This is a genomic window from Micromonospora sp. WMMC264 (assembly GCF_027497275.1).
Lineage (GTDB): Bacteria > Actinomycetota > Actinomycetes > Mycobacteriales > Micromonosporaceae > Micromonospora > Micromonospora chalcea.
Genome location: NZ_CP114907.1, coordinates 2,859,221 through 2,911,643, shown reverse-complemented (window position 1 = coordinate 2,911,643; position 52,423 = coordinate 2,859,221). Strand labels below are relative to the sequence as shown.

The following is a 52,423-nucleotide window of genomic DNA, read 5'->3' as shown; positions in this document are numbered from 1 at the left end:
TCGCGTTCCCGCCGTCGCGGTGGAAGCAGGTCCGTTCCCGGTTGGGGACCGGCCGGCCACACACCGTGGTGCTACCCGCTCAGGCGTGGCCGGCGCGGTTGACCGCCGATCACCGGCGAGTCCGGTATCGAGAGTTCCGCGATCATCTGCGGTGGGACATCGCCGCCGACACGTTGGTGCTCACCGGCAGCCGCGAAGCGTTCGAGTTGGAAGCCGACCAGGTCCGCGCCTTGGCCGAGGAGTGCCCCGCCCATCGCGCTCGCATCCCAGGCACGCCGGTGATGCCGGGGGTCCGGCAGTGGCCGGCCACGGCACGCAACTCGCGGCAGATCCGTATGGCGGCCCGCTTGGCAGCCCGGGGAAGGGGGGCTCGTGCTGGGAACGCCGATGCATGTGCCGGTGGATCTACTCCTACAGGTACCGCTGCTACGCACCGTCTGACGTCTTTACGAGCGCTGTGTCGGCTCGGCGTGGTGATCGAGCTGCCGTGAGTACTCCGGGACGATGGTGTTCGTACCGAACGACGGACGTGTGCCGGACATGCTCACCGAGCAGCCAGCATCCGTGCGTGAGCGGCTGTTTCGAAGCGAGCTGAAGGTCGTCCAGGGCATCGCGGATGCCATCGATCTGTCCGAAGTGATCAGGCCGCCTTCCGGGTCGAACGGGTCGGATCTCTTGACTCTTGACCCGGTCGAGGGCCGACCCTTCCCGAGTGACGTATGAGGAGCACGACCAAAGATCAGTCCCGCTCGCGATCGACCTGGAGATGCTGCGGCCGGTGCTGCGCGCCGGCTGGGGAGCGGACACCTGCGACCCGCACGACCTGGAGGATTGGCACGCCGGCAACCCAGCCCGTGGGCAGTGTGGGGTGACCGCGCTGATCATTCAGGACCTGCTCGGCGGAGAGCTGATCCTCGGCGAGGTCCACGCCGGAGACGCCAAGGTCGGCCACCACTACTGGAACCGGCTGGCCGACGGCCGCGAGGTGGACCTGACTGCCGACCAGTTCCAGCCGTCGGAAGTCGTTGTCGGCGGTCAGGTTCAGCAACGCCCGCCGGGCCCACCCGTCCGGTGCCGCAGGCAGTACGAGATCCTGCGGGACCGGGTCTTCGTCGCCCTCTACGGTGCCGCACCCCGTTTGCTCGTTCCGGACGGGATGCGAGGCTGACCGCGTGGCTTACCGAACGCCCGCCCTCCGGTGACGCCCGCATGAGCCTGGTGTCGGCGTTCGTACCGATCTGGATCCTCACCGCTGTGGGTTACGGGGCCTGTCGCTGGGGCCTGCTGGGCGAGTCGGCGGCGTCGGTGCTCGGCCGGTTCGTGTTCCAGCTCGCGATGCCGGCCGCCCTGTTCCTGGCCCTGGCCCGGATGCCGCTGTCCGGGTTCGCCGGCCGCTCGCTGCTCGCCTTCGGGGTGAGCACCGTCGCCGTGGTCGGGCTCGGGTGGGTCGGCGCGAGCCGGCTGTTCGATCGCGAGCCCGGCGAACGGCCGATCTGGGGCATGGCCGCCGGGTACGTGAACTCGGCGAACCTCGGCATCCCGATCGCGACGCAGGTTCTCGGCGACGTGTCGTTCCTGGCGGTGGTGGTGCTGCTGCAGGTGCTGGTGGTTGCGCCCGTGATCGTGGTCGCGCTGGACCGCCGCAGCGACCCGGCCGGGCGGGTCCGGGTGCGCCGGGTCGCCTCGCTGCCCGTACGCAATCCGGTGATCCTGGCGTCGCTGCTCGGTGTCGCGTGCTCCGCTGCCGGTCTGCGTCTGCCGTCGGTGGCCGTCGCGCCGCTGACGCTGCTTGCGGGCGCCGCGGCGCCCGCCGCCCTGGTCGCGCTCGGCGCGTCGCTGCACCCCGCGGCACCGTCGCGGGCGGAACCGACCGGGCCCGGAGAGCTGGCCGCGATCAGCGCGCTGAAGCTTGTCGCACAACCTGTCATCGCGTACGCGGCCGGCCTGGCCCTGCACCTGTCCGCGCCGCAGTTGCTCGCCGTGGTGGTGTGCGCGGGCCTGCCGACGGCGCAGAACACGTTCATCTTCGCCCAGGAGTACGGCGTCGGCGAGGCGGTCGCCAACCGGGCGGTGGTGGTGACGACGACGCTGTCGCTGGCCACGCTGGCTGCGGCGGCGGCGCTGCTCGGGTAGCTACCGCTCGGCGGGGAACCGCCTCCACTGCCCCTCGGAGACGACCTCGACCGTGCCGTCGACCACTGTGATCGCCGTCTGGTCGTCGATCGCGTACGCCGGACCGGCGACCTCGGCCGCCCACTTCTCGGCGTTCGCCATGGTGTTGTCCGGTTCGAGGCCCAGGTGCGGGAAGATCGAGAAGTCGACGAGCCCCAGCGTGCGGTCGTCAGGCGCGGACTGCCATTCGACGAATTCCCTCCCGACACGCGGGGTCAGCACCATGCTCCCCGCGCTCAACCCCACCCAGACGGTGTCAGGCAGCGACGGCAGCAGGTCCGCCAGCCCGGACTGCCGCATCCAGTGGCACAGGTACGTCGCGTCGCCGCCGTGCACCAGGATGACGTCCGCCTCCCGTACCCAGGGGACCCACCGCTCCTGGCCGATGCTCGGTAGCGCGGTCAGTTCGAGGACGCCCAGCGACTTCCAACCCAGGCCGGTCATCGGTAGCGGCGTCTGACCGGTGATGAAACGCCAGGCCGAGGCCGGCCCGCCCATCGGGTAGGCGGCCGTGGGGATGCAGAGCGCGTTGGACTCGGCGACCGGCCTGCCCAGCAGGCCGACCAGCGCATCGTGAATGCTCGGGTTCTGAACGCCCGCGGATGTGAGAAGAAGCTTCACGCCTACCTCCGGTGGCAGCGGTTGGGTGCACGGGAATCAGACCGGGCACCGTATCGAAACTCATCGCCGCACGTCGCGTCACTCGCGGATCTCCATCGCCGCGACCAGGCCGTCGTCGAGGCGGTAGACGTGCGTGACGGTGTGGTCGGCGAGCTTCGTTCCGGCTTTGTCGTGCACCACCTGATGAACGGTGACGGCGATCCGGCCGTCCGGCTCCGTGCGGAACGCGGTCGGTGTGACGACGGGTTCGAGCTGGTTCCACTGCCGCCGCCAGTAGGCACTCACCTGGTCCCGGCCGCTGAGGACGCCCCCTTCCCAGCCGTTGGGCCACGAGACGTCGGGCGTCATGGCGGCCAGCAGCGTGGGGATGTCACGCCTGTTGAAGGCCGCGTAGAGGTTCGTGAGCAGGGCCTGGGAGGTAGGGCGTCTCGGCGAATCCACGGAGCCAGCATGGCCGGTGGGTGAGACCTCGCGCAGACGTCTTAGCGGTCAGCAGAACGCGAGCAGACCCGGACGGTAGGGACGCAGCCCCACGGCGCGCCACGACCGTCCCGTTGTGATCTCCGCCCACCTGCCGGCGCGTGCCCACATCTGCTCCTCGAAGGCGCTGCGGCCGGCCGTCTCGCGCCATGGGCTCACCGTCTGGTGCGGATGCGTCGTACCTCGACGTAGCGGCGGATCTTCTCCGCGGTCCCGCAGTCGTCCATGCTGCACCAACGACGGCTGCGGTTCTTGCTCTCGTCGATGAACAGGAAGCGGCAGCCCGCGCATCGCTTGATCCGATCGAGCGCACCCGTGGTGAGAAGCTGGACCGCAGCATGGACCACCGGCCGTAAGGGCCGGGCAAGCGTGTGGTCGTCCCGCCAGGACCATGCGAATGTCTTCCCGCGCATGAGCTGTGCGTGGGCGAGCGCGTCGGCTTCGTCGTCGCGCAGCCGGGTCAGCGCCGCTGCGCCCGGGTCCTCGCCGGCGGCCAGTGGCCGGAACACCTCGTCCAGGTAGTCACGGGTGCGAAGTGCCTGCGCGAAGACGGTGTGGGCGCTGTCCGGACTGCCGCGGGACAGCCGGCGCAACGCCGCCGCCTGCGTTTCGGTGAGGGTGCCCGCGTACACGCTCCAGGCGATCAGCTCGGCGTAGCCGGTGAGCACGTCGTCGTCCGGAGGCCCGACGGGTGGGCCGGCGCGGGTGTTGAGGAAGTCCAGCGCGAGGTCGCCGCCGACCAGGCGCATCCGCGTAACCCTTGCTGTTTCCATCAAAACCGACTTTACCAGTTGCCCCGTGACGAGGAGCCTTCCTAGAGTGTTTCCGTCATAGCCGGTTTAGGGGGTAACAATGGGCCAGGCGCACGCACACCGGCGGGCAGTGGGCGCGCTGATCGGCCTCGCCGGCGGAACGTTCCTCTACACCGCAGCCGAGGCGCTGCCGATCGGGCTGCTGTTGCCGATGGCCGTGGACCTGGCCGTTCCGCCGTCCCAAGTGGGCATGCTCGTCACCGTGTACGGCGCGGTGGTGATGGTCGCCTCGGTCCCGTTGACGGCGCTGGTGCGCAGAGTTCCTCGCCGACGGCTGCTGTCGGCGCTCCTGGCCGGCTTCGTCGTCAGCAACGCGATCACGGTGTTCGCGAGTACGTTCACCATGCTGATGGCAGCCAGGGTCGCCACCGCGGCCACTCATGCGTTGTTCTGGGCGGTCGTCGTGCCGACCGCGGCTGAGCTGTTCCGGCCCGGACTGCACGGACGGGTGGTCGCGATCGTGTTCGCCGGCGGCAACGTCGCCCTCGTCCTGGCCGTGCCCGCGGGCACCTGGCTGGGTGAACGTGCCGGCTGGCGGGCATCGTTCCTGGCGGTGGCCGGGCTCGGTGTGCTCGTCTTCGCCGTGGTGGCCTGGTTGCTGCCGTCGACGGGGCCGGCACAGGGACACGCCGGCCGGGGCAGAACCCCCGACTCCCGCCGGTTCTGGCTCCTGGTCGTCGTGGCCGTCCTGTCGACCGCCGGCGCCATCGCCGGCTACACCTACATCGCCCTGTTCGTCACCGAGGTCACCGGACTGCCCGCCGCGTCGATGGCGACCATCCTGCTGGCGCGCGGCGTCGCCAGCGTCTTCGGCATCCTCGCTGCCGGAGCGATGGTCGACCGCAGCCCGTGGTCCGCCCTGGTCGCGACGGTTGCACTGCAGTGTGTGGCGCTGCTCGGCCTGTACGCGTTCGGCCACCACCCGGCGGTTGCCGTCGTCCTGATCGCACTCGCCGGCCTGGGGTTCGCCGCGTTCACCGCGGCGCTCGGCGGCCTCGTCCTTCAGGTGGCGCCCGGCCGCTCCGATCTCGCCGCCGCGACGCTGTCCGCCGCCGTCAACGTCGGCATCACCGGCGGCGCCTTTCTCGGGGCCCTCGTACTGGAAAGCCACGGTGCCGCCGGCACGATGTTGATCGGCGCCCTGCTCGGCGCTGTCGCCCTCGCGCTCGCCCTCGGCGAACGACTCATTCCGCCGCCGCACAGCAAGGGCGGCGCGGCCTTTCGTGAATCGATCCCGGCGGGGCGTCGGCGGTGACGGCGGGGCGTCCGCGATGCTGTGGGCGTGGAGTACGTGTCCAGAGTGCCGCGACCGCCGCTGGACGAGCTGATCGACGACCTCTACTACCTGGAGGGCGCGCCCCCGTACCCCCGGCTGACGCTGCCGCCGATGCCGGCGGCGCTGCTCATCGTCAACCTCGGCGCGCCGTTCCGGGTCCGCGGCGGCACCGACGTCGAGACCACCGGGTACGCCGACGGCTGCGTGATCACCACGCCCACCCGCGCGTTCGAGTTCGGTTACCCGCGCCCGACCCGGTCCGTCGGCGTACACGTCAAGCCGTGGGGCCTGGCGCCGTTCCTGCCGATGCCGGCGGCCGAGCTGTGCGACCGGCCCGTGACGCTGGAGCAGGTCTGGGGCCGGCCCGCCGTCGCCGAGCTGCGCGACCGGCTGGCCACGGCCGACGGGCCGCACGAGATGCTGACGCTGCTCGAGGAGGAGCTGAGGCGACGGCTGTCCGATACCACCGGCCTGGGGCTGGTCCGGCACACGAGCGGCGTCATCGCGGCGACCAGCGGCGCGGTGCCGATCGGCAACCTGAGGACGGCGGCCGGTGTCAGCAGCACCCATCTGACGCAGCGGTTCAAGGAACTCGTCGGCGTCACACCGAAGCGGCTGGCCCGCACCTACCGCTTCGCCGCCGCCGTGTTCGCGATCGACCCCGCCCGGCCGGTCGACTGGGGCGAGCTGGCAAGCGACGCGGGCTACTTCGACCAGGCCCACTTCGGCCACGAGTTCCGGGCGTTCACCGGCCTCACCCCGACCCGGTACGTCGAGGTCCGGCGGCGGTTCCTGCGCGAACACCCCGGCCACGTGATCGACGGCTGGTCGCTGCCGGCCGATTGATTTCCTACAAGAACGGCGGCCCGCGACCCGCTAACTTGGGGACCACCCAAGGAAGGGGAGAACCGGCGTGGGCACTGTGGTCCTGTACAGCTCGGTGTCGGTGGACGGCTTCGTCGCGGACGACAACGACCAGCCCGGGCCGCTGTTCGACTGGCTGACCAGCGGTGACGTTCCGCTGGACGGCAGCGGCGCGTTGCGGGTGTCGCAGACGTCCCACGACTACGTCCGGCCGTACTGGGATCAGATCGGGGTGACCGTCGTCGGGCGGCACGTCTTCGACCTGACCGACGGCTGGGACGGGACGCCGCCGAGCGGCATCGACCACGTGGTCGTCGTGACCCACCGCCCGCCGCCCGAGGGTTGGAACCCCGGCGCGCCGTTCCACTTCGTCGACGGCGTCGAGGCGGCAGTGGCCAGGGCGCAGGAACTTGCGGGGGACCGCATCGTCGAGGTCGCCGCCGGTGACGTCGGCGGCCAGGCGCTCGCCGCGGGACTGGTCGACGAGGTACGCATGGACGTCGTACCCGTCGTGTTCGGGTCTGGCAAGCGCTTCTTCGGGTCGGTCGACGCGCAGCACCTGCTGGAGGATCCGGACGTCGTGCTCCCGGACGAGCGGGTGCTTCACCTGCGCTACCGGGTGCGCCGCTGACCGAGCGCGAACGCGGCGTCCGATCCCCGCCGGACAGACGGCCCGACGTCGACCAGGCTTCCTCCCCATGAACAACGCACTCGACGGCAAGGTAGCTCTCGTCACCGGTGGTGGCCGTGGCATCGGCGCGGCGGTGGACCGGGCGGCCGGGGAACTGGGCCGGTTGGACATCCTGGTCAACAACGCGGGCGCGTTCCTGCTCGGACAACTGGAGCAGCTGAGTCTCGACGAGTTCGAGCAGACAGTCGCGGTGAACGTCCGGGCACCGTTCGTCGCCTCGCAGGCCGCGGTGCGCCACATGTCGGCGGGCGGGCGGATCGTCAACATCGGCAGCAACACGGCCGAGCGGGCGGTCTTCCCGGGCTTCTCGCTCTACGCGATGAGCAAGACCGCCCTGATCGGTCTGACCAAGGCGCTCGGGCGCGAACTCGGCGGTCGAGCGATCACCGTGAACCTGGTGAACCCCGGCGCCACGGACACCGAACTGAACCCGGCCGACGGCCCGAACGCGGACACGATCAACGGGTTCACCGCCCTCGGCCACTACGCGCAGCCGGCCGACGTGGCCGCCGCGGTGGCGTTCCTCGCCGGCCCGGACGGGCGTTACGTCACCGGCGCGACTGTGAACGTCGACGGCGGATTCACCATCTGACCATCGGGAACGGCCAGGGTGATGACCGGAAGGACGGCTGCGGCGGGGGAGAGTTCTCCCTTTTCCGCTGGCGCGCGCTGGGCAGCGCGGGTACACCTGGGCGGTGATCCTCATCCAGCGGGTCCGCGTCCGGTGGACCGCCGACGCTCGCGGCGCGCCTGCGGCGAACGCCCGCCGTGGCCTGGTCCGCGCGATGCCGCTGCCGCGGGCGTTGCCGGAGGGCGAGGTGGTCGTCCACGACGTGCTCGCCGACCAGGCGGCCGGCTACAAACACCGGGACGGGGTACGCGCCGGAGGCGTCGCGCTGGCCCGCGAGGCCGGGCTCTGGCTCGGGCGTGACCGGGCGTCCATCGTCGTGGACCGGCTGCCCGGGACGGCAGCGTTTCCGCGCCCGTCGGCGTCGGCGCGGCTGTTCACGCTCGCCCCCGGGCAGGTCGGCCGCTACCGGGCCAACTTCCGGTTCACCGGCTGCGGGTGCGCCCCGAGCTGGTACTACGAGGAGTGGCTGGTGCACGTCGGACACGGTGCGGTGGCATCCTTCGGCGCGCCGGACCGCGACGTCGACCACCGCGTGCACCTGTACGGGTAGGCGTCAGCTGTCGAACCAGACGACGAGTCGTACGTTGTCCTCGCCGTGCCGTTCGGCCAGCTCGCGCATGCCTTCCAGCACCGCGCGCAGCGCCGGGTCACGCTGCAGCGCATCGCTGTTGGACAGGCGCTCCACCCGCCACATCACGTTTCCCGAGCGCCATTCGGTGCCCTCCGGGTAACTGCTGCCCCGGTGATCCGCGTGCTCGCCGGCTACCTCGCGCCAGGCTCGCCCGTGCCGGGTGGCCTTGCTCCGGTAGCGCGGTCCCTCAGCGGTCAGGTCGTACACGTGGATCCGGTCGTCCATCCGGGGGGATCGCGCGTTCCAGTCGATGCGTGCCACCTCCGCCCACGACACCCACGTGGGGTCGTGATGGCGGTCGGTGAGGTGGCGAGCGCGCAGGTTCGCGCTGACGTCGTCCGGCAGGCCACGGCCGGGCGCGACCGGCTCGAACCCGGCGTAGTTGCGCACACCGAACAGCAGGCCGAAGGCGTCGTAGTTGGTGGAGACCTCCCGCAGGCTGATGTCGGTCAGCTCCCACGGCGAACCCGTACCGTGCGGCCGGATCTCCACCCCACCCCAGATGTCGGTACTCACGTCGCTCCACCCCCGCAGCCGAGACGGTTCGATGTCCGCCACGACCATCGCACCCGGCGGCAAGGCGCCGCAGCCCGGACCTGACTGCTGCGGGGCGGCGCGGTGGCTAGGCTGTGCCGGTGCGGAAGGCGGGGTCCCGGGGTGACCGTCATGGTTGACGCGGACGACGTGCGTCGGGTGGCGTTGTCGCTGCCCGACGTGGTCGAGATCGACAGTGACGGCTTCGACTTCCGGGTCGCCGGCAAGGGGTTCGTCTGGTCCTATCCCGAACGTACGCCCGGGAAGCCGCGGCGCATCCGCACCGACATCGCTGTGCTGTACGTGGGCGACGAGGCGGAGAAACAGGCCCTGCTCCTCGGCGAGCCCGACCTCTTCTTCACCACCCCCGCGTACGACGGGTTGCCCCTGGTCATGCTGCGGCTGGCGCGCGTCGGCGTCGAGCGTCTGACGGAACTGGTCACCGACGCGTGGCGGATGCGTGCCCCCGGCTCGCTCACCGGTGAACCCGGCGCGTGACCCCGCACGCTATCCGTCGAGGATCTGCTCCCGGAGGATGTCCGCGTGCCCGCAGTGCTGGGCGAGCTCGCGCAGGACGTGGAGATACACCCAGCGCAGCGGAAGCGGCCCCCGTCGGTGCCCGGTGAGCATGTCGTCCAGACCTCGCGTGGAGGTCGCCCGGCGTGACGCGTCCCGAGCGTCGCGGTAGGCCTGCCGGACCCCGGCGATCGTGTCGCCGTCGTCGAGGAGGAACGAGTCCTCCGACCGCTCCGGGATGCCGATCTCGGCGCGAGACCGGCCCGTGACGGCTTCGTCGAACCAGACCTTCTCGACGAAGGTGGCGTGCTTCACCAGACCCAGCAGCGTGGTGCGGGAGGCCACCAACGATCGGCGCGCCTGTTCCTCGGTCAGTCCGTCCAGGCAGCGGTCGAGCGCGTCGCGGTGTTCGTCGAGAAACGCCTCGAACTGGGCCTGGATCGGCTGCGCGACGACTTCGGCGGAGAAGGTGGGCGGGAAGGACGGCATGGACGCAGCATTCCAGATCGGCGGCCGGATGAGCGCGGGGTGTATCAGGCGGGTCGCTGACGAACCGCGACGATCTCGGCGTGGTGAGCGACCGCCCAGTCGGCCAGCGCGGAAAGCGGCTCCAGAAGGCTGACACCGAGTGGCGTCAGCCGGTACTCGACGCCCGGCGGCACCGTCGGAAACACCTCACGCTCGACCAGGCCGTCGCTTTCCAGCGCACGCAGTGTCCGGCTGAGCATGCGCGGGCTGATGCCCTCCACGGCGCGGTGCAACTCGTTGAACCGGTGCGGATGCCGGCCGAGCAGGGTGATCAGCAACAGCGTCCACTTGTCGCTCACCCGCCGCAGCAGGTCGGTGACCGGACAGCGGTCGTACTCGCCGGCCGGAACCGGCACCGGCAGCCGATGATCGAGCAGCGAGGCACTCACATCGGTGTCACCTGTGGACATGAAAGTGCCTTCTTTCGCCTCCGCCGGCCTGCTGCCCAGGATGGGGCAGGTCGATGAGCACACGATAAGGGGGCGACGTGGGCGTCGTGGTGGTCAGTGGCGGCACGAACGGAATGGGGCGTGCGTTCGCCCTGGGGCGGGCCGAACGTGGCGACCGCGTCCTGGTGCTCGGCCGCAACCGTGCACGTGGCGAAGCGATGGCCGGCGGCCTGATCGCCTTCCTTCCGGTCGACCTGTCCAGCACGGCCGAGACGCGGCAGGTCATCGAGCACATCCTCGGCGAGCACCAGGTCGTGGACGCGTTGACGCTGTTCGCCAATGCGGTGACGCCGCGTCGCATCGAGACGGTGGAGGGACTGGAGCGTACGTTCGCGCTCTACTACGTCAGCCGCTACCTGCTCAGTTTCGGTCTGCGTCCGGCCCTGGACCGGGCGACCCGGCCGGTGATCGTGAACGTCGCCGGTGTCGGGGTCACGAGAGGCGAGGTGCGCTGGGCCGATCCGCAGATGAGGGAAGGCTACTCGGCCGTTGCCGCCCAGTTGCAGGCCGGGCGGGCCAACGACCTGCTCGGCGTGGGCTTCGCCCAGCGGTCCGGTAGCCGCGCCCGATACGTGCTCTACCATCCCGGGTTCACCAGGAGCGGTGACCGTAGCGCGCTCCCGTTCGTGGTAAGGGGGCTGCTCGCGGTGGCGGCGGCGGTCGCCGCCCGGTCCGTCGCGGACGCGGTGGCGCCGATTCACCGGTTCCTGGACGCGCCGCCGACCGCGCCGGTGACCGCCGTCGACCGGGGGAAGCAACTTCCGCCCGGTTTCCCGACCCTCGACCCTCATGACGCCGAGCGGTTGATGGACCTCACGGAGAGGCTGCTGCGGTGAGGCGCCGCGCCGACGCTATGGCCGGAAGTAGTCGGACATCATGCTGCTGACCCACTCCGGCTGCCGGACGTCCGTGGGGACGAACTCCACCAGCACCGGCTTCAGGTCGATGACCGGCGTGCCGGACACCGCGTCGAGGCCCACCACCGTCAGTTCCCGGCCGTGGACCGACTCGATGCGGCAGCACGTCACGCCGATCCGGTTCGGCCGACGGGGACCACGGCCGGCGAACACGCCCATCGGCGGCAGGTCGGCCCGGCCCCGGTAGGGACGGGGTTCGCGGTGGTCGCCGCCGTCCGGGAACCGGTCGAAGACGAACACGACCTCCACGTGCGAGAACTCCTCCAGGCCCTGCAGGCACGCCTCGCCGAAGCCCTCGTCGACGACGATCGTGCTGCGGACGGCGCCCCAGTTGTCGCTGTGCTGGATGTCCGTCCGGTCGTTGCGGACCGTACCGATGGGGGTGATCTCGAAGCTGGGCATGCCCGGAGAGTAGTTCCGCGCGGCTCGTCACGGGGGCCCACGAGCCGGACCACCGGCGCTAGGCTCATGATCATGGACGTTCTCCGATACGCGGCGTTCACCGCCGACCCGGCCGGCGGCAACCCGGCCGGTGTCGTGCTGGACGCCACCGGGGTGGATGACGCGGAGATGCAGCAGGTGGCGGCGCAGGTCGGCTACTCCGAGACGGCGTTCCTCCTGCCCGGCGAGGGCGGGCGGTTCACGGTGCGCTACTTCAGCCCGAAGGCGGAAGTGCCGTTCTGCGGGCACGCGACGATCGCGTCCGCGGTCGCGTACGCGCAGCGGCACGGCCCCGGCGCGCTGCACCTGGACACCCGCGCCGGACTGGTCGAGGTCGCCACGAGCGTGCAGGCCGACGGCACCACCACCGCCACGCTCACCAGCGTCGCGCCGCGCACCGTACCCCTTGCCGCGGGCGACCTCGCGGCGCTGCTCGCCGCGTTGCGCTGGTCGCCGGACGATCTCGACGCGACGCTGCCGCCGCGTGTCGCGTACGCCGGGGCGTGGCATCCGATCGTGGCCGCCGCGACCCGGCGGCGCCTGGCGGACCTGGACTACGACATTGCGGCGCTGAGCGCGCTGATGACCGAGCGGGACTGGACCACGGTCGACCTGGTGCATCGCGAGTCCCCGCTGGTGTTCCACGCGCGCAATCCGTTCCCGCCCGGCGGCGTGGTCGAGGACGCCGCGACCGGGGCGGCGGCCGCCGCGTTCGGCGGTTACCTGCGCGAGATGGGCCTGGTGCGGCCGCCCGCCACTGTCACCGTGCGGCAGGGCGAGGACATGGGCCGCCCGAGCCTGCTCACCGTCGGCATCCCCGCCGATCCCGGCGCCGGGATCGCGGTGACCGGCACCGCCGTGCCCATTCCACCCGCTGAGGCGGCCCAGTGAGGCCGGACCACTACGACGGCTTCGCCGAGCGGTACGCCGCGGAGAACGAGTCCAGCCTGTTCAACGCCTACTACGAGCGGCCCGCGATGCTGGAACTCGCCGGGGACGTGCGGGGCCGGCGGATCCTCGACGCGGGCTGTGGCACCGCCCCGCTGTCCGAGGCGCTCGCCGCGCGCGGGGCCGTCGTGACCGGCTTCGACGGCAGCCCGGCGATGGTCGAGCTGGCCCGCGAGCGGCTCGGCGGGGACGCGACGCTGCTGGTGGCCGACCTGGGCGCGCCGCTGCCGCTCGCCGACGGCGCGTTCGACGACGTGATCGTGTCGCTGGTGCTGCACTACTTGGAGGACTGGACCGCGCCGTTGGCCGAGCTGCGCCGTGTGCTGCGTCCCGGCGGCCGGCTCCTGGTGTCGGTGAACCATCCGATCGGGTACGAGGTGGCGTTCCCGGACGCCGACTACTTCGCCGTCGCGAGCTGGTCAGAGGAGTACGACTTCGACGGGCAGCGCGCCACGCTCACCTACTGGCACCGGCCGCTGCACGCGATGACGGCGGCGTTCACCGACGCGGGTTTCCGGCTCTCGGTGATCAGCGAACCGCCGTTCTCGCCCGACACGCCGCGCGAGCTGCTGCCCCCGGAACTCGACGGCCGTACGGCCTTCCTCTGCTTCATCTTCTTCGTTCTCGAAGCGCACTGAATCCGAGCGGCGCATAACGTCGAGCGGCGTATAACGTCGGATCCGGGTCGGCTCGTTCGTAGGACGGGTGAGAGGCGGCCGGACCGGCCGCCCGGACAAGGGAGTCATGGCATGCCGCGGTACCTGATCTCGTTCAACGACGGCGCGATGGACCACATCCCCGCGGAGGAGATCCCCCAGGTGGGCAAGGACGCGCACGCGGTCATCCAGGAGGCCGTGAACGCTGGCGTGTTCGTGTACGGCACCGGGCTCGAACGCCAGCAGGCCAGCATCGTGGACACGGACGGGGTGGTCACCGACGGGCCGTTCCCGGAGACCAAGGAGGTCATCGGCGGGTTCGTGGTCCTCGACGTGGCCTCACGCGACGAGGCGCTGAAGTGGGCCGCCAAGATCGCCGTCTCGTGCCGCTGCGCCCAGGAGGTCCGGGAGGTCATGCCCGACCCCGAGACGGAGGCGATGCTCCGCGCGGCGGGCCGCTGACCGGTCCGATGTCGACGCGACGACGGTGGGCGGGGCACCCGGACGGAGGCCATGCCTACCATGATCGCTAGCCTCGTGCGGTGAAACGTGAACTCGCCGCGCTCTCCCTGCTGTTCGTCGTCTCCGCGTGTGCGCCCTCGGAACCCACGCCGTCGACGTCCGCCACCCCGTCGTCGTCCGCGTCGGCCTCGGCCGCTCCTCAGGCCGGCTCGACCGCGCCCGCGGACAAGGTCGCGGCCGGTGCGTGCAACATGGTGGCCCGGGTGGTCGAGCAGCAGGACGTCCGCTTCACCTCGAACTCGCCGATCGCCATGCGTGCCCGCAAGGCGGCCGACCCGGGCGTCCGGGACGCCGGCGAACGGCTGGCGGTGGCGGCGAAGGAATCCGGGGACATGTTCGTCCGCAACGACCCGAACGAGGACACCGGCCCGGTCGACGCGCGTATGGCCGAGGCGCAGCGCGGGCTCCTGTCCGCGTGTACGGCGCTGTTCGGGCCGCAGCCGTGGCCGTTCGCCCCGTCGCCGACACCGACCACCTGAGCCGCGGCGCTGATGCCGGCTCATGCCGGGCCGGCGGCCCCGGCGATGGCGAGTGTGTGCTGATATTCGCGCCAGTGGGCCAGCTTGCCGTCCCGGGTCCGCAACACCCCGATGAACGGCGCGGACGCGGTCACCCCGGTCACCGTGTGCGTGCCGACGAGCTCGTACTCGACCACGACCACCTCGGGATCGGCGGTCTCGTGTACGACCACGCCGCGGCACTCGTCGAACCGCACCGGGAACGACGCCCGGCCCGCTCGCGTGTACTCGAGAACGGACTGCTTCCCCTCGGTGCGGGTCGGGTGGCCGGGCACGGCGAAGGGCGTCTCGATCACCACGTCGTCGGCCAGCGAATCCGCCTCGAAGGTGGGCAGGTTCGCCAGCCACCTGGCGCGCATGCTCTCGAAGATCTGCTGTGGTGTCACGTCGGCCTCCGCGATAATGAGTCATGACTCGACTTGTGGCTCCGAGAATAATGAGTGGAGACTCACTTTGGTAGAGGGTCCGCCCCTGCGCGCCGACGCGCAACGCAACCGGGCACGCATCCTGGACGCCGCCGAGGCGGTCTTCGCCGAGTTCGGCGCCCGCGCCTCCACCGAGGAGGTGGCCCGCCGGGCCGGCGTTGCCATCGGCACGGTCTTCCGTCATTTCCCCACCAAGGAGGACCTGCTCGCCGCGCTCATGAAGCGACTGCTCGCACAGCTCACCGAGGAGGCGGGACGACACGACCTCTTCGGTTTCTTCAGACACACGGTGGCCCAGGCCGCCGCGAAGAAGACGGCAGTCGAACTGCTCGCCGGATCCGGCGTGGACATCCGGCTCCCGGATGCGGTAGGTCACCTGGAGGAGGCGATGGGCAGGCTGCTGCAACAGGCCCAGGCCGACGGAACCGTCGCCGACTCGGTACGGCTACCCGAGGTGATGGCGCTGCTCACCGGCATGTGCCAGGGCGCGCTGCACGGCGGATGGGACGAGCACCTGCAAGCCCGGACGCTGGCGGTCGTCTTCGCCGGCTTCGAGCGCGGCTGACGGTCCGGGATCACACCGCGATAAACCGGTTGGCCCCGCCCGGCGAGCGCTGTTACCTTGCCGGTGGCCGTGCCGGAGAACGAGGGAGGTGGTACCCGTGACCGCAGTATCGACATGGGTGCTCCCCTCGGGGGTCACGGCCGGGCGATAGGTCGTCCGGGAGCGCCGTCGCACTCCCGAAAGGCACGACCATGCGCTTCACCTCCGAACAGCGCCTCGCCGACGGCGTCCGCGAACGCGAGTTCACCCTCGGCGAGATCCCGGGCATCCTGTGGACGCCCGCCTCCACGTCGGCGCCGGCCCCGCTGATCCTGCTCGGCCACCCCGGCGGACTGCGCCGGATGTATCCCCGCCTGGCGGCCCGGGCGCAGGGCTGCGTCGAACAGGGCTTCGCCGCCGCCACCATCGAACTGCCCGGCGGTGGCGACCGGCCCGCGTCCGCCGCCGCCGAGCAGGCCCGCGCCGATCTGCGCCGGGCACTGGCAGCCGGCGAGCGGGTCGCCGACGAGGTGGTCGACCGGCTCGTCCTGCCGCTGGTGGAGGAGGCGGTACCGGAGTGCCGGGCCGCGCTGGACGCGCTCCTCGCGCTGCCCGAGGTCGGCGGCCCGGTCGGGTACGCCGGCGGGGTGATCTCGATCGGCGTACGGCTGGCGGTGGTCGAACCGCGCATCGTGGCCGCGCTCCTGTTCGCCGGAAGCTTCGTGCCGCGCGCCATCATCGAGGAGGCCCGGCGGGTCACCGTCCCGCTGCACGTCCTGTTGCAGTGGGACGACGAGGGCAACGACCGGCGGATGGCACTGGACCTGTTCGACGCCTTCGGCTCGGCGCAGAAGACGCTGCACGCCAACATGGGCGGGCACACCGGCGTCCCGTGGTTCGAGGGGGACGCCGCGAACCAGTTCTTCGCCCGGCACCTGAAGGCGGGCCCGCCGGTGGCAGCCTCGGCGGATCCGGGGGAGCGGACACCGTCCAGCCAATAGGGTGATCGCATGGCGCCCGTGACCGGACTGGACCACGTCGTCATCGCCGTGTCCGACTGGCGGGCCGCCACCGACTTCTATCGCGACGTCGTCGGCGCCGAGGTGATCGGCGTCGGCGGCGACCGCGTCGCCTTCCGGATCGGCCCCCACCGGTTGAGCGTTCACGGGCCGGGTCTTGACCTCGGCGGCAACGTGGCCCGGATTCCCGTCCGTCCGGGCAACAGCGACATCTGTTTCGTCTGGGCCGGGCCGATCGAGGAGGCGGTGGCGCACCTGCGGCGGCACGACGTCGAGGTGGAGACCGGACCGGTCCGGCGGGCCGGCGCCGGTGGCACCGGGACCAGCGTCTACTTCCGCGACCCGGACGGAAGCCTGCTGGAGTTCATCTCCTACCAGGAGAGGCCGTGACCGGTCAGAGCGGTGACACCACCAGCTCGACGTGCCGGGCCTCCGTCGCGTCGTCCACGGCGAACTGCAGCAGCCAGCGGCCCGGCGCCAACTCGATCTCGTCGTTGTCGTCGGCGTCGCCGACGTAGAGCCGCCCGGACGGGACGTCCAGTGTCACCTCGTACGGGTGCCCCGTGACGCGCTGCGACGTCACCCGGATGTCGAGGGTGACATCTGCCTCTCCCTCGTCCGCCACGGCGGCGGAGGCGACCACGACCGCGACGTGGTGAGTCGTGGCGAACACCGGCGCGTCCCCGGCATGGAAGTCGATGTCGAAGTCGGTCTCGCAGAGGGCGTCGCTGAGGTAGACGGCACCCAGTGGTAGGGGCGGACCCGGCGTACGCGTCGGTCGTCGGTCACGCGGGCCCGCCGACCGGCGGCGCCCAGGTCGGGCGCGGGATCAGACAGAACGGGTGACCGGCCGGGTCGGCGTACACGTGGTCGCCCGCCAGCCGCCGCGCGCCCAGCGCGAGCACCGCCGTACCCACCGCCTCCTGGTCGTCGACCATCACGTCGAGGTGCATCTGCTGCGGCACCGCCGGATCCGGCCACGTCGGCGCAACCAGGTCGGCGACGCGCTGGAACGCCAGCCCGGACGCCGCCGTACCGGCCGACACCACGGCGAAGTCGTCGTCCGCGTACGTGATCGGGTTGCCGAGGACCGCGCTCCAGAAGCGTGCCTCGGTCATCGGATCCGGGCAGTCGACGATCAGGTGGTGGAGTCTGCCGAGCGGCATCGCGATCGCCTCGTCAGCTCAGCCGCAGGTCGTGCTCGGCGAGGGCGGCCTCGATGGCGCCCAGCGCCTTCGGCCCCATGCCGTGCAGGCGGGCCAGCTCCGCGCGCGGTACACCGGCGAGCCGGCGCAGCGTGGTGTAGCCGGCCGCGGTCAGCGCCCGCGTGGCCGGCGCGCTGATCTTCGGCAGGCGGTCCAGGGACGACGTCATCGCCCGATGCTAGACCGCCACGGTGCGGCTCGCCTGCCCGTCCTTCGGCCCGTCAGGGACGGAATGGGGGAAAGACCCGACGGGCATATCGGGGCGTTTCCGTATGGGACTCGGGTGGGACGCCGCTGAAGAATCGACAGGCATCCAAGACACCGGGAGGTGCCGTGTTCCGACGTACCGTGGCCGTCGCTCTGGCCGCGCTCACCGTCCTGGCGGGACTGCCCGGCGCGGCGCGCGCCGGGCTTCCGCCGCAGCGGCTCGTGTGGAGCGAGTGCGCCGACGACCTGCCGGACGTCCCGCCGGATGAACGCGTGCGGTGCGCCCGGCTGCGGGTGCCGGTGGACTGGGCCCGGCCGCACGGTCCGACGGTCGACCTCGCCGTGGCACGCCGGTCCGCGCGCCTGCCGGAGCAGCGGGTGGGCACGCTGGTGTTCGGGCCGGGAGGCCCCGGCGACTCGGGAGTGGAACGGATCCGCAAGGGCGACCGGTTCAGCGACGAGTTGCTGGACCGGTTCGACCTGGTCAGTTTCGACCCGCGTACGGTCGCCCGCACCGCCGCGCCGGTCTGCGCCCCGGATCCGGCGCTGCGCAAGCCGGCCGTCCCGCTGACCGGTCAGGCCGACTTCGACGCCGCGGTGGCCTACAACCAGGCGCTGTGGCGCAGGTGCCGTCCGACCAGCCCGGTGTTCGACCACGCCGACACGCTCAGCACCGTCCGTGACCTCGACGCGTTGCGGCGGGCGCTGGGGGAGCGGCAGCTGTCCTTCCACGGCAGCTCGTACGGCACGCTGCTGGGCCAGCAGTACGCCGAGCGGTACCCCGGCCGCGTGCGGGCCGTCGTGCTGGAGGGCGTGTTCGACCACAGCCTCGACGTGCGCTCCTTCGTGCGGACGCAGGCCGCCGCGTTGCAGGACTCGTTCGACGAGTTCGTGTCCTGGTGCGACAGGTCGCCGGAGTGCGTGCTCCACGCACGCGACGTGCGGGCGGTCTGGGCGCAGGCGCTGGCCCGCGCGGACCGGGGCGAGTACGCCCCCCGTACCGCCTTCGACGTCACCGCTGTGGCGCTCGGCCTGCTCGCCGGTCCGCGTTGGCCGCAACTCGCGGTGATCGTGCGGGACATGGCCGCCGGTACGCCGCCACCGGAGGTGAATCTCCCGGTCTCCGTCGCGGCGTTCTGCGCGGACTGGCCGGCGCAGGTACGCGACTACGCCGCGTACGCCGGCGTGGTCCGGGACGCCCGGGCCGTCGCCCCGGACGTCCGGTACGGCGCCGGCCTGCTGGCCGTGCAGACGTGCCTGGGCTGGCCGTCCCCGGTCCGCAACCCGCCGCACGAGCTGAACGTGCGCACCCGCACGCCGCTGCTGCTGCTCAACGCCCGGCACGATCCCCGGACCGGCTACGCCTGGGCCGTGAACGTCGCCCGGCAACTCGGCCGGCACGGACGCCTGGTCACCTACGAGGGCTGGGGCCACGGCACCTACCAGCGCACCGACTGCACGACCGCGGTGGTGGACCGGTACCTCGTCGACCTGACCGTGCCCGCCCCGGGCACACGATGCCCGGCGAGCTGACCGCTGCTGGACCGCCGGTGCGGCAGGTTGACGCGACCGCCGGACAGGCCGGCGACGCAACACGTACAGCCGATCAATACCTCGTCAACGGTCGCCGAGCAGTCCGCGTCCGGCCATGAAGGCGCGCAGCGTCCCGGCGTCCTCGGCGGACATCAGCCACCGGGGGATCACCGTGGCCGGCATCCGTCCCACGTACACGATCCAGAAATCCGGGGTCTCGGTGACCCGCTCGACGCCGTCCCAGGCGATGCCGCCGGACTCCGAACCGCTGCGCATCATGATGTTACGGTCGTCGATGTCGTAGCCACCCTCGACCGCGTAGCCGCCGGACCGGCGTCGGGCCCGCCACCGCACCCACGGCGCGTACAGCATCGACAGCACGCCGGCCACGATCAACGCGGTCCACAGCGACGCGAAGCGGCCACCCCGCTCCGACGCCTGCGAGGCGATCCAGCCGATCACCCCGATCGCGGCGAGGGCCGCGCCGATGTAGCCGAAGCGGCGCAGCCGGGCGGCGGCCAGCGCGGCGGCCACGCGGGCCGGATAGGCGGGGTCGGCCGGTACGGCGAAACGGATCTGCACGCCCGAACGATAGTGCCCCGCCCGCCTGTCCCGGGCCGGACCCGCGCCGGTAGCCGGTCAGATCCGGCGCAGCACCAGCGTCACGAACCCCAGCACGCCGCGGTATCCGCGCAGCCACTGGTCCCGGTGCTCCCGGGCGGTGGCGAGCGCGCCGGCGGCATCCGGGTGACCCGGGTTGTCCAGTGCCCACTCGGTCAGCGAACCGGTCCACGACCACTCGTAGTCGTCCCACTCGGCGGCGTCGCTGACGTGCGCGTACACCGGGGTCCAGCCGGCCTGCTCGGCGGCCGCGACCAGACCGGCGAGGTCGGTGTGGTCGTCGGGTTTCGCGCCCAGCGCCGCCAGCGCCTGCGGCGTCGGCGGCACCTGCCAGAACCCCTCACCCACCATCAGGACGCCGTCGGCGTTCACGTGCCGGCCGGCCAGTTCCAGCGTCTCGCCGAACCCGCCGAACGCGTGCGTCGACCCGACACAGAGCACCAGGTCGTAGTCGCCGTCCGGCACGTACGACCGGGCGTCGCGCTCGTGCAGCGTGAGCCGGTCGGCGAGGCCGCGCACGGCGGCGGCCTCCGTGGCGCGTTCCAGCGCGTACGGGTTGAGGTCCACGCCGTCGGCGTGCCCGTCCGGGTGGTGCGCGAGGGCCTGTAACGCCCAGGCGGCCTCCCCGCAGCCCAGGTCGAGGATCCGGGCCGCCGGCCGGCGACCGGCCCGGCGCAGCAGCCGGTTGACGTTGACGCCGGAGAGCGGCGCCGCGATCGGGTGGTGCGAGTGCGCGATGCTGCTGAGCCGTTGACGGTCCATCGCCGCAGTCAACACGAGCACAGCCGGATTGTCGTGCCGGTCAGGCGCGGCAGACAATCGTCGCGTCGTCGGTGGCGACGCCCCCGCGTGCCTCCGCCGCCCGGACCCGGGCGATGACCTCGGCCGGGCCGGCGGTCTCCAGCAGGCGCAGCAGCCCCGGCCAGTCGGTCAGGCCGAACGTGTCCACGAGACGGCTCGCGCCGTTGCTGAGCAGCGCCGCGCCGGTCACGTCGTGGGCCGGGCACTCGCCGGTGACCGCCTCGGCCACCACCGCCGGATCGTCCTTGGCGACCCAGAAGCCGCCGGGGCTGTTGCGGCGGGACCGCAGCTCCATCAGCAGCCGCCGGTACTCGTCGCCGCCCTCCGGCACGTCCTTCAGCCGCTCCTCGAAGGCTCGGGCGATCACCACCTCACGCGGATCGTGGGCGACGACGGGATCACCGGCCGCCCGGCCGACCAGCGCGACCGCGTCACCGAGGACCAGGTGCTCGACAGTCCCGCCGGAGAACCGCAGCATCGCCACCGCGGCGAACGGGCTGATCGGGTGGGCGACGTCGCAGGTGTCACGGTGCTGGTCGGTGACCCGCTCGATGCCCTCGGCCAGCACGTCGCGCAGGCTCCGCTCCTGCGCCAGCGCACCGAGCAGCGCACCGCCGAGGCGGGTCGCGTACCAGGCGATGCCGTGACGGCAGACCTCGTCCGCGCCGGTGATGCCGCCCGCGCCGTCGACCAGGACCAGGCCGCAGGGGACGGCGCCGGCGAAATCCTCATTGGTACGGCCCGGATGTCCCGCGTCGGTCGCCATCGCTACCCGCATGCGCCTCATCATGCCCGGGCCGACCGGAACGCGATGTCCCTCGCGGCTTGATCTGAAGCGTGGTTGAGGTCCTAGCGTCGTGCTCACCCGACCACCGCCGGAGGTAGAGCATCATGACCACACAGCACCTGTCCGACGCCGAACTCGCTGGCCAGCCGGCCGCCTACTGGACGGGCGTCGCGTACGAGTCGCTCATCGCCTTCACCCGCGCCCAGCACGCCACGCACGGCTTCACCCAGCCCCAGTTTTGGCTGCTGCGCAACCTGTCCCCGAACGACCTCCTGCCCGGCGGCGGCGGACTGACCGTCCCCGAACTGCGACACGCGATGCGCTCGTATCTACGGGCCGAGGACGACCTGGACGCCGAGGCGGAGGTGCTCCGGGAACGCGGCTGGCTGACCCGCGACGCGGACGGCCGGCTACGGATCACCGAGGCGGGGGAGGACGCCCGGCTCCGCCTCAAGCAGCACGCGCCGGGGATCCGGGCCCGCATCCACGACGGCGTCGACGACGCCGACTACGTCACCACCCTCAAGGTGCTCCGGCGGATGATCCGCAACACCGGCGGCGCCGTTTAGCGCACCGGCCCGGCTCAGGACGCCCGAAGCCTGCGGATCGCCAGGCGGGCTCCCTGGTGGAGCAGCACGCCGGCACCGGTGTTCGCGACGGCGAGCACGGCCGCGCCGAGCAGCCCCGCGCCGACGTCCGTCACGCCGGTCGCGACCAGCAGGACCGGCCAGCCGAGTACCACAGCGCCCACCAATCCCCGGCGCTCGTGCTGTGGGGCCGGCACGACGCCTACTTCGACGTGGACAGGTGCTCGCGCAGCATCGCGCGCTGGACCGGATGGACGCGCACCTCTTCGACGGCGGCCACCTGCTGCTGGAGACCCACGCGGCCGAGTGCGCCGCGCTCCTGCGCGCGTTCGTCCGGGACCACTCGTGAGCCGGGACGCGGGTCACGGCGTGGCCGGCGGCTTCGCCTTCTGCGGGTGGAACGTCTCGTGGCGGGCCAGCATGGCGACGAACTCACCGATCTTGCGTTCCCGGGTCTCCGCGCGCTTGACCGCGTTCAGCCGGTGGATGAGCGCGAACCTGTTGGCGCTGGTGAGGACGTCGAGCATGGCTTGGGCGGCGGGCTCGGCGGCGACGGCGGCGAGCAGGTCGGCCGGCAGCTCGGCCTCCGACGGAGGAGCGTACGCCGCCGCCCACCGGCCGTCCGCCTTCGCGGCCTCCACCGCCGCGCGGCCGGCGGGTGTCATCCGCCCCTGCTCCTCCAGCCGGGCCACGTGCGCGACGTTGCGCTGCGACCAGGAGCTGCGGGCCCGGCGCGGGGTGAACCGGATCCAGGAGCTCTCGTGGTCACGCTTGCGGGCCTGCCCGTCGATCCAGCCGAAGCACAGCGCCTCGTCGACCGCCTGCTGCCAGGTCAGTGTGGTGAGCGTGCCGCCCTTTCGGGTCAGGGCGAGCCAGACGCCGGGCGACGTGTCGTGGTGGGCGGACAACCACGCGCGCAGCGCCTCCGCGTCGGGCACGATCAGCTCGTCCAGCTCGGCGGTTCCCATGGCCGGAAGGCTATGCCACGGGTACGACGCTAGGGCCGGGCGTGCGGCTCAGCCGCCTGCTGCTCGCCGTCGGGCGACGGATCGGCCGCTCGCCGCAGCCGCCGTCCGGCCACCAGCAAAGCCACGCCTGCGCCGGTGAGCCCCGCGCCCATCAGCCCGCCCGCGACCCCCGCCGCCGGATCGCCCTCACGGAACGCGTACGCCACGGCCGCGGTCAGGATCGGCGCACCGAGGGAGATCGCCATCCACCCGCCGAGGATGTCCTCCTTGTCGGCGAAGGCGTTCGTACTGATCAGGAAGATCAGGATCATGGCAGCGGCGAGGCCGACGAGTAACAACGCCGCGAGGATCAGCGCCGGGTCGCGGGGGAGCAGCCCGGCGGCCGCGGCGAGCACGTAGATGATCGCCGCCGCGATGAGGTTCGCGAGCACGTTCGTCATCACGTTCGCAACGAACCTCCGCAGCCCGCCGCGCCCGGTGCCGGCCGGCGCCGTCACGACGTCCGCGAATCGTGCGACCGGCGGGCCGCCAGCAACTCGTCCAGGTGCGCCTCGCTCCACGACCGGGCGGCCGCGACCAGCGTCAGCAGGCTTCGCCCCAGCGGCGTCAGCGCGTACTCCACGCGCGGCGGGTTCTCGTCGTAGGCGGTCCGCGTGACCAGGCCGTCGCGTTCCATCGCCCGCAACGTCTCGGCCAGCACCTTCGGCGTGATCGTGCGCAGCGGCGCCCGCAACTCGGTGAACCGGCGCGGCCCGTGCTCCAGGCACAGCACCACCATCGCGGTCCACTTGTCGCCGATCTGCAACGGCATCATCCGCGACGGACAGGCGGGGTGGAACATGTCCGGATCGAGCGGCGTCACCGCCCGAGCGTAACCCGGTACCGTTGCGGTAACCGGCACCCCGCGTCCTACCGTCGCGCCATGACCAGCATCGCCGTCTTCGGCGCGGGCGGCCGGGCCGGCCGCGCCGTCACCGCCGAGGCCCACCGCCGCGGCCACCGCGTCACCGCCGTCGTCCGCGACCCCGCCCGCCATCCCGACCTCACCTCCGCGGTACGCGGCGACGTCACCGACCCGGAGACGGTCACCTCCATCGGGTACGGGCACGACGCCGTCGTCCACGCGGTCAGCCCGGCCTCCGGGCCGGACGCGCTCGCCGCCGCCGGCCTCGATCCGGAGTTCTTCGTCCGGGCAGCCGACGCGCTGCTGCACGGCCTGGCCCGCGCGGACGTGCCCCGGCTCGTGGCGATCGGCCTGTTCGCCACCCTGATCGACGCGCACGGCCGGCCCCTCTACGACGACCCGGCCGTGCTGCCCGCCGAGCTGCGGCCGTTCGCGCTCAGCCACGCCGCCGGCCTGGACCGGCTCCGCGCGGCGGACACCACAGTCGACTGGCTGGTGCTCACCCCACCCGCCGCGCTGGACGTGGCCGGTACCCGCACCGGCCGGTACCGCCTCGGCGGCGAGCGCGCCCCGGCGTCGGCGCCCCTGTCGTACGCCGATCTGGCGGTGGCGGTGGTCGACGAGATCGAGTCGCCGCGCCACCATCGGACGCGGGTCTCCGTGACCGGTGACGGCCCGGCCTAGCCGCCCGCCGCATTGTGCCGCGCCACCAGGTCCGGCAGCTCGTGCAGCGAGTCGATGCGGAACAGGCACCGGTCGGCCACGTCCGGCATGTCGAGGATGTGCCCCCACGGTCCGCGCCGGATCAGGCACGCCGACATGCCGGCGGCCATCGCGGGCGCGGCGTCGTTGTCCGGCCGGTCACCGACGTACAGGATCGCCGCCGCGTCGCCGCCGCTCTCGCGGACCACCCGGTCGAAGAACTCCGGCGCGGGCTTCGACACGCCCCAGGCCGCCGACGTGCCGATCACGTCCACCGGCAGGTCCAGCGTCCGCAGCGTCGCCTCGGCGTGCTCCGGCTGGTTGCCGGCCAGGCCGACGCGCAGACCCTGGTCCTTCAGGGCGGTCAGGCACGCCCGCGCGTCCGGGTACAGATCCTCCTCGCCGAACGACTCCGGGTCACCGGCCGCGACCCGGCGGGCGAGTTCGGCGGTGAGGTCGAAGTCGGGCCGGAAGGCTCGGAACACCTCCTGGTAGTCCAGCCCTCGGGCGATCACCGCGCCGAAGACCGCGGAGAACGTGTGCCGGGGTACGCCCAGCCAGTCCGCCCACGTCGCGAACTCGCGCGTCTCGTCGAGGATCGTCCCGCCCACGTCGAAGAAGACCGCCCGGATCATCAGCGGATCGTACTGTCGTTGATCAGCCAGTGGGGGGCGCCCGGGTGGCGCAGACTGCCCGCATGAGCGCCGCCTTCCTCCCCGAACCGCCGCAGAGCCCGGCGGCGAAAGCCGCGTACGAGGAGGACCTCTCCTCCGACGGCTACGTCAACAACCTCACCCGCGTCTGGTGCTGGCGACCCGACGTGCTGATGTCGTTCCAGAACACGCGCGCCGAACTGCTGTCCGCGTCCACGCTGTCCGCGCGTGAGGTGGCGGTGCTGGTCTCCGCCACCGCAGCCGCGCGGGGCGACTCGTACTGCTCGCTGGCCTGGGGCGTCCGGCTGGCCGGGATGAGCGACGAGGAGACCGCCGCCGCGGTGCTGCGCGGCGACGAGGCGGCCCTGTCCGAGCGGGAGACGGCGCTGGCCGACTGGTCCCGCCGGGTCGTGACGGACCCGAACGCCACCACCGAGGCCGACACCCAACGCCTGCGCGACGCCGGCCTGAACGACCGGGAGATCTTCGAGGCCACCACGCTGATCGCGTTCCGGCTTGCCTTCTCCACAGTGAACGACGCGCTCGGCGCGCGGCCGGACGCGCAACTGGTGGAGAACGCGCCGGAGCTGGTCCGGGAGGCGGTCACGTTCGGCCGCCCGGCCTGAACGAGCGGATCGCGGCCCTCGACCGGCCGGCCACGGGGCAGCGAGCCCGCACGCGAGCGGAGATCATCATCTGGTGACCGACACCGCCGCGTACACGTTGGCCGTTCCGCCGTTGTTCGCCGCACTGGCTCCGGCGAACGACGTCCTGATCGCCGGCGCCGGTGGCGGCTTCGACGTCTACGCCGGCCTGCCGCTGGCCCTGGCCCTGTGGCAGGCCGGCAAGCGGGTGCACCTGGCCAGCCTCTCCTTCTCGGAGCTGGAACTGCTCGACCGGCAGGTGTGGGTGGACGAGCACGTCGCGGCGATCCGGCCGGACACCCTCAGCCCCGACTGGTACTTCCCGGAGGGGCACCTGGCCCGCTGGCTGGCGGGCCGGGACCTGCCGTCGACCGTGTACGCCTTCCCGCCGCTGGGCGTGCAGGCGCTGCGCGAGGCGTACCGGCACCTGGTCGACCGGCTCGACGTCGACGCGATCGTGCTCGTCGACGGCGGCACCGACATCCTGTTGCGCGGCGACGAGAGCGGCCTGGGCACCCCGGTGGAGGACATCACCAGCCTGGCCGCCGTGGCCGGGCTGGACGTGCCGATCCGGTTGGTGAGCAGCCTCGGTTTCGGCATCGACGCGCACGACGGCGTCAACCACGTCGAGGTGCTGGAGAACCTGGCCGCCCTCGACCGGGAGGGCGGCTACCTCGGCGCGCTGTCCATTCCCGGCTCCAGCCGTGAGGCGGTGCTCTACCGAGAGGCGGTCGCGCAGGCCCAGGCCGCCACCCCGCACCGGCCGAGCATCGTCCAGGGGCAGATCGCCGCCGCCACCGGTGGCGCGTTCGGAGACGTACGGTTCAGTCGGCGCACCGGCGACGGCGACCTGTTCGTCAACCCCCTGATGGCGATCTACTTCTCGGTCGACCTGCCCCGGCTCGCCGCCCGCTGTCTCTACCTCGACCGGATCGAGAACACGATCGGGCGGCGCCAGGTCATCACCCGCATCGAGGCGTTCCGCGACGAGCTGCGGGCCGCCCGCGTGCCCCGGGCGTATCCGCACTGACAGTCACGGCTTGTCGTACCGGTGTGGGAGGGTCCGGGCATGACGACGTTCGTGCTCATCCACGGCGGCGGGGGCAGCGCGTGGGACTGGCACCTGCTGGTTCCCGAGCTGGCCGCCCGGGGTCACGACGCGGTGGTGCCGGAGCTGCCGATCGGAGACAGGTCGGCGGGGTTCGCCGATTTCCACCAGGCGGTGATCGAGGCCGTCGGCAACCGGGACGACCTCGTAGTGGTCGGGCACTCGTACGGCGCGTTCACCGCACCGCTGGTCGCCGACCGGCTGCCGGTGCGCCTCCTGGTCCTGCTCACCCCGATGATTCCGCGGCCCGGCGAGAAGCCGGGGGACTGGTGGAGCAACACCGGCTACCGCGAGCCGGACGGGCTCAGCGAGGAACAGCAGTTCTACAACGGCGTGCCGGCCGGGATCGTCGCCGAGGCGCCCGCGCACGCGCGGGAGCAGGTCAGCGCGGAGTGGGACGAGCCGTGGCCGCTCGCCGCCTGGCCGGCCGTGCCGACGAGGGTGCTCATCGGCCGCGACGACCGGTTCTTTCCCGCCGACTTCCAGCGCCGGGTGGCCGCCGACCGGCTCGGCGTGGTGCCGGACGAGATCGACGGCGGCCACGCGGTAGCGCTCAGCCGCCCGGGCCCGCTCGCCGACCGGCTGACTGCCTACCTGGTGTCCTGATCCCGCCTCGCCGTGATCCGTCCGGCCCCTCCCGACGACATGCTGATCAGGAGGGGCGAGGCGCCGTGCGGATCCGCGACTGAGGGTTCACGGCGGCTGTCCGGTCTCTCCGAGGCGGTGACGGCCGGATAGCCGCCGGGGTCAGCTGCCGGCCGGCGCGGGTGAGACGGGTAGGGGCCGGCGGCGCCGACGCGTGAGCAGGCCGAGGACGAGATCGACGACGAGGAAGCCGAGCAGGGTGACGCCGAACCAGGGCAGTGCCCAGCCGAGTGCCAGGGTGACCGGTACGCCGAGCAGCAGCGCCCACCACGGGAGCCCGCGGAGGCCACCTCGGGCGGGCGGTGAGCCGAGCGGGGCGCGACGGCCGGCGCGGGTGGGGCGGCGCTGCCACCACATGCGGTAGCCCCAGACGATGACGCAGAGCAGACCGAGAGCGAGCGCCGCGAGCAGGATCTGGTTGATCGGCCCGAACAGGATTCCCATGTGGGCTTGGATGCCGAGGCTGCTGAGCTGCGCGAGGAGCGGCCAGTCGGCGAAGTCGCTGCGGGCGGTGACCGCGCCGGTGGTGGGCTCGACGGCGATTCGATCCTTCGCGACCGGCCAGGCGTTGTCGACCTGGGCGACGGTCCAGGCCAGGCCGGGCTCCGCGGCGGGGCTGATCTCCACCGGTCCCGAGAGTCCGGCGCTGCGCGCGGAGGCCAGCACATTGTCGTAGGACGCCGGATTGTCCGCCGTGCCGGTCGCCGCGCCACCGTGCTGATGCTCACCGCCGCCCGCGGGCGGGGCCACGCCGTCGACGGTGGTGGAGAGTTCCGGAGTGCCGGCGCGCAGGGTGTCCAGGCCGGTGCTGAAGTTCGCGCCGGCGTACCGGGACCAGGTCAGGCCGGTGGCGGAGAGGAACAGCAGGCCGACCGCGAGCCAGACACCGGTGGTGGCGTGCCAGCCCCGGGTACGGCGAACTCCCTTGCGGGCGGTCAGGTCCGGTATGAGCAGGTGTGTCGTCCGGGCGCGGGTGGCGCTGCGGCGGCGCCACCACAGGATGACGCCGCCGAGCACGAGGACCCACAACCAGCTGGCGGCGATCTCGGAGTAGTGCCGGCCGACCTCGCCGAGGTGCAGGTTGCGGTGCAGGTCGTCGAGCCAGGTGGTGGCGGGGGTGGAGCCGAACCAGGTGGTGAGCTGCCCGGTGACCTCGCCGGTGTACGGGTCGACATAGACGGTGTGCTGCTTGTCGCCGAGTTCCTCGAGCGAGAACACCACCTGGGTGGTCCGGTCGCCGGTGCCGGGCACCACGGCGGCGATGGTGCCGTCGGGGTGCGCCGCCCGCGCGGCGGTGACCTGTTGGGCGAGGGTCTTCGGCTGGTCACCGACGGTGGCCACGGTCAGCCGGTCGCCGTAGAGGGCCTGGTCCAGCTGCGGGGTGATGGTGTACGCCAGGCCGGTCAGGGCGGCGACCAGCAGGAACGGGGCAACCAGGATGCCGGCGTAGAAATGAAGCCGGGTCAGCAGCGCGGCGAACGGCGTGGGCTGGCGGCCCGGCCGAGCGGCCGGCGCGGCGGTGGAGGTGTCCGGCGCGGGATCGCCGGACAGTTCGGTGACGGACATCGACTACTCCGATCGAAAATATCGGCTTTTGGTTCGGGGTGGCTCGTGCCCGTCGAGCCGTGGGCTGCCCGGCTGCCGTGTCCCGATCGAGTAGTCGGTCAGGTGTGTCAGGAAGTTCCCTCGTCCGCGTAGATCTTCGGGTTGTCGTCCGGCGCGGTGCCAGGACGCCTCCGCGTGCCGACGGCGGCGAAGGGGCCCCGTGGCGGGCCGACTCGCGCCAGGGTGCCGTCAAGGGATCACCCGGTGCCGGTTGATCAGGGCTGCGACGTCCGCCGGGCCAGGTGGACCGTGATGTCGGCGGTGACCTCGACCGCGCCGGGCAGCACCTCGCGTACGCGGTGGAACACCTGCTCACGTACGGGTGGCGGCAGTTCGAGATAGGCCGAGACGGTCGACAGGAGACCGACGAAGTCGTCGGCACTCATCGTGATCCGCCGCGCGATCTCCGACTGGCGTACGTCGGTGAACCACTCGGAGGCGTGCAGCTCGGTGCCGGGCCACTGCATGCCGGCCTCCGGCGGCGTCCCGTCCGGCGACGGGATCTCGTCGTCGGCGATGAACTCGGCTCGGGCCGCGGCCACCGCGTCGCGCAGGGCCGGGTCGGCCAGCCGCAGCGGCCCGCCGAACGAGGCGAACACACCGTCGGACGCGAGCAGCCCGGCGATCCGCTCCCACCGTCGGTCCGGGTCGGTCCAGTGCAGCGCCGCCGCCGCGTACACCAGGTCGTGGCCCTCGCCGGCGCGCAACTGCTCGAACGCGGCCTGCCGGACCCGCACCCCGGCCGGGACGTGCCGGCGCAGTTCGGCGAGCATCGCGGAATCCGGGTCGGTGGCGGTGACCGCGATGCCGCGCCGCGCGAACAGCCGGGTGGCCTTGCCGGTCCCGGCGCCGATCTCCAGGGCGGTCCGGACCGGCCGGTCCGCGTACGCCAGCACCAGGTCGGCAAGCTCCTCGGGGTAGCCGGGCCGGAATCGCTCGTACGCCTGCGCCGCCGCCCCGAAGCTCAACGCGCGATCCGGCATGCCGAGCATCCTCCCACGATCAGGCTGCGCCCGTGACGTGCGCGGCGACGGCGTCGGCCACCTGCTCGGGCGGGACGGTGGCGTCGATCAGCTCGGCGTCGGTCACCGACGCGAACGTGTCCAGCGCCCGGGCGACGTGGTCGTGCCGCCAGCCGCACGCGCCGGACTCGACCTGGTCGGCGTCGATCCGGGCCCGCAACCGGTCCTCGGGGAGCGTGAGCACGACCTCGCGGACGTCGACGCCCGCGGCGCGGATGCCGCCGAGGATCTCCGCGCGGTACGCCGGGACGAGCAGGCTCATCGGCACGATCCAGATGCCCGGGTGGTGCCGGTCCAGGCCGGTGACCGTCTGCACGACGAGGTGACGCCACAGGGGCAGGTCCTGGAAGTCGCCGGTCGGCGGGGTGACGAACGCGGTGAGCATCGAGCCGAGGAACTCCGGGTCGAACAGCCGCGCGTCCGGAAGCGACTCCGTGAGCAGCCGCGCGGTGGTCGTCTTGCCGGCACCGAACGCGCCGTTGAGCCAGACGATCACGCGATCATGATGCCATCACGCGGCGAAGTCGACACCCGCGAGCGGCACGCCCCGGTACGCGGCGAGGCGCTCGGCCTCGGCGACGACCGCGTCGCGGGTGCTGCCGGGGAGCTTTCGCCACGGCTGGACCGCGACGGTGAACGACCGGCCGGACTTGCGGGGCCGCCACGTGCCGGCCAGCTCCCCGTCGGCCAGCACGGCGCCAGGGCGGCCCAGCACCGGCCACAAATCCTTGGCGCGGGCCGCGTCCGGCACGAGCGTCGCCCGGTCCTTCGCCTGGAGGAACAGGTCGAACGGGCCGAGCAGGCGGGTCGTGCTCACCTCGGCCGACGTCAGCGCCGCCTCGTCGGCGGCGAGCAGCCAGCGCGTCTCACCGTCGACGCTCACCTCGACCGCGTCGCCCGGCCAGCGGGCCTTGACCTCCTTGACCGGGGCGTCGAGGTAGTCGGCGACATGCTTCGGGGTGGCCGGGCCGAGCAGCCGCAGGTAGGCGCGGATGAGCTCGAACCGGTCGCCGGGCGCGGCGGCCGGACGGAACCCACGGATGCGTTCCAGGACCGGCGGCGACGTGTCGAGGCGCAGCTCCAGCCCGGCGCGTACGGCGGCGAGCCGGAACGGCATCTCGTAGAGGTGGATCGCGTCGCACGGCCGGCAGTGCCGCAGGTAGGGCTCGGGCATCACCTCGGCGAGCCGCCCGGAGACCTCGCCCTTGACCGTCGGCGTGCGGACGATCTCCCGCATCCGCGCGGCCACCTCGTCGAGCGCGGCGACGATGCCGATGCCCGCGGCCTTCAACGGCTTCGCCGCGTCGTAGATGCGCTTGCCCGCGTCGGCGTCGGAGAACGGCTCGACCGCCGTGGCCACCGCGCCCACGTCGGCGCGGCGGTAGAGGTGCGGGGCGCCGCGTACGGTCCAGAGCATGACCACGTCGTCACCGGTCAGCGAGGTCACGTCGACCCCGCGCGTCGCCAGCGCCCAGCGGCCGCCGTCGGGGCCGGTGTCCTGCACGCCGATGTCGAGCACGGCGGTGTCGGCGAGCGAGCCCTGCGCCCGGTCGAGCTGCTGGGCGCGCACGCGGAAGGCCAGCACCTGACGTCTGTCGACCATCGCCACAGCGTAGGCGCCGGCACCGACACGTCCGGCCGTCGGTGGAACGCTGTGGGTGTCTTCGGCCCCGTTTGACACCCATGGCGTTCCACTCGCCGTCCGCGGGCCCTGGGGGACTGCGTCAGCGGGCGGCGAGCAGCCGTTCGCGGACCTCGCGGCGCAGGATCTTGCCGATCTGGGAGTACGGCAGCTCGTCGACGATCACGACCCGGCGCGGCACCTTGTACCCGGCCAGGTGGGTGCGGCACGACGTCCGGATCGCCTCCGGCGTGGCGGCCACCGCCGGGTCGACCACCACCGCGGCGACGACCTCCTCGCCGTCGTCGGTGGGCATGCCCACGGCGGCGGCCTCGCGTACGCCGGGGACGCGGCGCAACGCCTCCTCCACCTCGGACGGGTAGACGTTGAAGCCGCCGGTGATGATCAGCTCCTTGATCCGGTCGACCACCGTGACGAAGCCGTCGGCGTCCATGGTGACGATGTCGCCGGTGCGCATCCAGCCGCCGGGCAGCAGCACCTTCGCCGTCTCCTCCGGCCGGTGCCAGTAGCCGGAGAACACCTGCGGGCCGCGGACCAGCAGCTCACCGGCCTCGCCCGGGGCGCGGTCGCGGCTCGGGTCCTCCGGGTCGACGATGCGCACGTCGGTGGAGGGGAACGGCACGCCGACGGTGCCGGGCCGGCGGGTCGGCGCGACCGGGTTGCCGACGGTGATCGGGGACGTCTCGGTCATCCCGTACCCCTCGACCAGCAGGCCGCCGGTCACCTGCTCCCACAGCTCCACGGTGGCCGGTGGCAGCGACATCGCGCCGGAGATCGCGTACCGGATGGAGGTGAGGTCGACGGCGCGTTCGCGGGCGGCGGTGGCGAGCTTCGCGTAGACCGGCGGCACCGCGGGCAGGAACGTCGGCGGGCGGCGGCGGACCGCGTCGAGCACCTGGTCGGCGTCGAAGCGGGGGAACAGCACCAGGGTGGCCCCGATGCTGACGGCGAAGGTGAGGCAGAGCGTCAGCCCGTATGCGTGGAACAGCGGCAGCACCGCGTACACGGTCTCCTCGCCGTCGCGCAGGCCGGGAACCCAGGCCCGGCCCTGCGCGGCGTTGGCGCGCAGGTTGCGGTGGGTCAGCACCGCGCCCTTGGGCTCGCCGGTGGTGCCGCCGGTGTACTGGAGCAACGCCACGTCGCCGGCCTCCGGCGCGGGATGCCCGGCGGGCAGCGGCCCGGCCGCGGCGACCAGGTCCGACCAGGCCAGGGCGCCCGGCGCGGGGGCGGTCATCGCGGCGCGGGCGGCGCGGACCTTCGGCAGCGGCGCCCGCAGCGCCCACCGCTTGAGCCGCGGCAGCGCCGCGGTCAGGTCGACCGCCACCACGGTACGCACGGCGCCGCGTCCCGCCACCAGCGGCGCGACCTTGTCCCACACGATCGCGACGCCTGCGCCGTGGTCGGTGAGCTGCCGGTCCAGCTCGTCGGCGGTGTAGAGCGGGTTGTGCTCGACCACGACCGCGCCGAGCCGCAGCACGGCGTAGAAGGCGACCACGTGCTGCGGGCAGTTCGGCAGCACCAGCGCCACCCGGTCGCCCGGGCCGACGCCGAGGCGGCGCAGCGCCTCGGCGGCGCGGGACACCTGGTCGGCCAGCTCGGTGAACGTGGTGGTGGCGCCGTAGAAGTCGAGCGCGACCCGGGGCCCGAACCGCCCGGCCGCCTCGGTGAGCAGGTCGACGAGCGAGCCGTCCGGCTCGGCGATCTCGGCCGGTACCCCCGGCGCGTAGCTACGGGTCCAGGGTCGCTGGGCGGTCGCGTCCATCGCCGTTACTCCTCGTCGCGCGGATGACGACCCCAGCCTAACGTGACCGGGCGGTAACCTACGCTAACGTAGGTTGCCGGGTAGGTCACACCTGCGCAGGTCAGTGCCGGCGTGTCGAATGCTGGTGCACCACCCGCCGGCCCTTCACGATGCCGACGATGATCACCGCGGCGAGCGCGATCACGCCGATGATGACGAGCCAGCGGACCGCCTCCAGCAGCAGCCCGAGCAGGATGATCACACCGGCGACCACGCCGACCACCCAGAGCAACGCACGCATGTCCCAGCCTCCCGTCGTACGGTCGGCCGCCCGCTTTCCCGCTGGCCCTACGGCCATGCGTGGCCCGGTGGATCAGTGCCGGGCCACGTACACGGTGTTCGCCGCCTCCCGGCCCTGCAACGGGTTCGGGAACCGGACGACGTGCGCCACCGAGGTCGGGAACACAGCGGTGAGCGTGCGCTGGAACTCCGGGTCCGGCGGGTCGTTCGACCAGAGCGCGAAGACCCCGTCCGGGTGCAGCAGCGCGGCCAGCCGGCGCAGCCCGTCGACCGTGTAGAACGCGGCGTGGCTCGGGTGCAGCACCTGACGGGGGGAGTGGTCCACGTCCAGCAGCACCGCGTGGAAGCGGCGGCCCGGCTCGTCCGGGTCGAAACCGCCGTCGGCGACCGCGGCGAAGAAATCCGCCCGGACGAACCGGGTACGCGGATCGGTGGCCAGCCCGGCGGTGAACGGCAGCAGGTCCCGGCGGTGCCAGTCGATCACGTCCTCGATCGCCTCGACCACGAGCAGCGAACGCACCCGGGGATCCTCCAGCGCGGTCCGTGCCGTGTAGCCGAGGCCGAGCCCGCCGACCACCACGTCCAGCTCCGTGCCGGTCAGCGCGGCCAGTCCGAGCCGGGCCAGCTCGATCTCCGCCACCGGGAAGGCGCTGGACATGAGGTACTCGTCATCGAGCTTCACCTCGTACACCTCGGCGCCCAGCGCCGGGTCGCGCCGCCGCCGCAGGCTGATCTCGCCGATCGGCGTCTCCCGCCAGGCCAGTTCCTCGAAGCGCGCGCCCACCCGGTGTCCTCTCCGCCGATCCGTCCCCGGATGCTACCGGCCGGTGCCGGCCCGGCCCGGCGAAACCACGGCGCGTGGCGCTCAGTCGGCGGGGCGGGTGGCCACCACGACCGTGTCCAGCGCGTCCACGGCGCCGCCGTCGCTCGTCGGGACCGGCCGGCGGGTGGTCTCGGCGCGCTGGACCCGCAGCCCGGCCAGCCCGTCGACCACCGCCTCGGGCGTGAGCAGGACGGCGGGGTCCTGCGGGCCGCCGGTGCCACCGGTGAGGTTGGCCAGGTCGTGCCCGACCACCACGAGCGTGCCGCCGGGGCGCAGCGCGGACTTCGCCGCCGCGAGCACGCCGGCGAACTCGGCGGCGGGCAGGTGCAGGTAGCTGATCAGCACCAGGTCGTAGCTGTTCGGCACCGGCCGGTACGCGGTCACGTCCGCTACCCGCCAGTCGACCGTCACGCCCCGCGCGGCGGCCATCTGCCGCCCCCGCTCGACGGCCACCGTGGAGAAGTCCACCGCGTTCACCCGCCAGCCCTGACCGGCCAGCCAGACCGCGTTGCGTCCCTCGCCGGCCGCGATGTCCAGCGCCGACCCAGGAGTCAGCCCGGCGACCGACTCGACCACGAAACGGTTGGGCTCAGCGCTCCACACCAGCCCGGGCGTGTCGGCGTACCGGCTGTCCCAGGTGCTGCTGTCCACTGTGTCCCCTTCCACGGCGGGCCCACACCGCCATGGTGACCGTACCGGCCGCGGCAAGCGCTCCCACGGTGAGTCCCCAGATCAGCGGCAGCTGCTGGGCGAGCACGAACACGCCCATCACCACGACGAACCAGCCGAAGCCGCGACGCAGCACGTCGGCCGGGATCCGCCCGGCGAGCCGGCCACCGAGCAGGCTGCCGACGACCGCGGCGGCGGTGACCGCGCCGGCCAGCCCCCAGTGGATCTGCACGCTGGACAGGTAGCCGGCCAGGCCGGCGAACGACTTCAGCGCGATGACGACCAGCGAGGTGCCGACCGCCACCGGCATCGGCAACCCGCCCAGCAGGGCCAGAGCCGGTACGACCAGGAAGCCGCCGCCCGCGCCGACCAGGCCGGTGACCAGCCCGACGACCACGCCGTCCCCGACCACCCGCAGCATCGGCAGCTCGTGCGGCTTCGACCGGCCCTCGGTGGACCGGCGGCCCCGGAGCATCGCGACCGCGGTGGCCAGCATCATCAGCGCGAACCCGGTGAGCAGGACGCTCGCCGGCACGAACTCGGCCAGCCGGCCGCCCGCGTACGCGCCGGTCATGCCGGCCACGCCGAAGATGAGCCCGGTGCGCCAGCGGACCCGGTTCGCGCGGGCGTGCGGCAGCACGCCCACCGCGCTGGTCACGCCGACGACGAGCAGCGAGGTGGCGATGGCCTCCTTCGCGGGCAGGTCGGCGACGTAGACCAGCAGCGGCACGGCGAGGATCGAACCGCCGCCGCCGAGCAGACCCAGCGTCACGCCGATCAGCACCGCGCCGGCCAGCGTCAGCGCGAGGGTGGTCACCTGCGGCTCCCGTCGCGCAGCTGCCCCACGATCGTGTCCAGGTCGCAGCTCGCGCCCCGGTTGTACGGCAGCTTGCTCAGCAGCATGCCCATGGCGCAGGTGTTTGTGAGCGCGGCGAACGTGAGGCCCGCGCCGATGAACGCGGCGACCCACTTCAGGCCCGGCACGAACACCGACCCGAGGATCGCGGCGAGCACGATCGAGCCGGCGACGAGACGTACCTGGCGCTCCAGGTCCCAGCGGGCCCGGCCCTGGTTGACCGGCGCGTTCGTGGCCTGCCAGGCCAGCATGCCGCCGTCGAGCACCTTGACGTTGGGCAGGCCGACGGTGCCGAGCGCCTGACCGGCCTGGCCGGCCCGGACGCCGGAGCGGCAGATCAGCACCACGTCCTCGTCCAGGTGGCTGCGCAGCTCCGCGCGGTGCTCCCGGAGCAGGTCCAGCGGCACGTTGTACGCGCCGGGGATGTGCGCCGCCTCGAACTCACCGGGCGTGCGCACGTCGAGCATCCGGGGCGTACGGCCGGCGGCGATCAGTTCGCGCAGCGTCGCCGCGTCGATGGTGGTGGGGGTGGTCGTGGTCATGCTCTGTCTCCTCCAGCGGGTGTTTTCGGGCAGGGTCGAACGCCGGCCGGCGCAGGGGCACGCCGGCCGGGCGCTCGGGGAGAGGTCAGGCGCTGGGCGCCATGCGTACGCCGGCCGCCTCGGCCCGGCCGTACGAGTCGTCGATCAGCACCACGTCGCGGCCGGCGTTGGCGAGCAGGGACGCGGCGGCGGTGGCCCGGTAGCCGGAGCCGCAGTGCACCCAGACCGTCCCGGCGGGGATGTCGGCGAGCCGCTTCGGCACGTCCGGCAGCGGCACGTGGACCGCGCCGTCGATGTGCCCGGCCGTCCACTCGCCTGTCATCCGCACGTCGAGGACGACCTGCGGCTCGGGCAGCCCGGCCGGCGTCTTCCCGGCCTGCGCGGCGGCCAGCGCGTCGAAGTCGGCCACGGCCATCTCGCGCAGCTGCGACGGGTCGCCGGTCCACTGCTCGGGCTCGCCGGTGGCCTGGGCGGCCGGGCGGTCGATGCCGATGCGGACCAGCTCCCGCTGGGCGTCGGCGACCTGCTCCGGGGTCTGCGCCAGGAACGTGATCGGCACGCCCCAGTCGATCAGCCAGCCGAGCCATGTCGACATCGGCCCGTCCAGGCCGAGGCTGACCGTGCCGGCCAGGTGCGAGGCCGCGTACGCCTTTCGGTGGCGCAGGTCGACCACCCACTCGCCGGCGGCGATGCGACGGCGCAGCTCGTCGGCGTCGGCGCGGGCCACCGGCGTGAGGTCCACCGGGGCGGGACCGGCGGCGTTCGCCACGCCCATGTGGGCGTAGTACGCCGGGTAGGCGTCCAGCCCGGCCAGCGTCTCGGTGACGAACTGGTCGGCGGCCAGCCGCAGCACCGGGTTGGCCTGCTTCTCCCGGCCGATCGTCGACTCGGGGGCGTCGGCCTGGCTGGCCGAGCAGAAGCTGCCGAAGCCGTGCGTGGGCCACACCTGCGCGCCGTCGGGCAGCAGGTCGGCCAGCTTGCGCGCGGAGGCGTGCTGGTGGTGCGCCAGCTCGTGCGCGTACTGCTGGCCCAGCAGGTCGGTGCGGCCGGTGGTGCCGAACAGCAGCGAGCCGCCGGTGAACACGCCGGCCGGCGTCCAGTCGCCGTCGCGCTCGTCGAGCACGTACGACAGGTGGTGGAACGTGTGGCCCGGGGTGCCGAGCACCCGCAGCCGCATGGTGTCCGAGACCGGCACGGTGTCGCCGTCGGAGACCGGCGTGCGGTCGAACTCGACGGTGTCGGCGGCGGCCACGAGGTACTGCGCGCCGGTGATCCGGGCCAGCTCCAGGCCGCCGGAGACGTAGTCGTTGTGGATGTGCGTCTCCACCACGTGGGTGATCCGTACGCCCTTGGCGCCGGCCAGGTAGAGGATGCGGTCGATGTCGCGCTGCGGGTCGACCACGATCGCCACCCGGCCGTCGGAGGCCAGGTAGCTGCGGTCGCCGAGCGAGGAGGTCGCGATGACGGACACGTCGAGAGTCATGTCGTTTCCTCTCATTGCCTATATACCCCGGGGGGTATGTGTGGGACAGTCTGCGGCCCGGGTTCTCCGGGCAGTGGTTTACCCACCCGCGCCGTGGTCACACGGCGCGGGCGGGGCTCAGCCGGTCGGGCGGGCGGGACTCAGTCGGTCGGTCGGGCGCCGTCAGGCCAGGGACAGGAAGAGCTTCTCCAGCTCCTCCTCGGTCATCTCCGGCTCCTCGCCGGCCTGGCGGGCGGCGTCGCAGTAGCGCATGCCGGAAGCGATGATCTTGAAGCCGGCCCGGTCGATGGCCTTGGAGACCGCGGCGAGCTGGGTCAACGCGGCGCGGCAGTCCTCGCCGTTCTCCATCATCTCGATGACGGCGTTGAGCTGCCCCCGGGCGCGCTTCAGCCGGGTCAGCGCCTCGCTGGTCATCTCGGGTCGAAGATTCACGTCCCACCTCCTGCGCTCGAACATACCCCAGGGGGTACCACTGTCGCCACCCCGATCAGACGCCGGCCTGGGCCCGGACCTCGTTCATGTCGAGGTCACGCACGGCCCGGATCAGCTCCTCCAGCCCCGCCGTCGGCAGAGCGCCCGGCTGGGCGAACACCAGCACGCCGTCCCGGAACGCCATGAGCGTCGGGATCGACCGGATCTGGGCGGCCGCCGCGAGGGTGGGCTCCGCCTCGGTGTCGACCTTGCCGAAGACGATGTCCGGGTGCTGCTCGCTGGCCTTCTCGTAGACCGGCGCGAACGCCCGGCAGGGACCGCACCAGGCGGCCCAGAAGTCGACCAGGACGATGCCGTCCCGGTGGACGGTCTCCGCGAAGTCGGTGGTGGTCAACGCCACGCTGGCCATCAGTGCCTCCGTTGATTCGGGTTCTGCATGTGTAACACACCCCCGGGGGTATCCATTCCGGGTGGGGTGGTCCTGGCCGCCTTGATCGACTCCAGCTCGGGGAGGTGGTGGGGTCCGGGCCGGTGAGGGACACGCAGGGTCGCCGGGGCATCGACGGAGCGCTTATCCTGTGCGCCGACCATCCCGGCGGGAAGGGACACGATGGCGTCGCGGCAGGACCAGCTGCACTCGTACCAGTTCACCGTCCAGCGGGCGGTCGCCGCGCTCGTCATGCGGGAGACGGACCCGCCGCAGTCCCCGTTCCGCCGGCTGGCCGGCGCCGGTCTGGCCAGCGTCCTGGTCGCCGCGATCGCGCTCGGCGGCGTCGCCCTCTACGGCCTGTTCACCGGCGGCGGTGACTCGTGGCGCGAGACCGGCGCGGTGATCGTGGAGAAGGAGTCGGGCGCACGGTTCGTCTACCGCGACGAGAAGCTGCACCCGGTGTTGAACTACGCCTCCGCGCTGCTGATCATCGGGGCGGAGCAGCCGAAGACGGTGCTGGTCGGCCGCCGCGCCATCGAGGGGGTGCCGCGCGGTCTGCCGCTGGGCATCGCCGACGCGCCGGACTCGCTGCCCGCGCCGAACCGGCTCGTCCGCGACGCGTGGACGCTCTGCTCCACGGATGAGGGCGAGACCGGGCGCGGCGCGGCCCGGTCGGTGCTGCTGATCGGGCGGCAGGCCACCGGCGGCCGGGCGCTCGGCGACCAGGGGCTGCTGGCACGGCACCCGGACGGCGGCCTGCACCTGCTCTGGCACGACCGGCGCTACCTGCTGCGCGACACCGACCGGGTGCTCGCCGCGCTGGCCGCCACGCGGGAACGGGCGGTGCCGGTCGCGGCGGCGCTGCTCAACACGCTGCCGGCCGGTGCCGACCTGGTCCCGCCACCGGTCGGTGACCTCGGTGAGCCGTCCGAGCGGGTCACCGGCGCGAGCGTGGGTGACGTGTACCTGGTGCGCAACTCCGGTGGCGGGCGGCAGTACGCGGTGGCGCAGCGCGGCGGGCTGGCCGGCATCACCGAGTTGCAGGCGGCGCTGCTGCTGGCCCGCACCGGCCAGGGGGAGCCCGAACCGATCACGCTCGGCCGGTTCGCCGCGCTGCCGAAGCTGCCCGGTCTGGTGCCCGGCGGGCCGACCGCGCCGCCCGCCGTACCGCCCCGGCTGGCCGCCGCCGAGAGCGGTGCGATCTGCGCGCGGGCCGGGGACGACGCCGGCGTACGCGAGATCCGCGTCGGCGTCACCGCGCCGGACCTCGCCGCCGCCACGCGGACGCCCGGCGGCCGGGCCGGGCTCGCCGACGAGGTGGTGGTGGAGCCGGGACGTGGCGCGCTGGTGGAGGCGGTGTCCGCGCCGGGCGCGACCGGCGGCACGGTCTGCGTGGTCACCGACCTGGGGCGGCGGTACGCGCTGACCGGCGCGGACGTGCCGGGCATGCTCGGCTACGCCGGGGTGCGTCCGGCGCGGCTGCCGGCGGGCCTGGTGGACCTCCTGCCGGCGGGCAGCCCGCTCGACCCGGAGGCCGCCCGCACTGTCGCCGCACCCGCGTGAGCCCTGGTCGGCAGGAGAAGGGTCAGTCGGCGGGGCGGCGCAGCACGCTCACCGCGAAGTCGGCGTCGTCGCGCCAGGGGCGCAGGTCCCAGGTGGCGAAACGGTGCTCGGGGCGCAGTCCGGCGGCCACCGCGTCGGCGTCCAGGTCGCCGACCGGGTAGCCCCGGTCGGTCGCGAAACCGACCACCACCAGGCCGTCCGGGCGCACGTGGGCGGCGACGCGGGCCAGCACGTCGCGTTCGGTGCCGGGGGCGACGAAGACCATCACGTTGCCGGCGAGCACGGCGGCGTCGAACGGCTCGGCCTCACCCTGCGCGGCCAGGTCCAGCTCGGCCAGGTCGGCGACCAGGAAGCGGGGGCCGGGGTGGTCGGCGCGGGCCGCCTCGACGAGTGTCGGGTCGGCGTCCACGCCGACGGCGTCGTGCCCGCGTGCGGCGAGCGCGGCGGCGACCCGGCCGGTGCCGCAGCCGGCGTCCAGCACGCGCGCGCCCGGCGGTACGAGCGCGTCGAGCAGCCGCGCCTCACCGGACAGGTCGGCGCCTTCGGCGGCGAGCTGGCGGAAGCGGTCCACGTACCACTGCGAGTGGCCGGGCTTCGTGTCGGTCACCCAGCGGGTCGGCTTGCCCATGAGGCCACCGTAGCTGATCTTGTGGCGGCGGGTCAGGCGAGCGCCAGGAACGTGCCGGCGGCCAGCGGTCCGCCGAGCGCGACGCCGGCCAGCACCTGCGGCCAGGTGTGGTCGACCAGCCGTACCCGGGACCAGCCGACCGCCGCGACGAGCGCCCAGCCGAGGTTCGCCGCCGGCCCGGCCAGCGGCACCAGCACGGCGACGGTGGCGGCGGCGACCGCCGCGTGGATGCTCAGCTTCCACCAGTGGTTCACCAGCGCGCACGCCGCGCCGACCACGAAGACCACCACGATCACGGCGAACAGTTCGGCGGGCGCGCGGACCGCCGCCAGCAGCAGCAACCCGGCCGCGACCGAGGCCAGCCCGATCGACAGCGGCCGGGCCCGCTGGGTGCGGTCGCCGACGTGCCGGTCGGTGAGCCGCCCCCGGCGTACGCCGTGGACGAGCACGCCGATCGGGATGACGGCGCAGAACGTGAGCGCGATGCCGCCCCAGAGCAGGAACTGGCCCGCCGAGCGGCTGACCCGGGCGGCGGCGATCAGCGGCAGCGCGGTGACCAGGACGGTCGGGGCGAGCGCCTCGGTGAGCAGCCGGGCCAGTCGGGTGCCGGCCGGTCGGTCCTCCCGTGATGCTCGCACCCGATCATCCTGGCACGGACGCTCAGCCCTTCTCGGCCCCGCTGGTGAGTCCCTCGGTGAGCATTCGCTCCCCGGCGAAGAACAGCACCACGATCGGCAGCGTGAGGATGACCGAGCCGGCCATCAGCACGGTCTTGGGCACCTCCACGCCGTCGGCGAGCAGCGACAGCCCCAGCGACACGGTCCACCGGTCGGGCCGGTCGACCAGGAACAGCAGCGCGAACAGGTACTCGTTCCAGGCGATCATGAAGTCGTACAGCGCGACGGCCATCACCGACGGCGCGGCGAGCGGCAGGCTGACCCGGCGGATGATGCCGAGCCGGCCGGCGCCGTCGATCGCCGCCGACTCCTCGAGGCTGACCGGGATGGTCTCGAAGTAGTTCTTCAGCATGTAGACCGACACCGGCAGGGTCTGCGAGATGTAGACGAGCACCAGGCCGGTCAGCGACCCGCGCAGCCCGGCCCGGGTGAAGACCACGAACAGCGGGATCGCGATGACTATCGACGGGAACAGGTAGACCGCCAGGAACAGCGCGCTGACCTGGCGTCGGCCGAAGAACCGCAGGCGGGACACCGCGTACGCGCCGGGAATGGCGATCACCAGGGTGAGCGCGGTGGCGGCGAGCGCCACCAGGCCGCTGTTGCGGATGAACGTGAGGAAGCCCTGGCCGCCGTCGGAGACGGACTTCAGCACCTCCGCGTACGTGGCGACGGTCAGCTCGCCGAACGGCACCCACAGCGAGCCGGGGTCGAGCAGCAGGCGTTCGATCGGGCGTACCGACAGCACCAGCATGTACCAGAACGGCAGCAGCGTGACCACCAGGAACCCGGCGATCACCAGCCGGCGCAGCCAGCGCAGGCTGACCGTCTCGATCCGGTCCCGGTCCATCACGCCTCCCGTCGCGCGCCGAAGAAGCGCAGGTAGATCGCCACGAACACGAGCAGCACCACGGCGAGCACGACGGCCTGGGCGGCGGCCGCGCCGATGTCGGTACGGGCGGTGAGGAACTGGTAGACGCGGACGCTCACCACCTCGGTGCCGGCCGAGCCGCCGGTGAGCAGGTAGACGTCGTCGAACTTGTTGAACGTCATGATGAACCGCAGCACGCCGATCAGCGCGATCACCGGCATGAGCTGCGGCAGCAGGATGTGCCGGAACCGCTGGGTGGGTGTGGCTCCGTCGACCCGGGCGGCCTCCTCCAGCTCACCGGGCACCGCCTGGAGCCGCGCGAGCAGGAACAGGAACGCGAACGGGAAGTAGCGCCACGCCTCGAACGCGATCACCGTCCACAGCGCGGTGGACTCCTGCGACAGGAACGGCACCGGCTGATCCCAGCCGAGGAAGCGCTTGCCCCAGTCGTTGACGATGCCGAGCTGCGGGTCCAGCATCACCTGCCAGACGAACGTCATGGCGACCACCGGCGCCACGTACGGCAGCAGCATCGACGCGCGGACCAGCGTGCGGCCCCGGAACGGCCCGCGTACGGCCAGCGCCGCCACCAGGCCCACCACTATCGAGCCGGCGGTGCCGCCGACGCTGTAGAGCACTGTGGTCCAGAGCGTGTCGGCGAACCCGGGGGTGTGCAGCACCCGGTCGATGTTGTCCAGTGTCAGCTCGCCGAACAGGCCGGTCTTGCGCAGCGTCGCCAGGCGTACCCGCTGGAAGGCCAGCACCACCGTCCAGACGATGGGTATGCCGATCACCGCGAGCACGACGAGCAGGGTCGGGGCGACCAGCGCGAGCCCGGCGCGGGACTCGCGGCGGCGCAGCGTCAGCGGGCGCCGGCCGGGTCGGCGGGACCGCTCCGGGGTGGGGGAGCGGCCGGCCTCCGGCGCGGTGGTGGTCAATTGACGCCCTTGGCTATCGCCTCGACGTCCTTGCGGGCGCGTTCGGCGGCGGCGCGGGCGTCGGACTTGCCGCCGACGACGTCGGCGAGCGCCTTGGGCACTGGTAGTTCACCCAGGATGGCGCCGACGAGCTTGCCCTGGTTCTCGGTCAGGCCCCAGCGCTGGAACGTGTCGGGGCTGCGCCGCAGGGTGGCGAGCACGTCCTCGCCGTAGACCTCGGACAGTGGCTTCTTGGTGTCCACGCCGGCCGGGCTGGTGTTCCAGGCGGTGCGGAACTTCTGCTTGTCCTCCGGCGTGCCGGTGCGCACCGGGAAGCGCCCCTCGGGGGACATGCCGAACCAGCGCGGGTAGCCGTCGGAGAGCATGTACTCCACGAACGACTTCGCCGGGTCGGCCGCGCCGTCGAGCACCGACCAGGAGCTGACCTCGCCGTACTGGGCGGGCTCGGTGCCGTTCGGGCCCTTGATCGCGGTGACGAACCCGCTGTTCTTGGCCAGCCACGCCGGGTCGGACTGGCACTGCGGGCAGGTGGGACGGGCGTCGGCGCGCAGCCCGGCCAGCTCGTCGAGGATGAACGGCGACCAGATCAGCATGGCCGCCTTGCCGGCGAAGTAGGTGGCCCGGGTGGTGTCGACGTCCTGGGCGCCCTTGACCGAGTTGTTGCGCATCAGGTCGCCGTAGAAGCGGAACGCCTCGACGCACTCGGGGGAGTCGAGAACGACCTTGCCGGAGTCGTCGGTGAGCCGGCAGTTGTTCGCCAGCGCCAGGTGCTCGAACGTCTGCTGGGTGAACACGTCACCGGGGGCGGTCGCCGCGGTGATGCCGGCGACGCCGCCGGTGTTCAGCTTCGCCGCGGCGGCGGCGATCCTCTCGTACGTGTCGGGCGCCGGCAGGCCGGCGGCGTCGAACAGGTCCTTGCGGTAGACGAGCAGCTGGCCCCACCCGTCGCTCGGTACGGCGAGCTGCGTGCCGCCGTCGCTGGTGAGTTCCAGCGCGCGCGGGGTGAACGTGTCCCGGCCGAGCCGTTCGACGACGGCGCCGTTGGCGTCGGCGTCCACCAGCTCGTTCGCGGACAGCGTGCGCACCCCGGCGAGCGAGACCGAGCCGACCACGTCGGGCAGGTCACCGGCGGCGGCGCTGGAGGCGATCAGGGACGGGAACTGGTCCTCGTTGACGGTGACGAGGTTGACCTTGACGCCGGTCCTGGCGGTGTAGTCGGCGATGATCGCCTTGGTGGCGGCGACCCGGTCCGCCACGTCTTCCAGGCTCCAGACGGTGATCCGGGAACTGTCGGATTTCTGCCCGTCGTCGCTGCATGCGGCCACGCCGGTCCCGGCCAGTGCCAGGATCAGGCTGATTGCGAGCCGCCGTGTGGAGGGTGATGACATCGGTGGCACTCCTCTCGAAAGAGTACGGCCTGCCGCTAATACCCATCGATTCGTCAATGTAATCACATATGCCCATTTTTTGGGTTAGAATCGAGGCCGGCACTTTCTTCGGAGCGACGCCATGAGCAACTGGGTTGTCTCTCTGGCCGGGCCCCGGCACGTACGCCTGGAGCCCTGCCCCGCGGACCGGCTCGGTCCGGGCCAGGTCCGCGTCCGCACCCACTACTCGGGCATCTCCGCCGGCACCGAGCTGACGCTCTACCGGGGCAGCAACCCGCGACTGCGCAAGGACTGGGACGCCGGCGCCCGCATGTTCGTGCCCCGCCAGGCCGGGTCCGCGTACCCGGTGGTGGGTTTCGGTTACGAGGAGGTCGGCGAGATCGTCGAGGTCGCCCCCGACGTCGCCGGGCGGCGGCCGGGCCAGCTCGTCTGGGGCATCTGGGGGCACCGCGCCGAAGCGGTGCTGCCCGCGGCGGCGGCGCATCCGCTGCCGCCCGGCATCGACCCGCTCGCCGCCGTCTTCGCCCGCCCCGGCGCCATCGCGCTGACCGCGGTGCTCGCCGGTGACCTGCACCTGGGCGACTGGGTGGGCGTCTTCGGGCAGGGCGTGATCGGGCTGCTCGGCACGCGCCTCGCGGTGCTCTCCGGCGCCCGCGTGGTCGCCGTCGACCGGATGCCCGGGCGGCTCGCGCACGCCACCGGGCTCGGCGCCCGCCGGACGGTCGACGCCGCCGCCGAGTCGCCCGCCGCCGCGCTGCGCGCCGAGAGCGGCGGCCGGGGCGCGGACGTCTGCCTGGAGCTGTCCGGGTCGTACCCGGCGCTGCACGAGGCGATCCGGGCCACCGCCCACGCCGGCCGCGTCGTCGCGGCCGGCTTCTACCAGGGGTACGCCCACGGGCTGGAACTCGGCGAGGAGTTCCACCACAACCGGATCCAGCTGGTGGCCGCCCAGGTCTCCGGGCCGGACCCGGCGCCCGGTACGGCCGGCCGGTGGTCCGGGACCCGGATCGCGGACACGTTCATGGACCTGGTGGCCGAGGGCAGCGTCGACCCGCTGCCGCTGGTGAGCCACGTCGTCGACGCGGGCGCGGTGGCCGACGCGCTGGCGTTGCTCGACCGCGGTGACGGTGACGTCCTCCAAGTGGTGCTGAGGTTCTGATGGACATTCCGCTCGCCTGCCAGGAGCAGTTGCTCCCCGGCGCCGACCTGATCGGGAAGTACGCCCTCGCCGTCTCCCTCGGCTACCAGGGCATCGAGCTGCGCGGCCGGGGTGACCTCGCGCTGGCCGGGCGGCTGCCGGAGCTGCGCCGCGCCCGCGCCGCCGGCGTGGTCATGCCGACCGTCTGCGTCGAGATGGACCACTTCGTCGGCGACTTCGACCCGGGCCGCTCCCGCGACGCGGTGGACAACCTGCGCTCGCAGCTCTCGGTGATCGCCGAGCTGGGCGGCGTCGGCGCGATGACCCCGGCCGCGTGGGGCATGTTCTCCCGCCGGCTGCCCCCGTTCGAACCACCCCGCTCGGCCGACGACGACCGGCGGGTGCTCGTCGACGCCCTGGGCGAGCTGGCCGGGCACGCCCGCGCCGAGGGGGTCACCGTGTTCCTGGAACCGCTCAACCGGTACGAGGACCACATGGTCAACCGGCTCGACCAGGCTGTCGAGCTGTGCCGCGCGGTCGGGTCACCGGCGCTGCGGGTGGCTGCCGACACGTACCACATGAACATCGAGGAGGACGACCCGGACGCCGCGCTGCGCGCCGCCGCGCCGTACCTCGGGCACGTGCAGGTCAGCGACTCCAACCGGCACCAGCCCGGCGCGGGGCACCTGGACTGGGCGGCGCTGCTGGCCACGCTGGACGCGATCGGCTACACCGGCTGGCTCGCGCTGGAGTGCCGGCTGCGCGGCGAGCCGGTCGCCGCGCTGCGCCAGGCCGCCACCGCGCTGGCCCAGGCCCGTCCCCGGCGGGCCGCCGCATGACGCTGACCACCGGGGTACGCGCCGACGCCGACCGTCACGCCCGGCTGCGCCGCCTCGCGCTGGCCACCCTGGACGCCAACTGGGAACACGACCACACGGTGCCCTCCCGCACGCTCTACCCGCACCAGTGGAGCTGGGACTCGGCGTTCATCGCGATCGGCCTGGCACACGTCCGCCCCGACCGGGCCTGGCGGGAGCTGCGGACGCTGTTCGCCGCGCAGTGGATCGACGGGCGGGTGCCGCACATCGTGTTCAACCCCGCCTCCCGTGCCGGGCCGTACTTCCCCGGGCCCCAGTTCTGGGACTCGGCCCGCGCCGACGGCGCCCCGGCCCGCGCCACCTCCGGCATCGTCCAGCCGCCGGTGCACGCCCCGGCCGCCTGGCTGGTGCACCGCCGCGCCTCCTCCGAGGCGTCGGTGGCCGCGCTGCGCCGGCTCTACCCGAGGCTCGTCGCGCAGCAGCGCTACCTGACCGGGCGGCGCGACGCGGGCGGCGGCGGGTTGGCGTCGATCGTGCACCCGTGGGAGTCCGGACTGGACAACAGCCCGGCCTGGGACGCGCCGCTGGCCGCGGTGCCCGCCGACGAGGCGGTGATGCGCGCGTACCGCCGGCACGACACCGCGCACGCCGACGCCGCGCAGCGCCCCACCGACCTGGACTACGCGCGCTACGTCGCGCTGGTGGAGTCGTACCGGGCCGGCCGCTACCGGGACGAGGGGCTGCTCGGGCGGCATCCGTTCCTGGTGGAGTGCCCGCTGGTGAACGCCGCGCTCGGCGTCTCCGAGTACGCCCTCGCGCGCATCGCCTCGGTGATCGGCGCCGACCCGGGGCCGCACCGGGACCGGGGGGCCCGGATCACCGAGGCGATCGTCACCCGGCTCTGGGACCCGGTCACCGGCACGTTCCGTCCCCGCGACGTGCGCGCCGACCGCCTCGTGCCGGCCCGTACCGTGCTCGGGCTGATGCCGCTGGCGCTGCCCGAACTGCCCGCCGCGCAGGTGTCGGCGGTGCTGGCCGAGGCGTGCTCGCCGCGTTTCGGGCTGGCCGCCCGGATGGACCGGCCGCTGCCCACGTACGACCGCACCGCCCCGGACTTCGAGCCGCTGCGCTACTGGCGCGGGCCGAGCTGGATCAACACCGGCTGGCTGCTCTGGCAGGGTCTGCGTACCCACCGACGGGCCGACCTGGCCGCCGGACTGCGCGAGTCGCTGCTCGACCTGGTCGACCGGGCCGGCTGCCACGAGTACTTCCACCCGGACACCGGCGCCGGACTCGGCTCACCGGCGTTCAGCTGGACCGCCGCGCTGGTGCTGGACGCGCTCGCCCAGGAGTGACACCGGTGGGCGCCGGGTGGACCGACGCGGGCCGGCCAGGCTCAGGCGACGCCGACGCGCAGGGCCGCCATCGGGGCGTCGTCGATCGCGTAGCCGAGCGCGTCGACCACCTCGACCACGCCGCTGACCTGCCGGGCCAGCCGCACCGCGAGCTGCGCCGTGGAGCGTCGCTCCACCTGCCCGGTCAGCGTCACCACACCCCGCTGCACCGTCACGTCGACCACGCCGTCGCGGACGCCGAGGCTGCGCCACAGCACCTCCTCGACCACGTCGCGCCGGATGCCGGCGTCCGGGCGCAGGTGCACCTTGAGCAGGTCACCGCGGGTGACGATGCCGACCAGGCGGCCGAGGTCGTCGACCACCGGCAGCCGCTTCACGCCGCGCGTGTCCATCATCCGGGCCGCCTCCACGATCGTGGCGTCCGGGGTGATCGTGACCGGCGGAGCGGTCATCAGGTCCGCGGCGAGCGTCGCACCGGCCTTCGCCTGCGCCTCGCGGCGGTGCCGGTCGGGCAGGATCCGCCGCTCCCGGGGCTGGCCCAGCAGCTCCACCTTGTACATCAGGTCCGCCTCGGACACCACGCCGAGCACCCGCCGGGTCTCGTCCACCACCGGCGCCGCCGTGACGTGCCGGTCGGTCAGCACGTCGACGATCTCCCGGTACGCCGTGCCCTCCCGTACCGACGCCACGTCCCTGGTCATCACGTCCTGCACCTGCCACGTACGCATGGCGAACCTCCCTGTGTCCGCCCCCGACGCTAGGCCGCGGCGACGGGGGAGGAGCAGGGGCGCAATGACCAGGTCAGGGGGCCGGAGGTCCCGAATCACCCAGCTGCTACCGGCTCGGCGACCTCGTCCAGGGGCGGCTCGGCGGTCAGTAGGGCGGCCGGCACCGGCTCGACCGCCACCCGGCAGTCGTGGAACGTCGGCGCCTCGCCCAGGTCGGTGTCGCGGACGCCGGTGACCGCGTTGACGGTGGAACGCCCCGGGCTGCGCCGCGCCCAGTACGCCTTGTACGTGAACGCGCACCCCGGCCGGGTCGCCTCGTCCACCGCCACCGCGGCGAGGAACGCGCCCCGGTCGTTGTGCACACGTACCGCGTCGCCGTCGGCGAGCCCGTGCGCCGCCGCGTCGGCCGGGTGCAGGTGCAGCCGCGGCGGCCCGGCCCGGCGGGTGTGCCAGGGCAGCGACGCGAACGTGGAGTTCATCAGGTAGCGGTTGGCCGGGGTGAGCAGCGTCAGCGGGAACCGGCGGGCCAGTTCCGGGTCGGCCGCCTCGGCCGGTGGCGTGTACCCGGGCAGCGGGTCCACCCCGAGCGCGGCGAGCGCCGGGTCGTGCAGCCGGGCCCGCCCGTCCGCTGTGGGGAAACCACCAGCGGCGTACGGCGCGGAACCGACCGGCACGCCGGTGAGCCGGGCGTACGTGCGTTCGCGCAGCTCCTCGTACGTGATCGGCGCGCCGGCCAGCAACTGCCGGGCCAGGTCCTCGTCGCTGTCCGAGAACGCCGGATGGTCCACGCCCAGCGCGGCGGCGATCCGCCGGAAGATCTCGGTGTTCGGCAGCGCCTCGCCCGGCGCGCGGGTGACCGGCAGGTTCAGCGTCGTGTAGTGGTGCCCGTAGGACGTCTGCAGGTCCAGGTGCTCGGGCTGCATGGTGGCCGGGAGCACCACGTCGGCGTAGTCGCAGGTGTCGGTCCAGCGCTGCTCCAGCACAACTGTGAACAGGTCGGCGCGGCCCAGCCCGGTGAGCAGCCGGGCCTGGTCCGGCGCGGTCGCCGCCGGGTTGGCGTTGAACACCACGAGCGAGGTGACAGGCGGGTCGGCCTCCCCGGTGAGCACGGTGGCCAGCCGGCTCATGTTCAGCGTCCGGGCCGGTGGGGCCGGCATGCCGGCGGGCCGGATCACCGGACCGTTGTCGATGCGGTGGTGGCCGCTGGTGGTCACCAGCGCCCCGCCGCCGGGGTACCGGAAGTCGCCGGTGACCAGCGGCAACGCGCAGATGGCCCGGATCGCCTGCCCGGCGCCGTGGTGCCGTTGCAGGCCCAGCCCGACGCGGATCGCGGTGGGCCGGGTGGTGGCGATCCGCTCGCCGAGGCGGCGTACCACCTCGGGCGGCAGGCCGCACTCGGCGGCGGCCCGCTCCACCGGCCAGTCGTCGAGCCGGGCGGCCAGTTCCGGCCAGCCGGTGGTGTGCGCGGCCAGCCACGCCTCGTCGGCCGCCCCGGCGTCGCGGACGTGGCGCATCAGCCCGAGCGCGAGCGCCGCGTCGGTGCCGGGTAGCGGCGCGACGTGCTCGTCGCTGCGGGCCGCCGTGTCGGTGCGCAGCGGGTCGATCGTCACCACGTACGCGCCGCGCTCGCGGGCCTGCTGCACGAACGGCCACAGGTGCAGGTTGGTTACCAGCGGGTTGGCGCCCCAGAGGACGATCAGCTCCGCCTCGACGATCGACTCCGGTTCGAAGCCGACCGAGGCGCCGTACAGTGAGCGCAGCGCCGCCCGCGCCGCGGCGGTGCAGATGGTGGTGTCCAGCCGGGACGCGCCCAGGTGGGCGAAGAGCCGGGGCCCCATGGTCCAGCCCTGGACCAGGCCCATCGTGCCGGCGAAGTAGTAGGGCAGCACCGACTCCGGGCCGTGGAGTTCGATGCTGGCGCGCAGCCCGGCGGCCACCCGCTCCAGGGCCTCGTCCCAGCTCGCCGGCCGGTACGCGACCCGTCCCGCGCCCTTCGGGCCGGTGCGGACCCAGGGCGTGGTGAGCCGGTCCGGCCCGTTCACCGCGTCCAGGTAGCGGTTCACCTTGCCGCAGAGCGCGCCCCTGGTGAACGGGTGGTCACGGTCGCCGCGCAGCCCGACCGCGACGCCGTCGGAGACGGTGAGCTGCCAGACGCAGGTGTCGGGGCAGTCCAGCGGGCAGGCGCCGGGGTGGGTGGTGACGGGGGCCATGGGCCGGATGTTACTCCCGGTTCGTGGTACGGCAGCCACTCGTGGTGACCGGCCGCGGGCCGGGGCGTTTGGCCGGGGTGGGGGCGGGTACCCGCCGGGGCCGACCGGTGCGGGCGTGGTGCCCGCCGGCGGCGAGGGGAGGGGTGGGATGCGGTTCCCCCTGTTCGTCGAGGCGGTGGCGCGGCGGTCCGAGTTGCCGTCCGACGAGGCCGCGACCATCTCCCGGGCGGTGTTGCAGACCCTCGCCGAGCGGGTCACCGCGGACGAGGCGGCCGACCTGGCGGCGCAGTTGCCGGACGACGTCGGCGGCTATCTGGAGCCGGGTGGGATCGCTGTGACCGGCGGCGCGGTGGACTTCCTGTACCGGGTGGCCGAGCGTGCGGCGGTGGATCCGGCGGTCGCCGAGGTGGGCGCGGTGGCGGTGCTCGCCACGCTGCGCGACACGGTGACGGTGGGGGAGTTCCAGGACCTCGTCGCGCAGCTTCCGAAGGGCTTCGACGCGATGGTGGACCCGATCCCGCGGCCACCCTACGATGTCTGAGCAGGCTCCCCGCGATCCGGGTTGAGCTGCGGCACCGGGGCCGCTCCGACGAAGATTCGACTGCCAGAAAGTATTTTCACCGTAAAATAACTCGTCGGCGTTCGCGTACGCTGTAAAACGTCTACGCGCTAGAGGGATGATCGGACGGATTCCTCCGTCCGAGGTTCCAGGACGTCTTCCTCCCTTCGGCTCAAGCCGCATCGATGCTCTTCCGGCGCGGTGATTGAGCAATATTCTGCTTCCAATGTGAAGTCCTGGGGGGGATCAATGATCACATTCGTCGATTGCTGCGTGCCTGTCCTCTGTGGAGCGTATCCCGCTTCCTGACATGGCGGAGCCGATGATTATCAATCGTTTCGGCGCGATCACGGCAGTACACGGCGGACGTCCGGCACTTCTCGGTGAGACCCACGAGGTCACCTACACCGAGCTGGCCGGGGCGGCCGGCGGGCACATGGCCGTG

At 73.0% G+C, this 52,423-nt stretch carries 69 protein-coding genes (1 of these 69 only partly in view); 30 read left to right on the top strand and 39 right to left on the bottom strand.

All coding sequences use genetic code 11. The annotated features are described in order from the left end of the window. Window positions 1-504: 504 nt before the first annotated feature. From O7542_RS12560 to O7542_RS12550, 3 genes are read left to right on the top strand one after another with little or no spacing between them, the layout of a single operon-like run. Window positions 505-723, top strand: a complete 219-nt coding sequence (locus O7542_RS12560; protein ID WP_157538997.1) for a hypothetical protein — start codon at window positions 505-507, stop codon at window positions 721-723. Beyond that, a complete protein-coding gene (locus O7542_RS12555; protein ID WP_281606268.1) occupies window positions 713-1,168 on the top strand; it encodes a hypothetical protein in 456 nt (151 codons plus the stop codon). The genes O7542_RS12560 and O7542_RS12555 overlap by 11 nt, the downstream gene beginning before the upstream one ends. 41 nt (window positions 1,169-1,209) lie before the next feature. Continuing rightward, window positions 1,210-2,133: an AEC family transporter gene (locus tag O7542_RS12550; protein WP_281606267.1), complete on the top strand. Its 924-nt coding sequence runs from the start codon at window positions 1,210-1,212 to the stop codon at window positions 2,131-2,133. Here the strand turns inward: O7542_RS12550 and O7542_RS12545 are convergent, their stop codons facing one another. From O7542_RS12545 to O7542_RS12535, 3 genes are all read right to left on the bottom strand, one after another. Then, window positions 2,134-2,793: a Type 1 glutamine amidotransferase-like domain-containing protein gene (locus O7542_RS12545; RefSeq protein ID WP_281606266.1), complete on the bottom strand. Its 660-nt coding sequence runs from the start codon at window positions 2,791-2,793 to the stop codon at window positions 2,134-2,136. A gap of 78 nt (window positions 2,794-2,871) precedes the next feature. After that, entirely contained in the window at window positions 2,872-3,234 is a 363-nt protein-coding gene (locus O7542_RS12540; protein ID WP_281606265.1) for a nuclear transport factor 2 family protein, read from the bottom strand. Between the two features lie 194 nt (window positions 3,235-3,428). Continuing rightward, a complete protein-coding gene (locus tag O7542_RS12535) occupies window positions 3,429-4,022 on the bottom strand; it encodes an ABATE domain-containing protein (RefSeq protein ID WP_167435581.1) in 594 nt (197 codons plus the stop codon). A 133-nt stretch (window positions 4,023-4,155) separates the two neighbouring features. On the opposite strand from O7542_RS12535, the gene O7542_RS12530 reads away from it, so the two are divergent. From O7542_RS12530 to O7542_RS12510, 5 genes are all read left to right on the top strand, one after another. Continuing rightward, window positions 4,156-5,340 carry an MFS transporter gene (locus tag O7542_RS12530; RefSeq protein WP_281606264.1) on the top strand — a complete coding sequence of 395 codons (1,185 nt, stop codon included), beginning with the start codon at window positions 4,156-4,158 and terminating at the stop codon, window positions 5,338-5,340. 27 nt (window positions 5,341-5,367) lie between these two features. Beyond that, on the top strand, window positions 5,368-6,207 hold the full coding sequence (locus O7542_RS12525) for a helix-turn-helix domain-containing protein (protein WP_281606263.1): 840 nt from the start codon (window positions 5,368-5,370) through the stop codon (window positions 6,205-6,207). Between the two features lie 67 nt (window positions 6,208-6,274). After that, window positions 6,275-6,856 (top strand): dihydrofolate reductase family protein, encoded by a 582-nt coding sequence (locus O7542_RS12520; RefSeq protein ID WP_281606262.1) that lies wholly within the window; start codon window positions 6,275-6,277, stop codon window positions 6,854-6,856. Between the two features lie 67 nt (window positions 6,857-6,923). Next, complete coding sequence (locus O7542_RS12515) at window positions 6,924-7,508, top strand: SDR family oxidoreductase (RefSeq protein ID WP_069090169.1); 585 nt, start codon at window positions 6,924-6,926, stop codon at window positions 7,506-7,508. 103 nt (window positions 7,509-7,611) lie between these two features. Further along, complete coding sequence (locus O7542_RS12510; RefSeq protein WP_281606261.1) at window positions 7,612-8,097, top strand: hypothetical protein; 486 nt, start codon at window positions 7,612-7,614, stop codon at window positions 8,095-8,097. Window positions 8,098-8,100: 3 nt separating this feature from the next. Here the strand turns inward: O7542_RS12510 and O7542_RS12505 are convergent, their stop codons facing one another. Continuing rightward, a complete protein-coding gene (locus tag O7542_RS12505) occupies window positions 8,101-8,694 on the bottom strand; it encodes a hypothetical protein (RefSeq protein ID WP_281606260.1) in 594 nt (197 codons plus the stop codon). 150 nt (window positions 8,695-8,844) lie between these two features. Here O7542_RS12505 and O7542_RS12500 point away from each other — a divergent pair, with 150 nt between their 5' ends. After that, window positions 8,845-9,210: an MmcQ/YjbR family DNA-binding protein gene (locus O7542_RS12500; RefSeq protein WP_176722920.1), complete on the top strand. Its 366-nt coding sequence runs from the start codon at window positions 8,845-8,847 to the stop codon at window positions 9,208-9,210. A gap of 9 nt (window positions 9,211-9,219) precedes the next feature. Here O7542_RS12500 and O7542_RS12495 read toward each other — a convergent pair whose 3' ends face one another. Together O7542_RS12495 and O7542_RS12490 are read right to left on the bottom strand one after the other, a co-directional pair. Then, window positions 9,220-9,717 (bottom strand): DinB family protein, encoded by a 498-nt coding sequence (locus tag O7542_RS12495; RefSeq protein ID WP_166456478.1) that lies wholly within the window; start codon window positions 9,715-9,717, stop codon window positions 9,220-9,222. Between the two features lie 44 nt (window positions 9,718-9,761). Further along, window positions 9,762-10,229 carry a helix-turn-helix domain-containing protein gene (locus tag O7542_RS12490; RefSeq protein ID WP_281606259.1) on the bottom strand — a complete coding sequence of 156 codons (468 nt, stop codon included), beginning with the start codon at window positions 10,227-10,229 and terminating at the stop codon, window positions 9,762-9,764. A gap of 14 nt (window positions 10,230-10,243) precedes the next feature. On the opposite strand from O7542_RS12490, the gene O7542_RS12485 reads away from it, so the two are divergent. Continuing rightward, window positions 10,244-11,041 (top strand): SDR family NAD(P)-dependent oxidoreductase, encoded by a 798-nt coding sequence (locus O7542_RS12485; RefSeq protein WP_281606258.1) that lies wholly within the window; start codon window positions 10,244-10,246, stop codon window positions 11,039-11,041. A gap of 15 nt (window positions 11,042-11,056) precedes the next feature. Here the strand turns inward: O7542_RS12485 and O7542_RS12480 are convergent, their stop codons facing one another. Beyond that, window positions 11,057-11,524 carry an SAM-dependent methyltransferase gene (locus O7542_RS12480; protein ID WP_281606257.1) on the bottom strand — a complete coding sequence of 156 codons (468 nt, stop codon included), beginning with the start codon at window positions 11,522-11,524 and terminating at the stop codon, window positions 11,057-11,059. Between the two features lie 72 nt (window positions 11,525-11,596). Between O7542_RS12480 and O7542_RS12475 the strand changes: the two genes are divergently transcribed. The 4 genes from O7542_RS12475 to O7542_RS12460 all read left to right on the top strand — a co-directional run bounded on the left by O7542_RS12475 (window position 11,597) and on the right by O7542_RS12460 (window position 14,168). Continuing rightward, complete coding sequence (locus O7542_RS12475; RefSeq protein WP_281606256.1) at window positions 11,597-12,454, top strand: PhzF family phenazine biosynthesis isomerase; 858 nt, start codon at window positions 11,597-11,599, stop codon at window positions 12,452-12,454. After that, window positions 12,451-13,149, top strand: a complete 699-nt coding sequence (locus tag O7542_RS12470; RefSeq protein WP_043324689.1) for a class I SAM-dependent methyltransferase — start codon at window positions 12,451-12,453, stop codon at window positions 13,147-13,149. Before O7542_RS12475 ends, O7542_RS12470 begins: the two co-directional genes overlap by 4 nt. A 111-nt stretch (window positions 13,150-13,260) precedes the next feature. Further along, on the top strand, window positions 13,261-13,629 hold the full coding sequence (locus tag O7542_RS12465; RefSeq protein WP_043324687.1) for a YciI family protein: 369 nt from the start codon (window positions 13,261-13,263) through the stop codon (window positions 13,627-13,629). 80 nt (window positions 13,630-13,709) lie between these two features. Next, window positions 13,710-14,168 (top strand): hypothetical protein, encoded by a 459-nt coding sequence (locus O7542_RS12460; RefSeq protein WP_043324686.1) that lies wholly within the window; start codon window positions 13,710-13,712, stop codon window positions 14,166-14,168. Window positions 14,169-14,188: 20 nt separating this feature from the next. Here the strand turns inward: O7542_RS12460 and O7542_RS12455 are convergent, their stop codons facing one another. After that, window positions 14,189-14,593, bottom strand: a complete 405-nt coding sequence (locus O7542_RS12455; protein WP_281606255.1) for a nuclear transport factor 2 family protein — start codon at window positions 14,591-14,593, stop codon at window positions 14,189-14,191. Between the two features lie 85 nt (window positions 14,594-14,678). Here O7542_RS12455 and O7542_RS12450 point away from each other — a divergent pair, with 85 nt between their 5' ends. From O7542_RS12450 to O7542_RS12440, 3 genes are all read left to right on the top strand, one after another. Then, window positions 14,679-15,197 (top strand): TetR/AcrR family transcriptional regulator, encoded by a 519-nt coding sequence (locus O7542_RS12450; RefSeq protein ID WP_219996742.1) that lies wholly within the window; start codon window positions 14,679-14,681, stop codon window positions 15,195-15,197. A 191-nt stretch (window positions 15,198-15,388) separates the two neighbouring features. Continuing rightward, a complete protein-coding gene (locus O7542_RS12445; protein ID WP_281606254.1) occupies window positions 15,389-16,177 on the top strand; it encodes an alpha/beta hydrolase in 789 nt (262 codons plus the stop codon). A gap of 9 nt (window positions 16,178-16,186) precedes the next feature. Further along, entirely contained in the window at window positions 16,187-16,585 is a 399-nt protein-coding gene (locus O7542_RS12440; RefSeq protein ID WP_069090178.1) for a VOC family protein, read from the top strand. Window positions 16,586-16,589: 4 nt separating this feature from the next. Here the strand turns inward: O7542_RS12440 and O7542_RS12435 are convergent, their stop codons facing one another. The 3 genes from O7542_RS12435 to O7542_RS12425 form a co-directional block, all read right to left on the bottom strand. Next, window positions 16,590-16,868 carry a hypothetical protein gene (locus O7542_RS12435; RefSeq protein WP_281606253.1) on the bottom strand — a complete coding sequence of 93 codons (279 nt, stop codon included), beginning with the start codon at window positions 16,866-16,868 and terminating at the stop codon, window positions 16,590-16,592. 112 nt (window positions 16,869-16,980) lie between these two features. Beyond that, entirely contained in the window at window positions 16,981-17,361 is a 381-nt protein-coding gene (locus tag O7542_RS12430) for a VOC family protein (RefSeq protein ID WP_281606252.1), read from the bottom strand. A gap of 13 nt (window positions 17,362-17,374) precedes the next feature. Next, on the bottom strand, window positions 17,375-17,569 hold the full coding sequence (locus O7542_RS12425; protein WP_281606251.1) for a DNA-binding protein: 195 nt from the start codon (window positions 17,567-17,569) through the stop codon (window positions 17,375-17,377). Between the two features lie 164 nt (window positions 17,570-17,733). Here O7542_RS12425 and O7542_RS12420 point away from each other — a divergent pair, with 164 nt between their 5' ends. Next, the gene (locus O7542_RS12420; RefSeq protein ID WP_281606250.1) at window positions 17,734-19,140 is read left to right on the top strand and encodes an alpha/beta hydrolase; all 1,407 of its coding nucleotides are present in this window, start codon (window positions 17,734-17,736) and stop codon (window positions 19,138-19,140) included. Between the two features lie 84 nt (window positions 19,141-19,224). On the opposite strand, the gene O7542_RS12415 is transcribed toward O7542_RS12420, so the two are convergent. The 3 genes from O7542_RS12415 to O7542_RS12405 are packed head-to-tail and all read right to left on the bottom strand — an operon-like array spanning window position 19,225 to window position 21,340. Next, complete coding sequence (locus tag O7542_RS12415; protein ID WP_043324678.1) at window positions 19,225-19,722, bottom strand: YcxB family protein; 498 nt, start codon at window positions 19,720-19,722, stop codon at window positions 19,225-19,227. A 57-nt stretch (window positions 19,723-19,779) separates the two neighbouring features. Continuing rightward, window positions 19,780-20,544 (bottom strand): class I SAM-dependent methyltransferase, encoded by a 765-nt coding sequence (locus tag O7542_RS12410; RefSeq protein WP_247301551.1) that lies wholly within the window; start codon window positions 20,542-20,544, stop codon window positions 19,780-19,782. Between the two features lie 19 nt (window positions 20,545-20,563). After that, window positions 20,564-21,340 carry a hypothetical protein gene (locus O7542_RS12405; protein ID WP_281606249.1) on the bottom strand — a complete coding sequence of 259 codons (777 nt, stop codon included), beginning with the start codon at window positions 21,338-21,340 and terminating at the stop codon, window positions 20,564-20,566. 113 nt (window positions 21,341-21,453) lie between these two features. On the opposite strand from O7542_RS12405, the gene O7542_RS12400 reads away from it, so the two are divergent. Further along, on the top strand, window positions 21,454-21,918 hold the full coding sequence (locus O7542_RS12400; RefSeq protein WP_043324676.1) for a transposase: 465 nt from the start codon (window positions 21,454-21,456) through the stop codon (window positions 21,916-21,918). A gap of 14 nt (window positions 21,919-21,932) precedes the next feature. On the opposite strand, the gene O7542_RS12395 is transcribed toward O7542_RS12400, so the two are convergent. Beyond that, entirely contained in the window at window positions 21,933-22,100 is a 168-nt protein-coding gene (locus O7542_RS12395; RefSeq protein ID WP_281606248.1) for a hypothetical protein, read from the bottom strand. 56 nt (window positions 22,101-22,156) lie between these two features. On the opposite strand from O7542_RS12395, the gene O7542_RS12390 reads away from it, so the two are divergent. Next, the gene (locus tag O7542_RS12390; RefSeq protein WP_255358586.1) at window positions 22,157-22,285 is read left to right on the top strand and encodes a hypothetical protein; all 129 of its coding nucleotides are present in this window, start codon (window positions 22,157-22,159) and stop codon (window positions 22,283-22,285) included. A gap of 13 nt (window positions 22,286-22,298) precedes the next feature. Here the strand turns inward: O7542_RS12390 and O7542_RS12385 are convergent, their stop codons facing one another. From O7542_RS12385 to O7542_RS12375, 3 genes are read right to left on the bottom strand one after another with little or no spacing between them, the layout of a single operon-like run. After that, window positions 22,299-22,904 (bottom strand): YdeI/OmpD-associated family protein, encoded by a 606-nt coding sequence (locus O7542_RS12385; RefSeq protein WP_043324674.1) that lies wholly within the window; start codon window positions 22,902-22,904, stop codon window positions 22,299-22,301. A gap of 29 nt (window positions 22,905-22,933) precedes the next feature. Continuing rightward, on the bottom strand, window positions 22,934-23,344 hold the full coding sequence (locus O7542_RS12380; RefSeq protein ID WP_043330213.1) for a hypothetical protein: 411 nt from the start codon (window positions 23,342-23,344) through the stop codon (window positions 22,934-22,936). A gap of 53 nt (window positions 23,345-23,397) precedes the next feature. Continuing rightward, entirely contained in the window at window positions 23,398-23,766 is a 369-nt protein-coding gene (locus tag O7542_RS12375) for a helix-turn-helix domain-containing protein (protein ID WP_223201100.1), read from the bottom strand. Window positions 23,767-23,826: 60 nt separating this feature from the next. On the opposite strand from O7542_RS12375, the gene O7542_RS12370 reads away from it, so the two are divergent. Beyond that, the gene (locus O7542_RS12370; protein WP_113973870.1) at window positions 23,827-24,492 is read left to right on the top strand and encodes an NAD(P)H-binding protein; all 666 of its coding nucleotides are present in this window, start codon (window positions 23,827-23,829) and stop codon (window positions 24,490-24,492) included. Here the strand turns inward: O7542_RS12370 and O7542_RS12365 are convergent. Continuing rightward, window positions 24,489-25,145 (bottom strand): HAD family hydrolase, encoded by a 657-nt coding sequence (locus O7542_RS12365; protein ID WP_064446208.1) that lies wholly within the window; start codon window positions 25,143-25,145, stop codon window positions 24,489-24,491. The two genes, O7542_RS12370 and O7542_RS12365, sit on opposite strands and share 4 nt — an antisense overlap. Window positions 25,146-25,207: 62 nt before the next feature. Here O7542_RS12365 and O7542_RS12360 point away from each other — a divergent pair, with 62 nt between their 5' ends. The 3 genes from O7542_RS12360 to O7542_RS12350 all read left to right on the top strand — a co-directional run bounded on the left by O7542_RS12360 (window position 25,208) and on the right by O7542_RS12350 (window position 27,521). Then, window positions 25,208-25,789, top strand: coding sequence for a hypothetical protein (locus O7542_RS12360; protein ID WP_233514744.1), 582 nt, complete (start codon window positions 25,208-25,210; stop codon window positions 25,787-25,789). 73 nt (window positions 25,790-25,862) lie between these two features. Further along, window positions 25,863-26,837 (top strand): DUF1152 domain-containing protein, encoded by a 975-nt coding sequence (locus tag O7542_RS12355; protein WP_281606247.1) that lies wholly within the window; start codon window positions 25,863-25,865, stop codon window positions 26,835-26,837. A 39-nt stretch (window positions 26,838-26,876) separates the two neighbouring features. Continuing rightward, window positions 26,877-27,521 (top strand): alpha/beta hydrolase, encoded by a 645-nt coding sequence (locus tag O7542_RS12350; RefSeq protein WP_281606246.1) that lies wholly within the window; start codon window positions 26,877-26,879, stop codon window positions 27,519-27,521. Between the two features lie 141 nt (window positions 27,522-27,662). Here O7542_RS12350 and O7542_RS12345 read toward each other — a convergent pair whose 3' ends face one another. The 13 genes from O7542_RS12345 to trxA form a co-directional block, all read right to left on the bottom strand. Further along, the gene (locus O7542_RS12345) at window positions 27,663-29,126 is read right to left on the bottom strand and encodes a PepSY domain-containing protein (RefSeq protein ID WP_281606245.1); all 1,464 of its coding nucleotides are present in this window, start codon (window positions 29,124-29,126) and stop codon (window positions 27,663-27,665) included. A gap of 254 nt (window positions 29,127-29,380) precedes the next feature. Next, on the bottom strand, window positions 29,381-30,148 hold the full coding sequence (locus tag O7542_RS12340; protein ID WP_281606244.1) for a class I SAM-dependent methyltransferase: 768 nt from the start codon (window positions 30,146-30,148) through the stop codon (window positions 29,381-29,383). Window positions 30,149-30,167: 19 nt separating this feature from the next. Then, window positions 30,168-30,683, bottom strand: a complete 516-nt coding sequence (locus O7542_RS12335) for an AAA family ATPase (RefSeq protein WP_281606243.1) — start codon at window positions 30,681-30,683, stop codon at window positions 30,168-30,170. A 15-nt stretch (window positions 30,684-30,698) separates the two neighbouring features. Further along, on the bottom strand, window positions 30,699-31,790 hold the full coding sequence (locus tag O7542_RS12330; RefSeq protein ID WP_281606242.1) for a winged helix DNA-binding domain-containing protein: 1,092 nt from the start codon (window positions 31,788-31,790) through the stop codon (window positions 30,699-30,701). 121 nt (window positions 31,791-31,911) lie between these two features. Further along, window positions 31,912-33,591 (bottom strand): long-chain-fatty-acid--CoA ligase, encoded by a 1,680-nt coding sequence (locus tag O7542_RS12325; RefSeq protein WP_069088182.1) that lies wholly within the window; start codon window positions 33,589-33,591, stop codon window positions 31,912-31,914. 100 nt (window positions 33,592-33,691) lie between these two features. Next, complete coding sequence (locus tag O7542_RS12320; protein WP_043324665.1) at window positions 33,692-33,871, bottom strand: hypothetical protein; 180 nt, start codon at window positions 33,869-33,871, stop codon at window positions 33,692-33,694. A gap of 72 nt (window positions 33,872-33,943) precedes the next feature. After that, window positions 33,944-34,654 (bottom strand): spermidine synthase, encoded by a 711-nt coding sequence (locus O7542_RS12315; protein ID WP_043324664.1) that lies wholly within the window; start codon window positions 34,652-34,654, stop codon window positions 33,944-33,946. An 81-nt stretch (window positions 34,655-34,735) separates the two neighbouring features. Further along, window positions 34,736-35,344: a class I SAM-dependent methyltransferase gene (locus tag O7542_RS12310; protein WP_043324663.1), complete on the bottom strand. Its 609-nt coding sequence runs from the start codon at window positions 35,342-35,344 to the stop codon at window positions 34,736-34,738. After that, entirely contained in the window at window positions 35,283-36,179 is an 897-nt protein-coding gene (locus tag O7542_RS12305; protein WP_043324662.1) for a sulfite exporter TauE/SafE family protein, read from the bottom strand. The genes O7542_RS12310 and O7542_RS12305 overlap by 62 nt, the downstream gene beginning before the upstream one ends. Continuing rightward, the gene (locus O7542_RS12300; protein WP_064446201.1) at window positions 36,176-36,760 is read right to left on the bottom strand and encodes a rhodanese-like domain-containing protein; all 585 of its coding nucleotides are present in this window, start codon (window positions 36,758-36,760) and stop codon (window positions 36,176-36,178) included. The genes O7542_RS12305 and O7542_RS12300 overlap by 4 nt, the downstream gene beginning before the upstream one ends. A gap of 85 nt (window positions 36,761-36,845) precedes the next feature. Next, window positions 36,846-38,243, bottom strand: a complete 1,398-nt coding sequence (locus O7542_RS12295) for an MBL fold metallo-hydrolase (protein ID WP_210871235.1) — start codon at window positions 38,241-38,243, stop codon at window positions 36,846-36,848. A 162-nt stretch (window positions 38,244-38,405) separates the two neighbouring features. Next, entirely contained in the window at window positions 38,406-38,675 is a 270-nt protein-coding gene (locus O7542_RS12290) for a metal-sensitive transcriptional regulator (protein ID WP_281606241.1), read from the bottom strand. 55 nt (window positions 38,676-38,730) lie between these two features. Continuing rightward, on the bottom strand, window positions 38,731-39,084 hold the full coding sequence (gene trxA, locus O7542_RS12285; protein ID WP_043324658.1) for a thioredoxin: 354 nt from the start codon (window positions 39,082-39,084) through the stop codon (window positions 38,731-38,733). 201 nt (window positions 39,085-39,285) lie between these two features. Here trxA and eccB point away from each other — a divergent pair, with 201 nt between their 5' ends. Continuing rightward, on the top strand, window positions 39,286-40,668 hold the full coding sequence (gene eccB / locus O7542_RS12280; protein ID WP_210886679.1) for a type VII secretion protein EccB: 1,383 nt from the start codon (window positions 39,286-39,288) through the stop codon (window positions 40,666-40,668). A gap of 22 nt (window positions 40,669-40,690) precedes the next feature. On the opposite strand, the gene O7542_RS12275 is transcribed toward eccB, so the two are convergent. The 5 genes from O7542_RS12275 to O7542_RS12255 are packed head-to-tail and all read right to left on the bottom strand — an operon-like array spanning window position 40,691 to window position 45,170. Further along, a complete protein-coding gene (locus O7542_RS12275) occupies window positions 40,691-41,296 on the bottom strand; it encodes a class I SAM-dependent methyltransferase (protein ID WP_043324656.1) in 606 nt (201 codons plus the stop codon). Window positions 41,297-41,328: 32 nt separating this feature from the next. Beyond that, on the bottom strand, window positions 41,329-41,934 hold the full coding sequence (locus O7542_RS12270) for a phosphoesterase PA-phosphatase (RefSeq protein ID WP_069088186.1): 606 nt from the start codon (window positions 41,932-41,934) through the stop codon (window positions 41,329-41,331). Between the two features lie 22 nt (window positions 41,935-41,956). Next, the gene (locus tag O7542_RS12265; RefSeq protein WP_043330209.1) at window positions 41,957-42,823 is read right to left on the bottom strand and encodes a carbohydrate ABC transporter permease; all 867 of its coding nucleotides are present in this window, start codon (window positions 42,821-42,823) and stop codon (window positions 41,957-41,959) included. Further along, window positions 42,823-43,782, bottom strand: coding sequence for a sugar ABC transporter permease (locus tag O7542_RS12260; RefSeq protein ID WP_113973852.1), 960 nt, complete (start codon window positions 43,780-43,782; stop codon window positions 42,823-42,825). Before O7542_RS12260 ends, O7542_RS12265 begins: the two co-directional genes overlap by 1 nt. Continuing rightward, window positions 43,779-45,170: an extracellular solute-binding protein gene (locus O7542_RS12255; RefSeq protein WP_043324652.1), complete on the bottom strand. Its 1,392-nt coding sequence runs from the start codon at window positions 45,168-45,170 to the stop codon at window positions 43,779-43,781. Before O7542_RS12255 ends, O7542_RS12260 begins: the two co-directional genes overlap by 4 nt. A gap of 121 nt (window positions 45,171-45,291) precedes the next feature. Between O7542_RS12255 and O7542_RS12250 the strand changes: the two genes are divergently transcribed. The 3 genes from O7542_RS12250 to O7542_RS12240 are packed head-to-tail and all read left to right on the top strand — an operon-like array spanning window position 45,292 to window position 48,481. After that, window positions 45,292-46,329 carry a zinc-binding dehydrogenase gene (locus O7542_RS12250; RefSeq protein WP_064446194.1) on the top strand — a complete coding sequence of 346 codons (1,038 nt, stop codon included), beginning with the start codon at window positions 45,292-45,294 and terminating at the stop codon, window positions 46,327-46,329. Then, window positions 46,329-47,147, top strand: a complete 819-nt coding sequence (locus O7542_RS12245) for a sugar phosphate isomerase/epimerase family protein (RefSeq protein WP_069088189.1) — start codon at window positions 46,329-46,331, stop codon at window positions 47,145-47,147. Before O7542_RS12250 ends, O7542_RS12245 begins: the two co-directional genes overlap by 1 nt. Beyond that, a complete protein-coding gene (locus O7542_RS12240; protein ID WP_187692454.1) occupies window positions 47,144-48,481 on the top strand; it encodes a hypothetical protein in 1,338 nt (445 codons plus the stop codon). Before O7542_RS12245 ends, O7542_RS12240 begins: the two co-directional genes overlap by 4 nt. Window positions 48,482-48,522: 41 nt before the next feature. Here the strand turns inward: O7542_RS12240 and O7542_RS12235 are convergent, their stop codons facing one another. Next, window positions 48,523-49,209, bottom strand: coding sequence for a CBS domain-containing protein (locus tag O7542_RS12235; protein ID WP_281606240.1), 687 nt, complete (start codon window positions 49,207-49,209; stop codon window positions 48,523-48,525). Between the two features lie 95 nt (window positions 49,210-49,304). Further along, entirely contained in the window at window positions 49,305-51,419 is a 2,115-nt protein-coding gene (locus tag O7542_RS12230; RefSeq protein WP_281606239.1) for a molybdopterin-dependent oxidoreductase, read from the bottom strand. 148 nt (window positions 51,420-51,567) lie between these two features. Between O7542_RS12230 and O7542_RS12225 the strand changes: the two genes are divergently transcribed. Together O7542_RS12225 and O7542_RS12220 are read left to right on the top strand one after the other, a co-directional pair. Further along, a complete protein-coding gene (locus O7542_RS12225; protein ID WP_210886692.1) occupies window positions 51,568-51,960 on the top strand; it encodes a DUF2267 domain-containing protein in 393 nt (130 codons plus the stop codon). Window positions 51,961-52,300: 340 nt separating this feature from the next. After that, a protein-coding gene (locus O7542_RS12220; RefSeq protein WP_281606238.1) for an AMP-binding protein crosses the window boundary here: on the top strand, window positions 52,301-52,423 show its beginning. 3,327 nt of this gene lie beyond the right edge of the window; only the first 123 of its 3,450 coding nucleotides appear in the window; the start codon lies at window positions 52,301-52,303; its stop codon lies off the right edge, out of view.

Coding starts and splice junctions, on each gene's coding strand:
- O7542_RS12380 (WP_043330213.1), bottom strand. CDS start 23,344: ATGACGAACGTGCTCGCGAACCTCATCGCGGCGGCGATCATCTACGTG.
- O7542_RS12245 (WP_069088189.1), top strand. CDS start 46,329: ATGGACATTCCGCTCGCCTGCCAGGAGCAGTTGCTCCCCGGCGCCGAC.
- O7542_RS12360 (WP_233514744.1), top strand. CDS start 25,208: ATGAGCGCCGCCTTCCTCCCCGAACCGCCGCAGAGCCCGGCGGCGAAA.
- O7542_RS12330 (WP_281606242.1), bottom strand. CDS start 31,790: ATGGTCGACAGACGTCAGGTGCTGGCCTTCCGCGTGCGCGCCCAGCAG.
- O7542_RS12515 (WP_069090169.1), top strand. CDS start 6,924: ATGAACAACGCACTCGACGGCAAGGTAGCTCTCGTCACCGGTGGTGGC.
- O7542_RS12320 (WP_043324665.1), bottom strand. CDS start 33,871: ATGCGTGCGTTGCTCTGGGTGGTCGGCGTGGTCGCCGGTGTGATCATC.
- O7542_RS12465 (WP_043324687.1), top strand. CDS start 13,261: ATGCCGCGGTACCTGATCTCGTTCAACGACGGCGCGATGGACCACATC.
- eccB (WP_210886679.1), top strand. CDS start 39,286: ATGGCGTCGCGGCAGGACCAGCTGCACTCGTACCAGTTCACCGTCCAG.
- O7542_RS12230 (WP_281606239.1), bottom strand. CDS start 51,419: ATGGCCCCCGTCACCACCCACCCCGGCGCCTGCCCGCTGGACTGCCCC.
- O7542_RS12235 (WP_281606240.1), bottom strand. CDS start 49,209: ATGCGTACGTGGCAGGTGCAGGACGTGATGACCAGGGACGTGGCGTCG.
- O7542_RS12240 (WP_187692454.1), top strand. CDS start 47,144: ATGACGCTGACCACCGGGGTACGCGCCGACGCCGACCGTCACGCCCGG.
- O7542_RS12430 (WP_281606252.1), bottom strand. CDS start 17,361: ATGCCGCTCGGCAGACTCCACCACCTGATCGTCGACTGCCCGGATCCG.
- trxA (WP_043324658.1), bottom strand. CDS start 39,084: ATGGCCAGCGTGGCGTTGACCACCACCGACTTCGCGGAGACCGTCCAC.
- O7542_RS12425 (WP_281606251.1), bottom strand. CDS start 17,569: ATGACGTCGTCCCTGGACCGCCTGCCGAAGATCAGCGCGCCGGCCACG.
- O7542_RS12325 (WP_069088182.1), bottom strand. CDS start 33,591: ATGGACGCGACCGCCCAGCGACCCTGGACCCGTAGCTACGCGCCGGGG.
- O7542_RS12440 (WP_069090178.1), top strand. CDS start 16,187: ATGGCGCCCGTGACCGGACTGGACCACGTCGTCATCGCCGTGTCCGAC.
- O7542_RS12475 (WP_281606256.1), top strand. CDS start 11,597: ATGGACGTTCTCCGATACGCGGCGTTCACCGCCGACCCGGCCGGCGGC.
- O7542_RS12225 (WP_210886692.1), top strand. CDS start 51,568: ATGCGGTTCCCCCTGTTCGTCGAGGCGGTGGCGCGGCGGTCCGAGTTG.
- O7542_RS12255 (WP_043324652.1), bottom strand. CDS start 45,170: ATGTCATCACCCTCCACACGGCGGCTCGCAATCAGCCTGATCCTGGCA.
- O7542_RS12500 (WP_176722920.1), top strand. CDS start 8,845: ATGGTTGACGCGGACGACGTGCGTCGGGTGGCGTTGTCGCTGCCCGAC.
- O7542_RS12275 (WP_043324656.1), bottom strand. CDS start 41,296: ATGGGCAAGCCGACCCGCTGGGTGACCGACACGAAGCCCGGCCACTCG.
- O7542_RS12370 (WP_113973870.1), top strand. CDS start 23,827: ATGACCAGCATCGCCGTCTTCGGCGCGGGCGGCCGGGCCGGCCGCGCC.
- O7542_RS12265 (WP_043330209.1), bottom strand. CDS start 42,823: ATGGACCGGGACCGGATCGAGACGGTCAGCCTGCGCTGGCTGCGCCGG.
- O7542_RS12480 (WP_281606257.1), bottom strand. CDS start 11,524: ATGCCCAGCTTCGAGATCACCCCCATCGGTACGGTCCGCAACGACCGG.
- O7542_RS12300 (WP_064446201.1), bottom strand. CDS start 36,760: ATGACCACGACCACCCCCACCACCATCGACGCGGCGACGCTGCGCGAA.
- O7542_RS12250 (WP_064446194.1), top strand. CDS start 45,292: ATGAGCAACTGGGTTGTCTCTCTGGCCGGGCCCCGGCACGTACGCCTG.
- O7542_RS12340 (WP_281606244.1), bottom strand. CDS start 30,148: ATGCCGGATCGCGCGTTGAGCTTCGGGGCGGCGGCGCAGGCGTACGAG.
- O7542_RS12535 (WP_167435581.1), bottom strand. CDS start 4,022: ATGCGCCTGGTCGGCGGCGACCTCGCGCTGGACTTCCTCAACACCCGC.
- O7542_RS12560 (WP_157538997.1), top strand. CDS start 505: ATGGTGTTCGTACCGAACGACGGACGTGTGCCGGACATGCTCACCGAG.
- O7542_RS12495 (WP_166456478.1), bottom strand. CDS start 9,717: ATGCCGTCCTTCCCGCCCACCTTCTCCGCCGAAGTCGTCGCGCAGCCG.
- O7542_RS12385 (WP_043324674.1), bottom strand. CDS start 22,904: ATGGGAACCGCCGAGCTGGACGAGCTGATCGTGCCCGACGCGGAGGCG.
- O7542_RS12405 (WP_281606249.1), bottom strand. CDS start 21,340: ATGCGGGTAGCGATGGCGACCGACGCGGGACATCCGGGCCGTACCAAT.
- O7542_RS12345 (WP_281606245.1), bottom strand. CDS start 29,126: ATGTCCGTCACCGAACTGTCCGGCGATCCCGCGCCGGACACCTCCACC.
- O7542_RS12550 (WP_281606267.1), top strand. CDS start 1,210: ATGAGCCTGGTGTCGGCGTTCGTACCGATCTGGATCCTCACCGCTGTG.
- O7542_RS12365 (WP_064446208.1), bottom strand. CDS start 25,145: ATGATCCGGGCGGTCTTCTTCGACGTGGGCGGGACGATCCTCGACGAG.
- O7542_RS12400 (WP_043324676.1), top strand. CDS start 21,454: ATGACCACACAGCACCTGTCCGACGCCGAACTCGCTGGCCAGCCGGCC.
- O7542_RS12295 (WP_210871235.1), bottom strand. CDS start 38,243: ATGACTCTCGACGTGTCCGTCATCGCGACCTCCTCGCTCGGCGACCGC.
- O7542_RS12350 (WP_281606246.1), top strand. CDS start 26,877: ATGACGACGTTCGTGCTCATCCACGGCGGCGGGGGCAGCGCGTGGGAC.
- O7542_RS12445 (WP_281606254.1), top strand. CDS start 15,389: ATGCGCTTCACCTCCGAACAGCGCCTCGCCGACGGCGTCCGCGAACGC.